This window comes from Streptococcus sp. C150 (assembly GCF_000187445.1).
Lineage (GTDB): Bacteria > Bacillota > Bacilli > Lactobacillales > Streptococcaceae > Streptococcus > Streptococcus raffinosi.
Genome location: NZ_GL698453.1, coordinates 1 through 41,616, shown reverse-complemented (window position 1 = coordinate 41,616; position 41,616 = coordinate 1). Strand labels below are relative to the sequence as shown.

Genomic DNA, 41,616 nt, shown 5'->3' with positions numbered 1-41,616 from the left:
TATTGTTTATATTATTTGGAGGATTACCCAAGTCCGGCTGAAGGGAACGGTCTTGAAAACCGTCAGGCGTGTAAAAGCGTGCGTGGGTTCGAATCCCACATCCTCCTTAATTTTTATCGCGGGATGGAGCAGCTAGGTAGCTCGTCGGGCTCATAACCCGAAGGTCGTAGGTTCAAATCCTGCTCCCGCAATTTGGCTCGGTAGCTCAGTTGGTAGAGCAATGGATTGAAGCTCCATGTGTCGGCGGTTCGATTCCGTCTCGCGCCATTTTGTTTAGCGGGTGTAGTTTAGTGGTAAAACTACAGCCTTCCAAGCTGTTGTCGCGAGTTCGATTCTCGTCACCCGCTTTATTTGGAATAAATAGCCAAGCATTTAGCTTGGGCGCGTAGCTCAGATGGTTAGAGCGCACGCCTGATAAGCGTGAGGTCGGTGGTTCGATTCCACTCGTGCCCATATTGGAGAATTACTCAAGAGGCTGAAGAGGACGGTTTGCTAAATCGTTAGGTCGGGTAACTGGCGCGGGGGTTCGAATCCCCCATTCTCCGTATTATGACGAATTATCTAGTAAGATAATTCGTTTTCTTTTACTGTTTACAGAGGTGACAAAATGAAAAATAGTTTTTACAAATTTCTTCTCTATGGATTTATTATTTTTCTATTTTTTGTTATGTTTTTTTCTTTTCTTTTTACAAATAAAAAGTTGACGAAGGATTTATCTTCTAATGTTTCGGGAGTTATTTCTAAGGTGGATTCTGTGGTCTCAATTCCTTTTGTCGCTTTAACTAAATCGCATAATGTCATCTCTGATTTGTTATCAACTTATTCTGAGAACAGGGATTTAAAAAAGTCCTTATCCTCACTTCAGAATCAATCTGCAATCATTTCCAATTTACAAGAAGAAAATGATTCTCTAAGGGCTTCTTTGAATCTTTCAGATAAGCTTAGTCGAGATAATGTTATAACAGCCGAAGTTTCTATGCGACCTTCAGTTAATTGGTTAAAAGAGTTAACGATTAATGTTGGTAAATCTAAGAATGTTAGCAAGTCTATGTTAGCAACATCTAATGGTGGTGTCATTGGTTTTGTGACAAAAGTTTATGATGATAGTACTACCATTTCTTTACTCTCAGGTAGTCTTAGTGATACTTATTTAGCTTCTAGTGTTATTTCTGAGGATGGAAATCAGGTTTTTGGCATCATTTCAAATTATGATAATAAAAAGAAGCTTTTAAAAATGACACAACTTAACTCTTCAGAAAGTATTAAGAAGGGTACAGAAGTGGTTACTAGCGGTCTCGATGATGTCTCTGTAAAGGGTGTTCCAATTGGAACTGTTGAATCTGTGAGTGATTATGAAGGAAATCGAACTATTTTTATAAAACCTTATGCAGATTTTGATAAAATTTCTTATGTTACTTTAGTTGGAGATGGTAAATAATATGAATTTCTCTAAGTATTCTTTTGTTCCTTTTTTACTTAGTTTCATTCCTTTTCTATGGGATGGTCATATTTCGATGATACTTAATCATTATTTGTCTCCAGAATTTTTTCTATCATCTCACCTTTTTATTATATATGTCTTTTTAATGACTTTAAACTTATCTACTAGTAGATTGTCATACCTTTATCTCATTTTTCTTGGCTTTATTTATGACACTTACTATTTTAAAACAATTGGTATAGTCATCCTTACTCTTCCCATTTTATGTTTTCTATTGACCCAGTTATCTCGATTTGTTAAACGAAACGCTTACGTTGATTTACTATTAGTCTTCTTATCCTTATTTATTTTTGACATTATCAATTTTGGGTTTGTATTATTATATGGTTACTCAAACGAGTCCATAACTGATTTTATTATTTATCAATTAAGCCCTAGTTTGTTTTTTAATCTTTTAATGTTTATTTTAACTAAACCTATTATTGAAAAATTATTTTTGTATCTGTCAGTTGATAGATTTAAATAGAACTGTAATATTGACGTAACAAAGTTTGCGTCATTTTTTGATACAATTATAAGGTCTTATCGAAAAGGAGTAGTATTTTATATTATGAAAAAACGTATTCTTTCAGCAGTGCTGGTAAGTGGTGTAACCCTTTCAGCAGCTGCAACTGTACATGCAGAGGATTATGATTCGCAAATCGCTGCTGCAGATAACACAATTAGTAACCTTGCTTCTCAACAAGAGACTGCACAGGCTCAAGTTACTACAATTCAATCACAAGTATCAACTCTTAGAACTCAGAAATCAGAATTAGAAGCTAAAAATGCGGAACTTGAAAAAGTATCAGCAGGATTAGAATCTGAGATTCAAGAATTATCAAGTAAAATTGTGGCTCGCCAAGATTCTTTGGCTAAACAAGCTCGTAGTGCTCAACAAAATAATACTGCGACTAGCTACATTAACTCTATTTTGAATTCTAAGTCAATCTCTGAAGCGATTACTCGCATTACAGCTATTTCAAAAGTGGTAACAGCGAATAATGATATGTTGACAAAACAAGAGTCTGATCAAAAAGAGCTTGCTGCTAAGCAAGAAGAAAATCAAGCTGCAATTAATACTATCGCAGCTAATAAGTCAGAACTTGAAACAACAGAAGCTGGTTTGACAACTCAACAAGCAGAACTTGAAGCAGCACAAGTTGCTTTGGCTGCTGAATTGACAACAGCTCAAAATGAGAAAACATCACTTGTTTCTGCTAAATCAACTGCTGAATCTGCAGCAGCTTCAACTGCCGCATCAGTAGCACAATCTCAAGCAGTTGCTGAATCAGAGGCAGCTGCACAAGCTGTGGCTTCTTCAGAAGCGGCAGCATCAGTAGCACAATCAGAAGCGGCAGCAACTTCACAAGCTGTAGCTCAGCCTTCAGAGGCACCAGCTTCTGAAACATCGACAGCTTCAGAGGCTGCACAAGCACCAGCTTCATCAGAAACATCAGAAGCACAAGCACCTGCAGCTTCTACTTCAGAAGCACCAGCAAGTCAAGCGACAGAAACATCAGAAGCAGCACAAGCACCTGCAGCGCCAGCTAGTCAAGAACAACCAGAGTCGGCTGCTCCTGCAACTTCAGAAGCTGCTCCTGCCTCTACTTCAGAGGCACCAGCTAGTGAAGCACCAGCTGCATCAGAAGCTCCGGCTCCTGCAGCACCAGCTGAAACAGCTAAAGTTGAAGCCGCTGCGACACCTAATACATATCCAGTTGGACAATGTACTTGGGGTGCAAAATCATTGGCTTCATGGGCTGGTAATAACTGGGGTAATGCTAAAAACTGGATTGCTAGTGCGCAAGCAGCTGGTCACTCAGTAGGTACAACTCCTGTAGCCGGTGCAATTGCAGTTTGGCCAAATGATGGTGGTGGTTACGGTCACGTAGCTTACGTTACATCAGCATCAGGTGCAAACTCAATTCAAGTTATGGAATCAAACTACGCTGGTAACATGTCAATTGGTAATTACCGTGGTACATTTGATCCTACATCATCAGCTCACGGTGGTTCTGTATACTATATTTATCCATAATGATATTAAAGATGCGATTCGAATGTTTTCGAATCGTTTTTTGTTTTTCAAAATGGGTGTTATGATATAGACATTTAGATAGCAAATTACTGTTATTAATAATTGTATCTTATGATACTTGTTAAGTTCCTATGACACCATTTATTTGACGTTGAAAATCAGTTTAAAAAAAGGTAGAATGGAGTAGTAAATATTTTGGAGGAAATCATGTCTTATACGAATTTAAAGTTGTTCGCTTTGTCGTCTAACCAGGAATTGGCAGCAAAAGTTGCTGATAAAATGGGTATTGAACTTGGAAAATCAAGTGTTCGTGAGTTTTCAGATGGCGAGATTCAAGTTAATATTGAAGAGTCTATCCGTGGTCATCACGTCTTTATTCTTCAATCTACAAGCTCTCCTGTAAATGATAATTTGATGGAAATCTTGATCATGGTTGATGCGCTAAAACGTGCGAGTGCTGAGACAGTTAGTGTTGTCATGCCTTACTATGGTTATGCACGTCAAGACCGTAAGGCTCGTTCACGTGAACCAATCACATCTAAATTGGTTGCTAATATGCTCGAGGTGGCTGGTGTTGATCGTCTTTTGACTGTGGACCTTCATGCTGCCCAAATTCAAGGATTCTTTGATATTCCTGTAGACCATTTGATGGGTGCTCCTCTTATTGCTGATTACTTTGATCGTGCTGGTCTTACTGGAGATGATGTAGTTGTTGTTTCTCCGGACCATGGTGGTGTGACTCGTGCGCGTAAATTGGCACAATGTTTGAAAACGCCAATCGCTATCATTGACAAACGTCGTAGTGTTGATAAAATGAACACTTCTGAAGTTATGAATATCATTGGTAATGTTGAAGGTAAAACATGTATCTTGATTGATGATATGATTGATACTGCAGGTACTATCTGTCATGCGGCAGATGCGCTTGCTGAGGCTGGTGCAACTCATGTCTTTGCATCATGTACACACCCTGTATTGTCAGGTCCAGCACTTGATAATATTCAAAAATCTGCTATTGAAAAACTTGTCGTGCTTGACACGATTTATCTTCCAGAAGAACGATTGATTGATAAGATTGAGCAAATTTCTATTGCTGATTTAATTTCTGAGGCAATCATTCGTATTCATGAAAAACGTCCGTTGTCACCATTGTTTGAAATGGGCCATAAATAGACTAAAGCTAGCCTAGGCTAGCTTTTTTGGTGTTTAAATGCGTTTGAGTTTTTGATATAATGTAAGGCATAATTGCAAAGAGGTGACCGTGATGGATTTAACACAACGTTTTAATAAAAATTTAGATAAGATTGAAGTTTCAATGATTCGTCAGTTTGACCAATCAATTTCAGATGTACCAGGGATCAAAAAGTTGACACTTGGTGAACCTGATTTTACAACTCCAGATCATGTAAAAGAAGCTGCTAAAGCTGCTATCGATGCTAACCAGTCGCACTATACAGGTATGGCAGGTCTTCCTGTCTTACGTCAAGCAGCTGCGGATTTTGTTAAGGAAAAGTATAATCTTACTTATAACCCAGATAATGAGATTTTGGTGACTATTGGGGCAACAGAAGCCCTTTCTGCGACTTTGACAGCTATCTTAGAACCTGGTGATACAGTTCTTCTTCCTGCACCAGCATATCCTGGATACGAACCTATTGCTAATCTAGTTGGTGCTGAAATTGTTGAAATTGATACAACTGCTAATGATTTTATTTTGACTCCAGAGATGTTAGAAAAGGCAATTTTGGAGCAGGGAGATAATCTTAAAGCAGTTTTGCTTAACTATCCAACCAACCCAACTGGTGTGACCTATTCGCGTCAACAGATTGCAGATTTGGCTGAAGTTCTGAAAAAATACGATATTTTTGTTGTTAGTGATGAAGTCTACTCTGAGCTAACTTATGTGGATAATCATGTCTCTATTGCGGAATATTTGCCAGAACAAACGATTTTGATTAATGGTTTGTCTAAATCTCATGCGATGACAGGGTGGCGTATTGGTTTGATTTTTGCACCAGCAATTTTGACGGCTCAGTTGATTAAGAGTCACCAGTATTTGGTGACGGCTGCAGCTACTATGGCACAATTTGCAGCTATTGAAGCCTTATCTGCTGGTAAGGATGATGCACAACCAATGAAAGTTGAGTATTTGAAACGTCGTGATTATATTCTTGAAAAAATGTCTGAACTTGGTTTCAAGATTATTAAACCTGATGGTGCTTTCTACATCTTTGCTAAGATTCCAGAAGGCTATACTCAAGATTCCTTTAAGTTCTGCCAAGACTTTGCACGTGAAAAGGCTATTGCGATTATCCCTGGTGTTGCCTTTGGGAAGTATGGTGAAGGCTATGTTCGCTTGTCATATGCAGCTAGCATGGATACTATTGAAACAGCTATGACTCGTTTGAAAGAGTTTATGGAAGAACATGCAGAAGCTTGAGAGTAGAGGGCTTGTCCTCTTCAATCGTAATTATCGTGAGAATGATAAGCTGGTTAAGATTTTTACTGAACAAGCTGGTAAACGGATGTTTTTTGTTAGAGGTGGTGGGGCAGGTAAATTAAGTGCTGTCATTCAACCTTTGACCATCGCTGAATTCATGATGACTGTAAATGATGAAGGTCTATCTTTCATAGAAGATTATAGCCAGGCAGAGTCCTTCAAGGAAATTACAAGCGATATTTTCAAGTTGTCTTATGCGACTTATTTGGCTGCATTGACGGATGCCGCTATTGCTGATGGTATGGTGGATGAGCAATTATTTGCATTTTTGGAGAAGACGCTTGAATTAATGGAAGAAGGTCTAGATTACGAAATTCTGACTAATATTTTTGAGGTTCAGGTTTTGGACCGTTTTGGTGTAAAATTGAATTTTCACGAGTGTGTCTTTTGTCATCGTGTAGGGCTTCCTTTTGATTTTTCATATAAGTACTCAGGTTTGCTTTGTCCAAATCATTACGCAGAGGATGAAAGGCGTAGTCACTTAGACCCTAATGTGCCTTATCTTTTAGATCGCTTTCAGGGACTTTCGTTTAAAGAATTGAGAAGCATATCTGTGAAGGATGACATGAAACGAAAGTTGCGACAATTTATTGATGAGCTCTATGATAATTATGTTGGGATACATCTTAAAAGTAAGAAGTTTATTGATAATCTAAATTCATGGGCTCATATCATGGATAAGGAAGATAGTGCTGATTAGGCATTGTCTTTTTTTGTTTCACGTGAAACAGTGAATCAAAGGTTTTCAGGCTCAGGGGTTAAAATGCAGGTCAGTTCGTGCTATAATAAGAAGATAATAAGCTGAAAGACTCTGCTGGAAATAGAAAATTGGATATGTCTATTTTAATTATAGATTGTTTGATTGATGAAAATTCGAGTCTATTTTTTAGAGCAGAGGATGAGAGGGAGAATGCTATGCATGTAATTGCAGTTGATGCTATGGGTGGCGATAATGCGCCACAAGCAATTGTAGAAGGAGTCAATCAGGCTTTGTCAGATTTCAAAGATATTGAAATCCAGCTTTATGGTGATGAAACTAAAATTAAGACCTATTTGACAGCGTCTGAACGTGTGAGCATTGTACATACCGATGAAAAGATAAATTCAGATGACGAGCCAGCTAAAGCCATTCGCAAGAAAAAGAAAGCATCTATGGTTTTGGGTGCACAAGCTGTTAAGGAGAAAACGGCAGATGCAGTGATTTCTGCAGGGAATACAGGTGCTCTCCTGGCAGCAGGTCTCTTCGTGGTTGGACGTATTAAGGGAGTTGAGCGTCCAGGTCTGATGTCAACAATGCCAAGTTTTACAGGTCAACCCTTTGATATGCTTGATTTAGGTGCTAATGCAGAAAATACAGCTAGTCACTTGCATCAATATGCGATTTTAGGATCCTTCTATGCAAAAAATGTTCGTGGAATTGCCAACCCTCGTGTAGGTCTACTTAATAATGGGACTGAGGAAACCAAGGGTGATAGTCTTCGTAAGGAAGCTTTCGAACTCTTGTCTCAGGAGCCCAGTATTAACTTCGTCGGAAATGTTGAGGCGCGTGAAATCATGTCTGGTGCTGCTGACGTTGTTGTGTCTGATGGCTTCACAGGAAATGCGGTTCTTAAAGCAATCGAAGGAACGGGACTTGGTGCCATGAAGACTCTTAAGTCGGCCATCGTGAATGGTGGGCTTAAAGCTAAGTTAGGTGCTCTTCTCTTGAAGGATAGTCTACAAGGTATGAAAAAGACTATGGATTACTCAAGTGCCGGAGGTGCGGTTCTCTTTGGTCTTAAAGCTCCCGTAGTAAAATGTCATGGATCTAGTGATGCTAAGGCAGTTTATTACACCATTAAGCAGGTTCGTACGATGCTTGATACTAAGGTAGTTGACCAACTAGTTGAAGCCTTTAGTCCGAAAGAGGAGGCTGAATGATGAGTAGAGTAGAAATTCTTCATAAAATGCAACTTGTTATTCAGGATCAGATGGGGAATAAAGACATTGTTTTAACCGAAGACACTAAATTAGATGACTTGGGTGTGGATTCAATAGAACTTATGGAATTCATTATTAATTTGGAAGATGAGTTTGCTCTTGAAATTTCTGATGATACTATTGATCATATGGATAAGGTAGCCGATTTGTTGGACTATTTGTCTGAGCAATTGAATAACAGATAAGCTAGTTAAACTTTAGTTTCTAGATTTCAAGTGAATCTAGTACTGCAGTTATGCCAGCATTTATAGTTCATATCTTATAGGAGTGGGACAAGAAACTAAATGTTACCTTGATTTAGTTCTGTCAGGCTCCTTTTTTTCTATACATTATTTATTAAAAAAATCTAAATAAGCCACTAAACACGAACGATTTAATTTTATCCAAGTAACAAAGTTTGTTATATGTTGGTTTTTGGTTTTTTGTATGGTATAATGAAGAAGAAAAAACTTGAAAGGCGAACAATTCCATGTCAAACCAACTGATTTATACTGGGAAAGCTAAAGATATTTATAGTACAGAAGACGAAAATGTGATTAAGTCGGTCTATAAGGACCAAGCAACCATGCTTAATGGTGCTCGTAAGGAGACTATTAAGGGTAAAGGTGTGCTGAATAATCAGATTTCGTCTCTTATTTTTGAAAAATTAAACGCTGCCGGTGTGGCAACACACTTTATCGAACGTATTTCTGACACAGAACAACTCAATAAAAAGGTGAAAATCATTCCTTTGGAGGTTGTTCTTCGTAACGTGACTGCAGGTTCATTTTCAAAGCGTTTTGGTGTTGAAGAAGGAATAAACTTGGATACACCTATTGTTGAGTTTTATTATAAAAACGATGATTTGGATGATCCGTTTATCAACGACGAACACGTGAAATTCTTGGGTGTTGCAAATGATGAACAAATTGCTTATATCAAGGAAGAAACACGTCGTATCAATGAATTGTTGAAAGATTGGTTTGCACAAATTGGTCTTCGTTTGATCGACTTCAAATTGGAGTTTGGCTTTGATAAGGACGGCAAGATTATCTTGGCAGATGAATTTTCACCAGATAACTGCCGTCTTTGGGATGCTAAAGGTCACCACATGGATAAGGATGTTTTCCGTCGTGATCTCGGTAGCTTGACAGATGTTTATGAAGTTGTATTGGAAAAATTACAAGGCTTGAAGTAATTTTTTGAATTCCTCTCCAATGCAGTTTTTAAGTAGAAATAAATAAAGGAAATAAAATGGATAAACGTATTTTCGTTGAGAAAAAAGCTGATTTTCGTGTGAAATCTCACTCTTTAGTAAAGGAATTACAGCATAATCTTCAGTTGAAAACCTTGAAGGATCTTCGTATTGTACAAGTTTACGATGTCTTTAATTTGGCAGAGGATTTGTTTGCGCGTGCAGAAAAACATATCTTCTCTGAACAGGTGACGGATACTGTTTTGGATGAAGCTGCAGTGAAGGCTGATCTTGAGAAGTATGCTTTCTTTGCCATTGAAAGTTTGCCTGGTCAATTTGACCAACGTGCGGCCTCTTCACAAGAAGCCTTGCTTTTGCTGGGTAGCTCAAATGATGTAACGGTGAATACTGCTCAATTGTACTTGGTTAACAAGGATATTGCTGCGAATGAATTGGAAGCTGTCAAAAACTACCTCTTGAACCCAGTGGACTCTCGTTTCAAAGATATCACTGTTGGCATTGCGAAACAGGATTTCTCTGAGTCCGACAAGACTATTCCAAACTTGGATTTCTTTGAAACTTATACGGCTGAAGATTTTGCTAAGTATAAGGCAGAGCAAGGATTGGCCATGGAAGTGGACGACCTTCTCTTCATTCAAGACTATTTCAAGTCAATTGGACGTGTGCCAACTGAGACTGAGTTGAAGGTTTTGGATACTTATTGGTCTGACCACTGCCGTCACACAACTTTTGAGACGGAGTTGAAGAATATCGACTTCTCAGCTTCTAAATTCCAAAAACAATTGCAAGCGACTTATGATAAATATATCGCCATGCGTGATGAGTTGGGACGTACAGAAAAACCTCAAACTTTGATGGATATGGCGACTATTTTTGGTCGTTATGAGCGTGCCAATGGCCGTTTGGATGACATGGAAGTGTCTGATGAAATCAATGCCTGCTCAGTTGAAATTGAAGTGGATGTCAATGGTGTGAAAGAACCATGGCTTCTTATGTTCAAGAACGAAACTCACAACCACCCAACTGAAATTGAACCATTTGGTGGTGCGGCTACTTGTATCGGTGGTGCCATTCGTGACCCATTGTCAGGTCGTTCATATGTTTACCAAGCCATGCGTATTTCAGGTGCTGGCGATATTACAGCTCCAATTTCAGAAACTCGTGCTGGTAAATTGCCACAACAAGTGATTTCTAAAACGGCGGCTCACGGTTATTCTTCATACGGTAACCAAATTGGTCTTGCAACAACTTATGTTCGTGAATACTTCCACCCAGGTTTCGTTGCTAAGCGTATGGAGCTAGGTGCCGTTGTTGGTGCGGCTCCTAAGGAAAATGTTGTCCGTGAAAAACCTGAAGCAGGTGATGTGATTATCTTGCTCGGTGGTAAGACTGGACGTGACGGTGTCGGTGGAGCGACGGGTTCTTCTAAAGTTCAAACGGTTGAATCTGTTGAAACAGCTGGTGCCGAGGTTCAAAAAGGGAATGCCATCGAAGAACGTAAGATTCAACGTCTTTTCCGTAATGGTGAAGTGACACGTCTGATCAAGAAATCAAATGACTTTGGTGCTGGTGGTGTCTGTGTGGCTATCGGTGAATTGGCAGATGGTCTTGAAATTGATCTAGACAAAGTGCCATTGAAATACCAAGGTTTGAACGGTACAGAAATTGCCATCTCTGAATCTCAAGAACGTATGGCCGTGGTGGTTCGTCCGGAAGATGTAGATGCCTTCGTTGCTGAATGTAACAAAGAAAATATTGATGCTGTTGTTGTTGCAACAGTAACTGAAAAACCAAATCTTGTCATGCACTGGAATGGCGAAACAATCGTCGATTTGGAACGTCGTTTCCTTGACACAAATGGTGTGCGTGTGGTTGTAGATGCTAAGGTAGTTGACAAGGATGTCAAACTTCCAGAAGAACGTCAAACATCTGCTGAAACACTTGAAGTGGATACTCTTGAAGTCTTGGCTGACCTTAACCATGCCAGTCAAAAAGGGTTACAAACTATCTTTGATAGCTCAGTTGGTCGTTCAACAGTCAATCACCCACTTGGTGGTCGCTACCAAATCACACCAACGGAAGCTTCTGTACAGAAATTGCCAGTCCAACATGGTGTGACAACAACTGCTTCTGTTATGGCGCAAGGGTTCAACCCTTATGTAGCAGAATGGTCTCCATATCATGGTGCGGCTTATGCGGTCATCGAAGCAACCGCTCGCTTGGTTGCTGCTGGTGCAAACTGGTCTAAGGCTCGTTTCTCTTATCAAGAATACTTCGAGCGTATGGATAAACAAGCAGACCGTTTTGGTCAACCAGTATCAGCTCTTCTTGGATCAATCGAAGCTCAGATTCAACTTGGTTTGCCATCTATCGGTGGTAAAGACTCTATGTCTGGTACTTTTGAAGAATTGACAGTACCACCAACCTTGGTTGCCTTTGGAGTGACAACAGCAGATAGCCGTAAGGTTCTTTCTCCGGAGTTTAAAGCTGCTGGTGAAAACATCTATTACATTCCAGGTCAAGCTTTGGCACAAGAAATTGACTTTGATCTTATCAAGTCTAACTTTGCTAAGTTTGAAGCTATCCAAGCTGATCATAAAGTCACATCTGCATCAGCTGTCAAATATGGAGGTGTTCTTGAAGCTCTTGCGCTTGCAACATTCGGTAACCATATTGGAGCTACTGTTGAATTAGCTGGCCTTGACACCAGCTTGACAGCTCAATTGGGTGGATTTGTCTTCACATCTCCTGAAGACATTGCAGGTGTTGCCAAGATTGGACAAACAGCGGCCAACTTTACACTGGTTGTCAACGATGTAACGCTTGATGGATGTAAACTTGACAGTGCTTTCCAAGGTAAATTGGAAGAAGTTTACCCAACGGAATTTGCACAAGCAACTGAGTTGGAAGAAGTACCTGCGGTGGCGTCAGATGCTGTTATCAAAGCTAAAGAAACAGTCGAGACACCAGTGGTTTACATCCCAGTATTCCCAGGTACCAACTCTGAGTACGATTCAGCTAAGGCCTTTGAAAAAGAAGGTGCAAAAGTCAACTTAGTGCCATTTGTCACACTTAACGAAGAAGCAATTGTCAAGTCTGTTGACACCATGGTTGACAATATCGAAAAAGCTAACATTATCTTCTTTGCAGGTGGCTTCTCAGCAGCGGATGAACCAGATGGATCAGCTAAATTCATCGTAAACATCTTGCTCAATGAAAAAGTACGTGCAGCTATCGATAGTTTCATCGAACGTGGTGGTTTGATCATCGGTATCTGTAACGGATTCCAGGCGCTTGTCAAATCAGGTCTCCTTCCATACGGTAATTTTGAAGATGCAAGCAGTACGAGTCCAACCCTCTTCTACAATGATGCCAACCAACACGTGGCTAAGATGGTTGAAACACGTATTGCCAACACGAATTCACCATGGCTTGCCGGAGTGGAAGTTGGTGACATCCATGCCATCCCAGTATCACACGGTGAAGGTAAATTTGTCGTAACAGCTGAAGAGTTTGCTGAGCTTCGTGATAATGGTCAAATCTTTACACAGTATGTTGACTTCGAAGGGAAGCCAAGCATGGATTCAAAATACAATCCAAATGGTTCTGTGAATGCTATCGAAGGTATCACAAGCAAGAATGGTCAAATTATTGGTAAGATGGGTCACTCAGAGCGTTTTGAAGACGGACTCTTCCAAAATATTCCAGGAAGCAAAGACCAACACCTCTTTGCCTCAGCTGTGAAATATTTTACTGGAAAATAATCGAGCGTGGTGAGCTCATTAGGGATATTTTTCACTACAGCAGTAGTCTTAGAGAGCTTGAAAATGATGCATTTTTGAGTTCAACACTTAGAAAAAGATGTTAGAAATGTCTGCTTTTGTTTAGGCTAGCTAAGGAAAATATCAAAAATAAAAGGTATAAAAAATGACATACGAAGTTAAATCTCTTAATGAAGAATGTGGTGTTTTTGGTATCTGGGGTCACCCAGATGCTGCCAAATTAACTTATTTCGGACTTCACAGTCTCCAACACCGTGGTCAAGAGGGAGCAGGAATTCTCTCTAATGATGCGGGCCAATTGAAGCGTCATCGTGATATGGGGCTTCTCTCAGAAGTTTTTCGTAATCCAGCCAATTTGGACAAGTTGACTGGAACAGCTGCTATCGGTCATGTCCGCTATGCGACTGCCGGTGAGGCTTCTGTAGATAATATTCAACCTTTCATGTTTAAGTTTCACGATGGACAATTAGGTCTTGCTCATAATGGAAACTTGACTAATGCAGAGTCACTTAGACGAGAGTTGGAAAAGAATGGGGCTATTTTTAGCTCAACTTCTGATTCAGAAATCTTAGCTCACTTGATTCGTCGTAGCCACAACCCATCATTTATGGGCAAAGTTAAAGAAGCTTTGAATACTGTTAAAGGTGGATTTGCTTATCTACTTATGGTTGAGGATAAGCTCATTGCAGCCTTGGATCCAAATGGGTTCCGTCCACTTTCTATTGGTAAGATGGCCAACGGTGCTATCGTGGTTTCATCTGAAACTTGCGCTTTTGAAGTGGTTGGAGCAGAGTGGATTCGCGATGTAAATCCAGGTGAAGTTGTTATCATCGATGATAATGGCATCACTTACGATAACTATACAACGGACACACAATTAGCTGTTTGTTCAATGGAGTATATTTACTTTGCCCGTCCTGATTCAAATATCCAAGGGGTCAATGTTCATACGGCTCGTAAACGTATGGGTGCTCAATTGGCACGTGAATTCAAACATGAAGCAGATATTGTCGTTGGTGTGCCTAATTCATCACTTAGCGCAGCTATGGGATTTGCAGAAGAATCAGGCTTACCAAATGAAATGGGCTTGATTAAAAACCAATACACCCAACGTACCTTCATCCAACCAACACAAGAATTGCGTGAGCAAGGGGTTCGTATGAAGCTCTCTGCCGTATCAGGTGTTGTTAAAGGCAAACGTGTGGTTATGATTGACGACTCTATTGTACGTGGGACAACCTCACGTCGTATCGTTAATTTGCTAAAAGAAGCAGGAGCAACAGAGGTTCACGTGGCAATCGGTAGTCCAGCCCTTGCCTACCCATGTTTCTACGGTATTGATATTCAAACACGTAAGGAATTGATTGCGGCCAATCATACAGTTGAGGAAACACGAGAAATCATCGGTGCGGATAGTTTGACTTACTTGTCAATTGATGGCTTGATTGATTCTATTGGAATTGACACAGATGCACCAAACGGTGGCCTTTGTGTGGCTTACTTCGATGGTAAATATCCAACACCATTGTATGACTACGAAGAACGCTATTTGGAAAGTTTGAAAGAACACACTTCTTTCTATTAAGAGCAGTCTAGAAGGAAAAAAGAGTAAAAAATTATGTCTAAAAATGCTTACGCTCCACGTCTCACTACTGACTAAAAGCTAAAGCATTTGTCAGTAGACGCTTTGCCTTATGGAGCCAAGGCTGGAGACCTGACTAGTATTTTTCTCGAAAAAAGAAAAGGAATAAACAAATGACAAATAAAAATGCGTATGCCCAATCGGGTGTGGACGTTGAAGCAGGTTATGAAGTTGTTGAACGTATCAAAAAACATGTTGCCCGTACAGAGCGTGCAGGTGTCATGGGAGCTCTCGGTGGCTTCGGTGGTATGTTTGACCTTTCAAAAACAGGTGTCAAAGAGCCCGTTTTGATTTCAGGTACAGATGGTGTCGGTACTAAGCTCATGCTTGCTATCAAGTACGACAAACACGATACTATCGGTCAAGACTGTGTGGCTATGTGTGTCAACGATATCATCGCTGCAGGTGCTGAGCCCCTTTACTTCCTTGACTACGTAGCGACTGGTAAAAATGAACCAGCTAAATTAGAACAAGTTGTTGCCGGTGTGGCTGAAGGTTGTGTGCAAGCTGGTGCAGCCCTCATCGGTGGTGAAACTGCTGAAATGCCTGGTATGTACGGTGAAGACGACTATGACTTGGCTGGTTTCGCAGTAGGTATCGCTGAAAAATCACAAATCATCGACGGTTCAAAAGTGGCTGAGGGTGATGTGCTTCTTGGACTTGCTTCAAGCGGTATCCACTCAAATGGTTACTCACTCGTGCGTCGTGTCTTTGCTGATTACACAGGTGAAGAAGTTCTCCCAGAACTTGAAGGCAAGAAACTTAAAGACGTTCTTCTTGAACCAACTCGTATCTACGTCAAAGCAGCTTTGCCACTCATCAAAGAAGAATTGGTTAACGGTATTGCCCACATCACAGGTGGTGGTTTCATTGAAAATGTACCACGTATGTTCTCAGATGACTTGGCTGCTGAAATTGACGAAAGCAAAGTGCCAGTCCTTCCAATTTTCAAAGCCCTTGAAAAGTATGGCCAAATCAAACACGAAGAAATGTTTGAAATCTTCAACATGGGTATTGGTCTCATGCTTGCGGTTAAACCAGAAAATGTTGAACGTGTCAAAGAACTTCTTGACGAACCTGTTTATGAAATTGGTCGTATTGTGAAGAAAGATGGCGCAAGTGTGGTGATTAAATAATGGTGCTATCACCATTTTGTACAGAGAAATTGTAGAAAGGAGTGTTTGGTTAGTAAGCCTAACTGAACACGGGACTCATTTTCTAGGAAAAAAGAGAAATCATTTTGTGTGCAAGCACCCAGCAATGATTTCCTATTTTTCTACGAAAATGTTCGGCTAGCCGAAACGTCCCTTTGTATCGAATATGAAGATTGCTGTTTTTGCCTCTGGCAACGGCTCAAACTTTCAGGTGATTGCGGAACAATTTCCAGTAGAGTTTGTTTTTTCAGATCACCGTGATGCCTACGTCTTAGAACGTGCCAAAAATCTTAATGTGGTTAGCCATGCCTTTGAACTCAAGGAATTTGACAATAAAGCGGCTTATGAAGAGGCTATCGTCAAACTCTTGGATGATCACCAGATTGATTTGGTTTGTTTGGCCGGCTATATGAAAATCGTCGGCCCAACCTTGCTAGCAGCTTACGAAGGCCGTATTATCAATATTCACCCGGCTTATCTCCCTGAATTTCCAGGGGCTCATGGTATTGAGGATGCTTGGAATGCAGGTGTTGACCAGTCTGGTGTAACTATTCACTGGGTGGATTCTGGCGTTGATACAGGTAAGGTCATCAAACAAGTCCGTGTGCCACGCCTTGAAGATGATACCCTTGACACTTTCGAAACTCGCATCCACGAAGCAGAGTACAAACTCTATCCAGAAGTGTTGGATAGTTTGGGCGTAGCGAGAGGTAGGAATGATAAATAAATTAGGCAGACTATCCCCTTTTTGGAAAACCATTATATTTTTTTCAGTATTTTCATTTTTGTTGTTTATTATTGATTCTTTTGACTTAGTAACACAATTATTTGAATTACTTGGTATGAAACCGAATCATATGAATAGTTGGTTAGCATATATAGGTTCAATATCAGGATTGATGATGACTTCTTATATTTATACTGCTTCTCTCAAAAAGGAAAGTGATGTTAGAGAGGTAGAACAACGTTATAATAACTTACCAAAATTAATAATGGAAGTAGACTTAACAGATAATAATCTTAGGTTATCAGCAAAGAATATTGGATTAAATCATGCAATTCTAAAATCTTGGAAATTGAATGAGTCTGAAGATCAGAGTGAGAATACTCAACAATTACATAGAACAAAGGGTGACATTAATCAATTTCCAATTGTTGAAAAAAACAATGAATATTCTGAAGATATTCCTCTTGATGAAGGAATAGAAATTTCAAATATTAAAGAAATAATAATTATATATACTGACATTTTCGAAAAAAATTATTATTATAATAAATTCAAAAACAAAAATGGTAAGTTTGAACAAGTTAAATATGCGATATTTGATAAAAATAGAACTGAAAAAAATAAAGTAAAAATGACACAAGGAAAGGAACTAAAATGACTAAACGTGCACTAATTAGTGTTTCAGATAAAGCGGGCATTGTTGAATTTGCCCAAGAACTCAAAAAACTCGGTTGGGACATCATCTCAACAGGTGGTACTAAAGTTGTCCTTGACAATGCGGGGGTAGACACTATCGCTATTGATGATGTGACTGGTTTTCCAGAAATGATGGATGGTCGTGTGAAGACCCTCCACCCAAATATCCACGGTGGTCTCCTCGCTCGTCGTGACCTCGATAGCCACCTTCAAGCGGCTAAGGACAATAATATCGAATTGATTGACCTTGTTGTGGTAAACCTTTACCCATTCAAGGAAACCATTCTCAAACCAGACGTGACTTACGCTGACGCAGTTGAAAACATTGATATCGGTGGGCCATCTATGCTTCGTTCAGCAGCTAAAAACCACGCTAGCGTAACAGTTGTGGTAGACCCTGCTGACTATGCTGTTGTACTTGACGAGTTGTCAGCAAACGGCGAAACAAGTTACGAAACTCGCCAACGTTTGGCAGCAAAAGTATACCGTCACACAGCTTCATACGACGCTTTGATTGCAGAATACTTCACAGCTCAAGTGGGTGAAACAAAACCTGAAAAACTCACTTTGACTTATGACCTCAAGCAACCAATGCGTTACGGTGAAAACCCTCAACAAGACGCAGACTTCTACCAAAAAGGTTTGCCAACGGCTTACTCAATTGCTTCAGCTAAACAGCTTAACGGTAAAGAATTGTCATTCAACAATATCCGTGACGCTGATGCCGCTATCCGTATCATCCGTGATTTCAAAGACCGTCCAACAGTCGTGGCTCTCAAACATATGAACCCATGTGGTATCGGTCAAGCTGATGACATTGAAACAGCTTGGGACTACGCTTATGAAGCTGATCCAGTGTCAATCTTTGGTGGTATTGTAGTCCTCAACCGTGAAGTTGACGCTGCGACGGCTAAGAAAATGCACGGTGTCTTCCTTGAAATCATCATCGCACCAAGCTATACAGATGAAGCACTTGAAATCTTGACAACTAAGAAGAAAAACTTGCGTATCCTTGAATTGCCATTCGATGCTCAAGATGCCAGCGAAGCAGAAGCAGAATACACTGGTGTTGTGGGTGGACTTCTCGTTCAAAACCAAGACGTTGTTAAAGAAAGCCCAGCTGACTGGCAAGTGGTTACCAAACGCCAACCAACTGAAACAGAAGCGACAGCTCTGGAGTTTGCTTGGAAGGCTATCAAGTACGTTAAATCAAACGGTATCATCGTGACTAACGACCACATGACACTTGGTGTTGGCCCTGGTCAAACTAACCGTGTGGCATCTGTCCGCATCGCCATTGATCAAGCTAAAGACCGTCTTGACGGCGCTGTTCTTGCTTCAGATGCCTTCTTCCCATTTGCAGATAACGTGGAAGAAATCGCTAAAGCAGGTATCAAGGCTATCATCCAACCAGGTGGTTCAGTACGTGACCAAGAGTCAATCGAAGCAGCTGATAAACATGGTTTGACAATGATCTTTACAGGCGTAAGACATTTTAGACATTAATGGGTATTTAAAAATTAGCTCATTATCAACTATTATGAATGATTTATCGCTAACAATGAGAGAAGATACAAGTGGTCTTCTCTTTTTGTATGTCTAAAATAATAAGCATTTTAGTTTTAGAAATTATTAAAACGATTTGTTAGAATTGTTCGTAACTAATCTCGAAAAATCAGCTTCTCATTTAACTATTCTTCATACGTTTTAGGGTGTTTAAGGCCGTAGTGACTAGCTCGTTAACAGGCATTTCCTGATAATCTCCTTTTAACCATTCATCAAAAATATTGTATAGACCTCCGGCGATGAATCTACTATCATAGGTGATTTGTCTTTGATTACTGTTTGTGACATGCCAAGGTGCCATGACAGTGGTATAAGCAGCAGAAAGCTTATCATAAGACCTTTGTAAGATAAGCACGAGCAAGTTTGCATCTTGCAAAATTTTTAATGGCTCAGTGTACTGGCTCCAATACTGAAAGAAAAGGTTTACTAAATCTTCAAAATTAGTCAGTTTTGCTGTTTGAAGTTCGATAATATAGTCTTGGATTAAGCGGTCTAAATAATTCGTAAGGACTTGCTCTTTTGAATGGTAATAACGATAAAACGTTCGTCTAGCAATCTGAGCATGTTCGCTGAGTTCAGCAACACTGATATTACGTAGGGATTTCTTAGTTGCTAATAAATCGAACAAGGCTTCCTCCAGCCATTGCCGTGATTGGTATTCCATGGTAGTTCTCCTTTCCTGTCACACTTTTGGCCAAACTGTGCCAATTTCACTTAACTTCTTGTTTTTGTAACAGTTTGTCTTTATACTAAATTTGTTGCGCGTGATGTATGATTATCATTTATTCTGAACATTGTACAATTGTTAGATATTATTAAGGAGGTAAAGAGATGAGCATTCTTTTTAATGTTTGGATGCTGCCTATTTTATTTATTTTACATGATTTCGAAGAGATGATTTTTATGCCCTTGTGGAAAAAACGGCATCATCAAAAGTTACGGACTTTTAAGAAACCGTTCTTTGGTTCTGTTACACAGGGTTCTGCCTTTGCAGTAGGTGTTTTAGAGGAGTTTATCATTTTGCTGTTTATTTCTGGTCTTTGTCAGATGACTCACAACACTGTACTCTATTTCTCATTTGTAATAGCTTATACATCTCATTTCATGATCCATTATATCATGTGCCTGCAATTTAGAGGCTATGTTCCTGGAGTTGTCACAGTAACTCTAGAATTACCCATTGTTTTAATGATTATTTTCCACTATTGGCCTTCTGAGGTTTCTCTGCTGTCAGTCATTGTATATCTTTTCGTGGCGACGGCATTAGCCTATACGAATCTTAAAGTCATGCACCAAATTATGCCAAAAATTCAAATAAGCTTAGAAAAGTACATGAAATAAAAAATGATGAATTGAGACCTATTTTAAGCTTCTGAAAGAACAAATTTAAGAAGTGACCAAGAGTCAATCGAAGCGGCTGATAAACATGGTTTGACAATGATCTTTACAGACGTAAGACATTTCCGTCATTAAGAATTCACAAAGCATCCAAGGAATTGGATGTTTTTTTAGATGCCTTAAGTTTCCTTTAAGCTACCCAAGCTATACTAATACCATCCTAAAAAACTTTTCTTTTTCATAAATCTCCTAAAAGCTCAGCACTAGCTGGGCTTTTTTATTTCAGTGCATGAAAAAACAACCGTTCTCACGATTGTTCAATAGATTTAAACCTTTTCAAGGACAGACTGGGTTACCCAAGTCTTGCGATTGCCGATTTGGACGAGAACGCCATCGCTTGGTGGATCAATGGCAAGCACTTTGAAGTTACCTGGAATGTTAAAAGTTTCACCAGGATTGAGGTACTGGTCTGAAGTTGGATTGCCTTGTCCATCAACTTCAATGACTGGGCCAGGGTCAACAATATTGTGTTTAGTTGGTGTGCCTCCTGCTAAATCTTGGCTAGTGATATGACTTCCTACGATTGATGTGACACGGAAAGTACCTGTAAATCGGACAGTATCGCCAACTTTGATAGAAGAGTTAGTAGAATTTCCATTTTGAGCTCCTGCTTCGAGGTCTTTAAAATGGATATAGCCAGACACTTGACTCTTATGGAAACTGCGTTTATGGTATTTCTCAGGCCCTTGCCCAGCATTATAGTTGTATTCTTCAATAGTGACCTGATCGCCATTCACCTCGGCTACCCAAGCAACATGTCCCATGTATCCAGCTCCGTTGACACCGTCTGAAAACCAAGCGATGCTTCCAACAGCAGGATTCATGTCTACACGATGTCCATTCGCTCGTGCAATTGGTCCCCAAGTGATAGCATTCCCATAACCTACAGGCAAGGTGAATCCATTGGTATTGCTGAGGCGATAGGCCGCAAAGGACGTACACTGACGCCAGTACATAGTCCAAGGGTCCACGCCGAAGCCCCCATATTTCCAAGAGGAAGGATAGTCATCTCCGAGGACAGCCGCCTGTGTGGGAGCACCCCAAGAAATTAGCACCGTAGCTAAGCCGGTTAGTGATAAAAGACATTTAACGATTTTTTTCTTCATTTTAACCTCCACCTACCTATTCGCAGTTTTTCAGGAAAATGAAGATATTTTTGCGTTTAAGCCTCCCTTAAGCTGTTTAGACTATACTATCATTAATCCTAAATAACTTTTTTCATTTTCATAATCTCCTAAGAGGTGGTCCAAGTGGCCGCCTTTTTTGTGTTCAAATTTGGCTACACCCCCATATCTCCGAACAAATATGTTATAATGGTTATGTATAATTCGTGAAAATTGCTAATTTTTCCGAATGATTGTCGTTAATGGGCATTTGCCCCTAGTCTTATTTGATATTGAGGTATCTTTCAAATGAAACTTTTGGTTGTTGGTTCTGGTGGTCGTGAACATGCGATTGCCAAGAAATTATTGGAGTCTAAGGATGTTGAGCAAGTTTTCGTAGCTCCTGGTAATGACGGGATGACATTGGACGGTCTTGATTTGATCAATATCGGAATTTCCGAACATTCTAAGCTGATTGACTTTGCAAAAGCGAACGATATTGCTTGGACCTTTATCGGTCCGGATGATGCGCTTGCGGCTGGAATCGTGGATGATTTCAATGCGGCAGGACTCAAAGCCTTTGGTCCGACCAAGGCTGCGGCTGAGCTGGAGTGGTCTAAGGATTTCGCTAAGGAAATCATGGTCAAATACGACGTTCCAACAGCAGCCTATGGCACTTTTTCAGATTTCGAAGAAGCTAAGGCCTACATTGAGGAAAAAGGTGCTCCAATCGTCGTCAAGGCAGACGGCTTGGCCCTTGGTAAAGGTGTCGTCGTTGCTGAAACAGTTGAGCAAGCAGTAGAAGCGGCTCACGAGATGCTATTGGACAATAAATTTGGAGACTCAGGTGCGCGTGTGGTCATCGAGGAATTCCTTGACGGGGAAGAGTTCTCTCTCTTTGCCTTTGTCAATGGGGACAAGTTCTACATTATGCCAACGGCTCAGGACCACAAACGTGCTTATGATGGTGACAAGGGTCCGAACACTGGTGGGATGGGTGCCTATGCACCAGTTCCTCACTTGCCACAGAGTGTGGTTGACACAGCGGTTGACACCATTGTCAAGCCAGTTCTTGAAGGTATGATTAAAGAAGGTCGTCCCTACACTGGAGTCCTTTACGCTGGTCTTATCTTGACAGCTGACGGCCCTAAAGTCATCGAGTTCAACTCACGTTTTGGCGATCCTGAAACGCAAATCATCTTGCCTCGTTTGACTTCTGATTTTGCGCAAAATATCACTGACATTTTGGATGGCAAAGAGCCAGCCATCACTTGGACGGACAAGGGTGTGACACTGGGCGTGGTTGTAGCTTCAAATGGCTACCCACTCGCTTATGAGAAAGGTGTCAAGCTTCCAGCCAAGACAGAGGATGACATCATCACTTATTATGCCGGTGCCAAATTCGCTGAAAACGGCCAAAACCTTCTTTCAAACGGCGGACGTGTCTACATGTTGGTCACAACAGCAGACACCGTCAAAGACGGCCAAAATATCATCTACAACGAACTCGACAAACAAAACACAGAAGGCCTCTTCTATCGAAACGACATTGGTAGTAAGGCTAATAAATAATCAGCGACCATGGGTCGTAAAAGGCGAGCGAAAGCGAGCCAAACTAAGATAATGGTCGCCGTGGTGAAAAGACCAGAACAAATCCTGTTCTGGTCGAGGGAAACTTTGAGACCTTAGGCTCAAAGTTTAGGAATGAAACCGAAGGTTTGCTTCCGTCCCCACCACCTAAGACCATTATCAAAAAAGAAAAGGAAAAATTATGACTAAACCAATTATTTCCATTATCATGGGCTCAAAATCCGACTGGGCAACCATGCAAAAAGCTGCTGAAGTTCTCGACAACTTCGGTGTCTCTTACGAAAAGAAAGTTGTTTCCGCACACCGTACACCGGACCTCATGTTCAAACATGCGGAAGAAGCACGTAGCCGTGGCATCAAGGTCATCATCGCTGGTGCGGGTGGCGCTGCTCACTTGCCAGGGATGGTTGCTGCTAAAACAACCCTTCCAGTCATCGGTGTGCCCGTCAAATCACGTGCTCTTAGCGGTGTGGATTCACTCTATTCTATCGTTCAGATGCCAGGTGGGGTACCAGTCGCAACCATGGCTATCGGTGAATCAGGAGCTACCAATGCTGCACTCTTTGCCCTCCGTCTCCTCTCAGTAGAAGACAAGGCCATTGCAGATGCGCTTGCTAACTTTGCTGAAGAACAAGGAAAAATCGCAGAGGAGTCTACAAATGAGCTCAACTAAAACCATTGGTATCATCGGTGGTGGTCAACTCGGTCAAATGATGGCTATCTCAGCTATTTACATGGGCCACAAGGTTATCACCCTTGATCCTACAGCAGATTGTCCATCTTCTCGTGTGTCTGAGGTTATCGTGGCACCTTACGACGACGTAGATGCCCTTCGTCAGTTGGCAGACCGCTGTGATGTTCTCACTTATGAGTTTGAAAATGTCGACGCTGACGGTCTTGACGCTGTTATCAAAGATGGTCAGCTTCCACAAGGGACAGACCTGCTTCGTATTTCACAAAACCGTATATTTGAAAAGGACTTCCTCTCAAACAAGGCTCAAGTGAGAGTTGCTCCTTACAAGGTCGTGACATCTAGCCTTGATTTGGAAGATATTGACCTTTCTAAAAAATACGTCCTCAAGACAGCGACAGGTGGTTACGATGGCCACGGTCAAAAAGTCATCACATCAGCTGATGATTTGGAAGAGGCAAATGCCCTTGCTAACTCGGCCGAGTGTGTCTTGGAAGAGTTCGTTAACTTCGACCTTGAAATTTCAGTCATCGTATCTGGTAACGGCAAGGATGTGACGGTTTTCCCAGTTCAGGAAAATATCCACCGCAACAACATCCTCTCTAAAACCATCGTGCCTGCCCGTATTTCTGACAGTCTAGCTGAGAAAGCTAAAGCTATGGCTGTGAAGATTGCCGAGCAACTTACCCTCTCTGGTACCCTCTGTGTGGAGATGTTTGCGACAGCTGATGACATCATCGTTAACGAAATTGCACCACGCCCACATAACTCTGGACACTACTCAATCGAAGCCTGTGATTTTTCACAATTTGACACACATATCTTGGGCGTTCTCGGAGCGCCACTTCCAGCAATCCACCTCCATGCCCCTGCTGTCATGCTCAATGTCCTCGGCCAACACGTCGAAGCAGCTGAGCGTTATGTCACAGAAAATCCAAGCGCCCACCTCCACATGTATGGTAAACTAGAAGCGAAGCACAACCGCAAAATGGGTCATGTGACTTTGTTTAGTGATGTGCCAGATAGTGTGGTTGAGTTTGGGAAAGGAATAGATTGGTAGATGGACTCATTCTTGAATACGGATTTCATAGTGTAAATTTTGTAATCTAATAAAAATCTACATAATAATTTTTATTAGTATTTAATGTATACAATTTTTAGATTTTCTTATATAAAGGGCATAATTATATGTTTAAAAATAATAAAAAGTACTTTTTAATTTTTGGAGTATTGATTTTGCTACCTGTGATTCTTGATTTATCTAACCAGAATTTTGGTTTAACTAAAGGGTATGATTGGTTATCTTTTTATGGTAGTTTAGTTGGTAGTTTTGTTACCATTATTGGGATTAAGCTAACTTTGGATTTTGAATCGGAACAGTCCCGAAGAGATGAAAAAATAAGCTACAGACCTATATTAAGGTTTTCAAGTAAAAATCTTGATAACAAAGGTGATTTTTCAAAATCTCAAATTATACTTAGAGATGAGACGAGTTTAAAAAAATTTCAAGAAAATAACATCCCATTATTAGAGAAAAGCACCGAATACTTTAAAAGCGTTCAAAGTAGTTTAAAAGCAGGAAAAGATAAGTTATCTGGTGAGATAGAAAGCTTATTGTCACAGTCATCAAAATATGTTTATGTACAATCTAGATTTTTACTCTGTATTTCCAATGTTAGCTCTAATAATGCGATACTAAGTAATATTATAGTGTTAGATGATGTTATAGCAGGTAATTTAAATTATGAAAATTTTTATAAATCTTGTCTTGTGAAAAAAGAAAGTTGTTTGGAGTTAGATATATCACTAGACTGTGCGCTTAGTAAAGAAGAGATAAATCTCATAGAGCAAGGCATACCGAAGATATTATCGATACGTATTGAATTCTTTGATTTACTAAAAAACAAATACTGCTATGCTTTTGCTTTACAAATTGAGAAGGTATACCAAGAAGATGTTTTTCACCATTACGCTAATATAAAGATTGATGAAAACACGATTCAAGTAGAACCTTTTGAATTATAGTTAAGGAGGAAACAATGATTAACCGTTATTCACGCCCAGAAATGGCGAACATTTGGACTGAAGAAAATAAATACCGTGCTTGGCTTGAGGTGGAAATCTTGGCCGATGAAGCATGGGCTGAATTGGGAGAAATTCCTAAGGAAGATGTGGCTTTGATTCGTGAAAAAGCGGACTTTGACATCGACCGTATTTTGGAAATTGAGCAGCAAACACGTCACGATGTCGTTGCCTTCACACGTGCGGTTTCTGAAACGCTTGGTGAAGAGCGTAAGTGGGTTCACTATGGTTTGACTTCTACTGACGTGGTAGATACTGCCTATGGTTACCTCTACAAACAAGCTAACGACATCATCCGCAAAGACCTTGAAAACTTCCTCAACATCATCGCTGACAAAGCGAAAGAACACAAGTTCACTATCATGATGGGTCGTACGCACGGTGTGCACGCTGAGCCTACAACTTTTGGTCTTAAATTGGCAACTTGGTACAGCGAAATGAAACGTAACATTGAGCGTTTCGAGCATGCGGCTGCTGGTGTGGAGGCTGGTAAGATTTCTGGTGCGGTTGGTAACTTTGCCAACATCCCACCATTCGTTGAAAAATACGTCTGCGACAAACTTGGTATCCGTGCTCAAGAAATCTCTACACAGGTCCTTCCTCGTGACCTTCACGCTGAGTACTTTGCAGTTCTTGCTAGCATCGCAACTTCTATCGAGCGTATGGCAACTGAAATCCGTGGTCTTCAAAAATCTGAACAACGTGAAGTGGAAGAGTTCTTTGCCAAAGGTCAAAAAGGATCTTCAGCAATGCCTCACAAACGTAACCCAATCGGTTCTGAAAATATGACAGGTCTTGCGCGTGTTATCCGTGGTCACATGGTAACAGCTTATGAAAACGTAGCCCTTTGGCACGAACGTGATATCTCTCACTCATCAGCTGAGCGTATCATCGCACCAGATACAACTATCTTGATTGACTACATGCTCAACCGTTTCGGAAACATCGTTAAGAATTTGACAGTCTTCCCAGAAAACATGATCCGCAACATGAACTCTACATTTGGTCTTATCTTCAGCCAACGTGCCATGCTTACTTTGATTGAAAAAGGTATGACACGTGAGCAAGCTTACGACCTTGTTCAACCTAAGACTGCCCAATCATGGGATAACCAAGTAGACTTTAAACCACTTCTTGAATCAGATCCAGAGGTAACATCTCGTCTCACTCAAGAAGAGATCGACGAAATCTTCAACCCAGTTTACTACACTAAACGTGTTGATGAAATCTTCGAACGCATTGGTTTGGGTGACTAATCTAAACAAAATAACAGAAAGCAGGTTTGCCCTGCTTTTTTTGATGGTGACATTTATGTCACTAGTTTTGTTTCTTTTTCAGCCTTATAATAGAGTCATCGCTAGAAAACTGTCAGAAAGGAGAAGTTAGTCATCTTAAAAGGACGATTTAAGTATTTACTGGAGTTGAGCCTCTTAATAGTAAGCATTGCTTTTAATATCCTCCCCATCATGAACGATATTGGAAGTATCAAAGCCCCCTCTTGGTTTTTAGATATGGATATTCCTAGTGGTTCCTTATTGTTACTTATTTTACTTATCATTTTAAAAAGTGATTCAAGGGAATGATATTTTAAGCAACCTTTAAGTTTATTAGCTTATATTATAACTATCCTAATAAAACAACTAGCTTTGGCGAGCTGGTGAAAAACTTTTTCATAACAAATCTCCCCGAAGAAAGTCTAGATATCTAGACTTTTTTCTTCTTTTTAAGATTTTATTAGGATATTTTAAGAAACCACTTGAAAACCCTTCCAAAACAAGGTAATATAGTTATATAAAGATTCTATTGGACAAGCGGTCACCTTTGGAGGATTAGGAAGAGGAGGTTGGAAAGCCTGTACAATCGTATCTTTGTCAGTAGTCTTTGGATTGCTGTGAAAATCCCTTAGGGGATTTTTTTACGGCGTCTTAAGATTGCTTTAAGAAAACTATATTAGACTTAAAACATCCTAAATAACATTTACTGAACTTTGTTCAGTAAGTCTCGTTGGCTGATACTATTTGTAGAACAACGAACTTTTCTTTTTCATAATCTCCAAAAGAGCTCAACATGATGTGTTGGGTTCTTTTTTGGGTTACTAAAAAAACGCCCTTAGGCGTTTTAAGTATAGATTACATTTCGTCTGGAGCTTCAACACCGAGAAGGCGAAGAGCTTCTTTGAGGACTGTTGCTGTTGCGTAGCAAAGAGCCAAACGGCTATCACGTTCTGGGCTTTGGTCCAAGATACGTGTGTGCGCATAGTATTTGTTAAAGGCTTGGGCCAAGCTGATAGCAAATTTAGCAACGATAGATGGTTCAAAGTTGTCTGAAGCACGGTTGATGATGCGTGGGAAGTCTTGGATGAGTTTGATGATTTCCCAGCTTTCAACGTCGTTTAGGCTGTATGTAGCATCTGCAGATGGCGTGAAGTCAGCCTTGCGCAAGATAGATTGGATACGAGCATGTGCATATTGAACGTAAGGTCCAGTTTCTCCCTCGAAGGATACCATGGCATCAAGGTCAAAGTCATAACCATTCATGCGGTCTGTTTTAAGGTCGTAGAACTTGATAGCTCCGACACCAACAGCGTGGGCAACAGCTTCCTTGTTAGGTAAGTTTGGATTCTTAGCTTCGATTTGAGCTTGGGCACGGTTGACAGCTTCAGCGATAGTTGGCTCAAGCAAGATAACATTACCCTTACGAGTTGACAATTTTTTACCGTTCTTAGTGACAAGACCAAAGGCAACGTGAGTCATGTCGTCAGACCAGTCGTAGCCCATTTCTTTAAGGACAGCTTTCAACTGTTTGAAGTGGGCAGATTGTTCATTACCAACCACATAGATGGCTTTGGCAAAGTCGTAAGTACGTTTACGGTAGAGGGCAGCAGCCAAGTCACGTGTGATGTAGAGTGTTGCACCATCTGATTTTTTAATGAGGGCTGGGTGTTCGATACCGTATTTTTCAAGGTTAACCACCTGGGCACCTTGAGATTCTTGGAGAAGTCCTTTTTCTGTTAAGAGGTCAACGACTTCATCCATCTTATCATTGTAGAAGGCCTCACCATTGTAGCTATCAAAAGAAACACCGAGTTCATCGTAGAGACGGTTGAATTCCACCAAGCTTTCGTCACGGAACCATTGCCAGAGGGCAGTTGCTTCCTCGTCACCAGCTTCCAATTTACGGAACCATTCACGAGCTTCTTCGTCTACAGATGGGTCTTCTTCCGCTTCAGCATTGATACGCACATAAAGTTGAAGGAGTTCATTGATCGGGTTGGCTTTGACAGCTTCCTCGCTACCCCATTTTTTATAGGCAACAATCAGCATACCAAACTGTTTACCCCAGTCACCCAAGTGGTTGATGCGGACTGGTTTGTAACCTTGTTTAGCTACGATGTTGGCAAGAGCGTCAGCGATAACTGTTGAACGCAAGTGACCGATAGAGAAAGGTTTAGCGATGTTAGGACTAGACATATCAAAGGCAATGTTACGTCCGTGGCCGATATTTTGGTCAGCGTAGTGGTTACCTTGAGCAATAACTTGTCCAAGAACGTCCGCTGAAATTTTTGATTTATCAAGGAAGAAGTTGATATAAGGACCAACAGCTTCAACCTTTTCAAAGTTTGAGGCATCGATTTTTTCAGCGATGTCTGCTGCAATCATTTGAGGAGCCTTGCGCAAGACTTTTGCCAATGAGAAGGCAGGAAAGGCGAGGTCCCCCATGTCAGCGTTTTTAGGGGTTTCAAGCAGATTTTGAATGTTTTCTTGTTCCAATTCGGGAACAACTTTGGCAATCTCTGCTGCAATGAGTTCTTTAGTATTCATAGGTACTCCATTTCAAATCTTGTCATTAACTTCTATTTTACCATTATTTCAGTTAATAGGGTAGGGACAAGAAGCTATCTCTTAGGAAGTATTTCATGAAAAAATACAAAAATTCTGTTATAATATGCAAGGAATATACATAAAAAGAGGAAAGATAATGAAGAGAGATCGCCAAGCTGTTATCAAACAGATGATTTCAAGAGAGAAGATTGGGACACAAGAGGAAATTAAGCAACGTCTAGAGGCGGAAGGTATCACAGTTACACAGGCTACCTTATCACGTGATTTGCGTGAGATTGGCCTCTTGAAGCTTCGTGATGAGGAAGGTAGACTATACTATAGTCTGTCTGAACATGTGCTTCCAAGTTTAGATCCTACGGTTAAGGACTATGTCAAATCCGTTTCCCGTGCCCAGTTTATGCTGGTCCTTCACACAGAGTTGGGTGAAGCTGATGTTTTGGCGAATCTGATTGACAGTGATGGAAATCCTGAAATTTTAGGAACTGTTGCTGGCGCAGATACCCTTTTAGTCATCTGTAAGGACGCTATGGTTGCTGAAAAATTGGAAAGCGAGTTTCACTGATGAAGACTCCTCATCAGGACCTCCAAAAAGCCAAAGAAGAGTTAATCGACCTCCTCAAACACCATGAGGCGGTTCTTGCTTTTCAAGAGGCTGAGGAAGCTATCGGGCAGGTCCCTCAAATCAGTCATCTGGCTGGACAAATGAAGGCTTATCAACAAGAAGCTGTGCTTTTTCAAAAAATTGAGAAACAGCGTGCTTATGAGGAGGCAGGTGAGCAGGCAGATTTAATTCAGCATGAGTTGGAAAATTTACCCATTGTTCAGGACTACCGTCAAAAAATGCAAGATGCCAGTGACTTGATCCAATATGTGACCAAGTCTATCGAAGAAAGGATTAACGAGGAGTTAAGACATGGCTAAGGAAAAAATATCTCCAGGGATGCAGCAGTATTTGGATATCAAGGAAAATTATCCAGATGCTTTTTTGCTATTTCGTATGGGCGATTTTTACGAATTATTTTACGAGGATGCCGTTAAGGCTGCCCAAATATTGGAAATTAGCCTAACCAGTCGTAATAAGAATGCAGATAATCCCATTCCTATGGCGGGTGTGCCTTATCACTCAGCTCAAGCTTATATTGATGTCTTGGTTGAGATGGGCTACAAGGTAGCCATTGCTGAGCAGATGGAGGACCCTAAACAGGCTGTTGGTGTGGTTAAGCGTGAGGTGGTTCAGGTTATCACGCCAGGGACAGTGGTTGACAGCTCTAAACCTGATAATGCCAACAATTTCTTAGTAGCCATTGACAAGGTTGGAAGTCGATTCGGACTGGCCTATATGGATGTGTCAACAGGTGAATTTTTTGCGACAGAGTTGGATGATTTCAGTTCAGTTTGTAGTGAGATTCAGAACCTTAAAGCACGTGAAGTAGTGGTTGGTTATGATTTACCTGAAGTTGACGAACAAGTTTTGGTCAAGCAACTCAACCTTCTACTCTCCAAGGAAACAGATGTTTACGATGATGTCCACTTGATTGACACTAGCTTGACAGATTTGGAAAGCAGTGTGGCTGGTAAACTTCTCCAGTATGTGCACCGTACTCAGATGCGAGAGCTTAGTCATTTACAAAAGGCTCAGCACTATGAGATTAAGGATTACTTGCAGATGTCCTATGCGACCAAGTCAAGTTTGGATTTACTGGAAAATGCTAGAACGGGCAAGAAACATGGATCTCTTTTCTGGCTCTTGGATGAAACCAAGACAGCTATGGGAATGCGTCTCTTGCGAACTTGGATTGATCGTCCTTTAGTGAATCAAGCCGCTATTTTGGAGCGTCAGAATATTATCCAAGTTTTCTTGGACAATTTCTTTGAGCGTAGTGACTTGACCGAGAGTCTTAAAGGGGTTTACGATATTGAGCGCCTAGCTAGTCGTGTTTCCTTTGGCAAGGCTAATCCAAAAGATTTGATTCAGTTAGGTCATACCCTAGCTCAGGTTCCGGTCATTAAGGCGATTTTGGAGTCTTTTAATGACGATGTCTTGTCAGCCCTTTTACAAGACTTAGATACTCTGCCAGAATTAGAAAGTCTGATTCGGTCTGCTATTGATCCAGATGCTCCTGCAACCATTACAGAAGGTGGCATTATCCGTGCTGGTTTTGATGAGACCTTGGACAAGTATCGCAAGGTGATGAGTGAGGGAACCTCATGGATCGCAGATATCGAAGCCAAGGAACGTGAAGCTTCTGGTATTACAACACTAAAGATTGATTATAACCGTAAAGATGGTTATTACTTCCATGTGACCAACTCTAACCTTAGCTTGGTTCCTGACCATTTCTTCCGCAAGGCAACCCTGAAAAATTCAGAGCGCTTTGGAACTGCTGAGTTGGCTAAAATTGAAGGTGAAATGCTTGAGGCACGTGAAAAGTCGTCAACGCTAGAGTATGATATTTTCATGCGTGTCCGTGAGCAGGTTGAACGCTATATCGACCGTTTGCAGTCTTTGGCTAAGGCCATTGCGACAGTCGATGTGCTTCAGAGTTTGGCAGTTACAGCAGAGACTAATCATTATGTTCGTCCTGTTTTTAATGATGAGCATCGTATCGTTATTGATCAGGGCCGTCATGCGGTGGTTGAGAAGGTTATGGGCGTCCAGGAATACATTCCAAACACGATTACCTTTGACAGTCAGACCAATATTCAGCTCATCACAGGGCCAAATATGAGTGGTAAATCTACCTATATGCGTCAGTTAGCCTTGTCAGTCGTTATGGCTCAGATGGGTTCTTATGTGCCAGCAGATAGTATTGATTTGCCAGTTTTTGACGCCATCTATACACGTATTGGTGCTGCAGATGATTTGATTTCGGGTCAGTCGACCTTTATGGTTGAGATGATGGAGGCTAACCAGGCTATTAAGCGGGCGACACCTAATTCCTTGATTATTTTTGATGAGTTGGGACGTGGGACAGCCACTTATGATGGTATGGCTCTGGCCCAGTCTATCATTGAGTTTATTCACGACAAGGTAGGAGCTAAGACCATGTTTGCTACCCATTATCATGAGTTGACAGCCCTGTCAAATACTTTGACACACCTTGTCAACGTTCATGTTGCGACACTTGAAAAGGATGGTGAGGTGACTTTCCTTCACAAGATTGTCGATGGCCCAGCCGATAAATCTTATGGTATTCATGTAGCTAAGATTGCAGGTTTACCAACAGATTTACTGGAACGTGCTGACACCATCTTGACACAACTAGAGGGCGAGACAGTTACCATCCAACCTCAGGAAAAGGTATCGCCTCAAGAGAAGCCTGTCACTGAAACACATGTCAACGAGCAAATCTCTCTCTTTGATGATTTTACTGAAAATCCAGTTCTTCAAGAGTTACGTGATTTAGACATTTACAATATGACACCTATGCAAGTCATGATGGCTGTAGCCGATTTAAAACAGAAACTATAAAAGAAGCTTGTCAATTGACAGGCTTCTTGTCTTTTATAGATGTTTCAATTCTTGATTCAGTTCCTCAATTTCTTTTTTCATTTTCCAATAAGAGATGACCCAAACGATGAGATAGATAAGGCTGAATTCAATGACGAGTTCCAAGTAGAAAGTCAAACGTAGAGGAAACCATCCGCTGAGGGTAGCTAGTGGAATGAAACCGAGGCAAGTCAAGGCATAGTGAGTGAGGGTTGCACGAAGCAAACTCCATTCAGCCTTACGGAAAATATAACTAGCGACTTCAAAAAGAATACCGATAGCAAACCAAGTGATAAGGCAGTAGGCCAATACGAAGGATCCGTGAATCTGATGTGAGGTCATCCATTGTCCAATGGCTGAGTGAGGATTTAGGGGCATGTAGCTTGGCGCCCAGATAAGAGACATAACCATGGATACGACTAGTCCAATAAGGATACCAACTGTGCCTGATTTAAAAAATTGTTTTTTCATTGTAATTTCTCCTTTATTGATTTGAGGTAACGGCGTGATGAGTAGGTGGTTTCCTTGTTTTTAAGGTGAATTTCAACGAGGCCGTTAGGGGTGATGTTGAAACGTTCAATTTCTTTGAGGTTGACAATCTCTGATTGTGAGATTTTGAGAAAATGTGATGGCAGTTTTTCTAAAACTTGATAGAGACGTAGGCCTAAGTGATACTCTCCTTGAGTAGTTTCAGCTAGAACTTGACGATTTTCGATGTAAATTCTGGAAATAGCATTAGGTTCGATGAGGTAAGTTTCGCCATCTCTTTTTCCCTTGAGTCGCTGGTTACTATCCAAACTTTCGACAAACTCGACGACTTGCTGAATCTTAGGCGTCCGACTAGGAGCCTGAATCTGCAACATTTCTTCTTGAAATGCTGAGTCAATCTGAACTTTTATTTTCATAACATTCCTTTCTTATTTGTAATTTAGGAGGCCTCCTCCCTTTCACACCTTTATTAAACACTATTTACTAGCCCACAGCAATAGCACTTGTCTATGTGGTCCTATATGGTGTCTAAGTGGTTGAAAATATTTTCGAAAACCCCTATACTTAATGAAAACGTACTGACGAGGTAATCGCATGAAATCAATAATGAAGTGGCTAGCAGGAATTTTTCTTGCCTGTAGTCTAATTTTGAGCTTTTTTACACCTTTTGAAAAGTCACTAACACTGAACTTGCTCTTGCTTTATTTCTTCGTGAAGCAGTTTCTGGATTCGACAAGCTTTACTAAAACCTATCAATGGATTTTCCAAGTCATCTACCTCTTGATTTTTTCTGGACTCATTTGGTTCAACCTTCGTCATGGAGATATGATTGTTATAGCCACAGCCTTATCTTGGCTAACAGTTGTGTGTGAGTTATGGTTGTATAGTAAGCATCAGTAACAGTTAGAAACAGTAGTCTCTCAACTTTTTAGAAGGGAAAATAATTATGCCAAAAATCATCGAATTGCCTGAGGTGCTAGCCAATCAGATTGCTGCTGGTGAGGTCGTAGAGCGCCCAGCCAGTGTTGTCAAAGAGTTGGTGGAAAATGCTATTGATGCAGGTAGCACCCAGATTACCATTGAAGTTGAAGAATCAGGCCTCTCAAAAATTCAAATCACAGACAATGGCGAAGGAATGGCTCAAGCTGATGTAGCCATGAGTTTGCGCCGTCATGCAACAAGTAAAATCAAAAATCAAGGAGACCTCTTTCGTATTCGAACCCTTGGTTTTCGAGGTGAGGCCCTCCCCTCTATAGCTTCTATCAGTCACCTAACTATTGTGACCGCAGCGGATGGAGAAGCCTACGGGACTAAACTGGTTGCCAAAGGTGGAGAAATTGAGAGTCAGGATCCTATTTCAACCCCAGTGGGAACAAAGATTACCGTTGAAAACTTATTTTATAACACCCCAGCTCGTCTCAAGTATATGAAAAGTTTACAGGCTGAGTTGGCTCACATTGTCGATGTTGTCAATCGATTGAGTCTAGCTCATCCTGAAGTAGCCTTCACCTTGCTTAATGACGGTCGTCAGTTGACACAGACATCAGGTACCGGAGACCTCCGTCAAGCCATTGCAGGGATTTATGGTTTGACAACGGCTAAAAAAATGGTGGAAATTTCAAATTCTGACCTTGATTTTGAAGTTTCTGGCTATGTCAGCCTTCCTGAATTAACTCGTGCGAATCGTAACTACATCACGATTCTCATTAACGGACGTTATATAAAAAACTTCCTACTTAACCGTGCTATTTTTGATGGTTATGGTTCTAAACTCATGGTAGGGCGCTTCCCTATTGCGGTTATTGATATTCAAATTGATCCTTATTTGGCTGATGTCAATGTTCACCCAACAAAGCAGGAAGTACGTATCTCTAAAGAAAAGGAGCTTATGGCCCTCATCAGCTCTGCCATTGCTCAAAGCCTTAGAGAGCAGGATTTGATTCCTGATGCCCTTGAAAATCTAGCCAAGTCTAGTACTAGAGGTGCAACTAAGCCGGTTCAAACCAGTCTTCCACTCAAACAAACCAATCTTTATTATGATAGCAGCCGTAATGATTTCTTTGTCAAACCAGAGACTGTCCAAGAAGATATCAAACCTCTAGTATCAGAGTCTAAATCTACAGCAACACCGGATGAAAACAAGGCGAAGCCAACTGTAAAACAGGCACAGCGTTCGGTAGATGAAGGTGATAACGAACACGAAAAACTTGATTATAAAAACAAGTCGAAAATGAAGCGCATGCTTGAAAATCTGGACAATGAGGAAACATCAACCTTCCCTGAGTTGGAGTTTTTTGGTCAAATGCATGGAACCTATCTCTTTGCACAAGGACAAGGTGGACTTTACATCATTGACCAGCATGCTGCCCAAGAACGTGTCAAGTATGAGTACTATCGCGAAAAGATTGGTGAGGTTGACAGTAGTTTACAACAGCTCTTGGTTCCCTATCTCTTTGAATTTTCAGGTTCAGATTACATTAGCTTACAAGAAAAAATGCCTCTTCTTAACCAGGTTGGTATCTATCTAGAGCCTTATGGAAATAACACCTTCATTCTTCGTGAACATCCTATCTGGATGAAGGAAGAAGAGATTGAATCTGCAGTCTATGAGATGTGCGACATGCTTCTTTTGACGAATGAAGTGTCTGTTAAGACCTACCGTGCTGAGTTAGCCATCATGATGAGTTGTAAACGTTCAATCAAGGCCAATCATGCTCTGGATGATTACTCTGCGCGTGACCTACTAGTACAGCTTGCCCAGTGTAAAAATCCCTACAATTGCCCTCATGGACGTCCAGTTCTTGTCAACTTTACAAAGTCCGATATGGAAAAAATGTTCCGTCGTATCCAAGAAAATCATACGAGTCTACGTGACCTAGGTAAGTATTAAAACTTTTTTTGGTCTTGCTTTACGAATAGGCATGTTAGATTTATAATAGTGGTGAAGATAAGGAATCTTCTAATGTTTTAGCATATCATTGTAGGATGATTGCCTGATTTTTAAGTTAGGAGGTAGAGTGATGAGACACCTAACAAAAACTAATAAATACTTTTTACTTGTTGGCTTAACATTTTTAGCGACTAGCTTGATTTTCTACATTTTAGCTTGGTTAGGTCGACCAAGTTTGGAGAATACTCTAGTAAACGTGTCTAGCATTGCCCTCACCTTAGGCATTTCAACATATGTTCTCTTAGGCTTGAAGATGATTATTGATATTTTAAAGACGAGTAGTCATCCTTAAAATAGAGCAAACAGAATCCACTTTCGAGTGGATTTTTTGTTACAATAGTACAGCAGTACTTGAGATGAGAAGATAAACACTCAAGACAATTATCTTACAAATATAAAATGATAAAGTAATCCATTGAAGATACGAACGAGAAAGGAAATCACACACTATGTATGATTACATCAAAGGAACTCTAGTAAAAATTACTGCCAAGTATATTGTTATAGAAGCAAACGGTCTAGGTTACATTGTCACTGTAGCAAATCCATATAGTTTTTCTGACCAAATGAATCAGACTATCCAAGTCTACCTTCATCAGGTTATTAGAGATGATGCCCACCTTCTTTTTGGTTTTCATACTGAAGATGAAAAAGAAGTTTTCCTTAAGCTTATTTCGGTTTCTGGAATAGGGCCGACCACAGCTCTAGCTATTGTTGCCGTAGATGATAATCAAGGTTTGGTTGCTGCTGTTGATAATAGTGACATCAAGTACTTGATGAAGTTTCCGAAGATTGGTAAAAAGACTGCTCAACAAATGGTTCTGGATCTGGCAGGAAAATTTGCAGAGTTACCATCAGAAACGACCAAAACCACACCAAATCAGCCTGCAGGAAATCATCAGTTGGATGAAGCTATGGAAGCCTTGCTTGCTCTTGGTTACAAAGCCACAGAGCTTAAGAAAGTAAAAGCCTTCTTTGATGGTACCAATGAAACGGCAGAGCAATATATTAAGTCAGCTCTTAAAATGTTGATGAAGTGAGGTAAGCAATGGTCAATCGATGTCGTTGGGTTCCAACCGACAACAAACTCTATTGTGATTATCATGATAAGGAATGGGGAAAGCCTATTGGTGATGATCAAAAACTTTTTGAGCTTCTTTGCTTAGAAAGTTATCAGTCAGGGCTTTCCTGGTTAACGGTTTTAAATAAGCGTCAGGCTTTTAATCGTGTTTTTCATAACTATGATATTGAGTGTGTTGCCCAGTTTAGCCTAAGTGAACTTGAAGAAGCGCTTCAAAATCCGGATATCATTCGTCACAAACTTAAACTAGAAGCAACTGTAAATAATGCCAAACAAGTACTTAAACTCCAAGATGCATTTGGCTCCCTATCCCAATATTTTTGGCATTTCTTTGACGGGAAGCCCTTGATAAATAACGTTCCCACATATAAGGACGTCCCATCATCAACAGACCTTTCTAAACAAATAGCAAAGGATTTAAAAAAGCGAGGGTTTAAATTTTTAGGCCCGACTACCATTTACTCATTTTTACAAGCTACAGGATTTGTGAACGATCATGAAAATGATTGCGACTTTAAATAATGAGTATATTTGATTGACAATATGACAAAAACGTGTTAGTTTATAAACAAACATATTTTTGAGATTTTTTACGAATAATAATATAGGTGAACCAATGAAAGCTGAATTGATTGCAGTAGGAACTGAAATTCTTACAGGGCAAATCACCAATACCAATGCCCAATTTTTATCTGAAAAACTAGCTGAACTAGGAATTGATGTGTATTTTCACACAGCAGTAGGGGACAATGAAAACCGTCTTCTTTCAGTTCTAAATCAAGCTAGTAAACGTAGTGACTTAGTCATACTTTGTGGTGGACTTGGCCCTACGGAGGACGACTTAACCAAGCAAACACTGGCTAAGTTTCTAGGGAAAAAACTTGTCTTTGACGAGGAGGCAAGTAAAAAACTGGATAGTTTCTTTGCTACTCGTCCTAAACATACACGGACACCTAATAATGAACGCCAAGCGCAAATTGTTGAGGGGTCTGTGCCCTTGCAAAATCTCACAGGTTTAGCAGTTGGGGGGATTATCACTGCTAAAGGAGTGACTTATGTCGTCTTGCCTGGTCCACCAAGTGAACTCAAACCAATGGTGAACCAAGAGCTTATTCCAGCGCTTACAGAGAATCATACTACTCTTTATTCTAGAGTTCTAAGATTTTTTGGTGTTGGAGAAAGTCAATTGGTTACTATCCTGAAGGATTTTATTGTTAACCAAACAGATCCAACCATAGCTCCATACGCTAAAGTGGGCGAGGTGACACTGCGCTTGTCAACCAAGGCTTCCTCGCAAGAAGAAGCAGATCAGAAATTAGATGTTTTAGAAAAACAAATTCGTTCTACTAAAACTTTAGATGGTAAGTCCCTATCCGATCTCATTTATGGATATGGAGAATCAAATAGTTTAGCTTATGAAGCATTTCAATTGCTTAAGAAATATGGCAAAACCATTACTGCAGCTGAAAGTTTGACAGCTGGCTTATTTCAAGCTAGTATTGCTGATTTTTCAGGAGCTTCGCAAGTGTTCAAAGGTGGATTTGTTACCTATAGCATTGAAGAAAAATCTAAAATGTTGGGTATTTCTTTGTCTCAATTAGAAGAACATGGTGTTGTTAGTCATTTTACTGCAGAAAAAATGGCAGAAGGTGCTCGAGCTAAAACAGATAGCGATTACGGAATTGCACTTACCGGTGTAGCTGGACCAGATTCATTAGAAGGACACCCAGCAGGCACAGTATTTATTGGTATTGCTGATAGGAATCAAGTAAGATCAATCAAGGTTGTTATAGGTGGAAGAAGTCGTTCTGATGTTAGATATATTAGTACCCTCTATGCCTTTAACCTAGTTCGCCAAGCTTTATTACAAGAAGACAACTTGATTTAAATTTGTCTTTAACTATAGAAAGAAGAGGAAAATAAGTGGCTAAGAAAACAAAAAAAACAGAAGAAATTACTAAGAAATTCGGTGATGAGCGTCGTAAGGCCCTTGATGATGCATTGAAAAATATTGAAAAAGATTTTGGTAAGGGTGCTGTAATGCGCCTTGGTGAGCGTGCAGAGCAAAAGGTTCAGGTGATGAGCTCAGGCTCACTAGCATTGGATATTGCTCTTGGTGCAGGTGGTTATCCTAAAGGTCGTATTATCGAAATTTACGGACCAGAGTCATCAGGTAAAACAACTGTGGCCCTTCATGCTGTAGCTCAGACACAAAAAGAAGGTGGCATCGCAGCTTTTATTGATGCCGAACATGCTCTTGACCCTGCTTATGCGGCAGCCCTAGGTGTTAATATCGATGAGCTCCTTTTGTCACAACCTGATTCAGGTGAACAAGGTCTCGAAATTGCAGGTAAGCTGATTGACTCTGGTGCAGTTGATTTGGTTGTTGTTGATTCAGTTGCGGCCTTGGTACCACGTGCAGAAATTGATGGAGATATTGGTGACAGTCATGTCGGACTTCAAGCACGTATGATGAGTCAAGCTATGCGTAAGCTTTCTGCATCTATCAATAAAACGAAGACAATTGCTATCTTCATTAACCAGTTGCGTGAAAAAGTTGGTATCATGTTTGGTAATCCAGAGACTACACCTGGCGGACGTGCCCTAAAATTCTATGCGTCAGTACGTCTTGATGTCCGTGGAAATACACAAATCAAAGGAACTGGTGATAAGAAAGATCAGAATGTTGGTAAAGAAACCAAAATTAAGGTTGTTAAAAATAAAGTTGCTCCACCATTTAAAGAAGCTTTTGTTGAAATTATGTATGGTGAAGGTATTTCACAAACAGGTGAGCTTGTTAAAATTGCTAGTGATTTAGGTATCATTCAAAAAGCAGGAGCTTGGTTCTCATACAATGGTGAGAAGATTGGTCAAGGATCTGAAAATGCTAAAAAATATTTAGCAGACCACCCAGAAATTTTTGAAGAAATCGACCATAAGGTACGTGTGCACTATGGTTTAATTGAGCCAGATGAAGAAGATGTTGTTGAAGAAAAGCAGGTTGACGAAACGTCAGATGAACTCGTTCTAAATCTTGACTCAACAATCGAAATTGAAGAATAAGTCGAAAAAGAGCTGAAAGGCTCTTTTTCTTTGTCCAAGTGTAGTTTTTGAAAATAAAAGAGATGTTTAATAACTCAATAAGATATCCCTTAAGTATAAAATAGGTCGCTAGACCGATTTCTAAAATAAAGGACAGTGATAAGATTATAGTATCATGTGACAGAAAGAGAGAATTAACATGATTAAAATTTATACAATTTCAAGTTGTACAAGTTGTAAAAAAGCAAAAACATGGTTGAATAACCATCAACTTCCTTATAAAGAACAAAACCTTGGTAAAGAACCACTTACAAAAAAAGAAATCCTCAATATCCTTTCAAAAACGGAGAACGGTGTTGAAAGTATTGTTTCATCAAAAAATCGTTATGCAAAAGCTCTGAATTGTGATATTGATGAGCTAAGTGTTAGTGAAGTCATTGATTTGATTCAGGAAAACCCTAGAATCTTAAAAAGTCCAATACTAATTGACGATAAAAGATTGCAAGTGGGTTATAAAGAAGATGATATTCGTGCTTTCTTACCACGCTCAATACGTAATGTCGAAAATTCACAAGCACGTATGCGTGCAGCACTTTAAAACAAAAAAGAAGATTGCCTAGATCTTCTTTTTTAATGAAATTCATGATAAAGAAAAGAAAAGGTATTGACTTTAGTTCGTAAACTTGATAGACTATTAAGGTCTCAAGCGTACAACTAAGTAACAAAGTAATTAAAACTTTAAAAAAGTTATTGACAAGGCAAGCAAGAGATGATAATATGAATAGGCTACATCGGAGGATGCAGCTGAGACACGAGGAAGTTTGGAAAAAACTTTTCAAAAAGTGTTGACAAGATATTCTAGATTTGCTAGAATATAGGAGTTGTCTTAAGAGAGACAAAGACCTTTGAGAACTGAATAAGAAACCAAGTGCAGGGTTATGATAGAAGAAATTATAACCTGTCAATTTACAAGAAAAAAACGTCAGAAGACGGAAATGAGTTAACGCTCGAACGATTATTAAAGAATTTAATGAGAGTTTGATCCTGGCTCAGGACGAACGCTGGCGGCGTGCCTAATACATGCAAGTAGAACGC

General features: G+C 40.3%; 37 protein-coding genes, 6 tRNA genes, 1 rRNA gene and 1 pseudogene. 40 read left to right on the top strand and 5 right to left on the bottom strand.

Going from position 1 to position 41,616, the window contains the following annotated elements; all coding sequences use genetic code 11:
• The first annotated feature begins 17 nt into the window (after positions 1-17).
• The 21 genes from HMPREF0848_RS10000 to purH all read left to right on the top strand — a co-directional run bounded on the left by HMPREF0848_RS10000 (position 18) and on the right by purH (position 18,703).
• Positions 18-107: transfer RNA gene (locus HMPREF0848_RS10000), tRNA-Ser, on the top strand.
• Between the two features lie 10 nt (positions 108-117).
• Positions 118-191: transfer RNA gene (locus HMPREF0848_RS09995), tRNA-Met, on the top strand.
• A 3-nt stretch (positions 192-194) separates the two neighbouring features.
• Positions 195-267 (top strand) — tRNA-Phe (locus HMPREF0848_RS09990).
• Between the two features lie 9 nt (positions 268-276).
• Positions 277-347 (top strand) — tRNA-Gly (locus HMPREF0848_RS09985).
• Between the two features lie 32 nt (positions 348-379).
• Positions 380-453 (top strand) — tRNA-Ile (locus HMPREF0848_RS09980).
• A 4-nt stretch (positions 454-457) separates the two neighbouring features.
• Positions 458-545 (top strand) — tRNA-Ser (locus tag HMPREF0848_RS09975).
• 62 nt (positions 546-607) lie between these two features.
• The gene (gene mreC, locus HMPREF0848_RS09970) at positions 608-1,438 is read left to right on the top strand and encodes a rod shape-determining protein MreC (RefSeq protein WP_008536334.1); all 831 of its coding nucleotides are present in this window, start codon (positions 608-610) and stop codon (positions 1,436-1,438) included.
• Between the two features lies 1 nt (position 1,439).
• Complete coding sequence (gene mreD / locus HMPREF0848_RS09965; protein ID WP_008536332.1) at positions 1,440-1,967, top strand: rod shape-determining protein MreD; 528 nt, start codon at positions 1,440-1,442, stop codon at positions 1,965-1,967.
• Positions 1,968-2,051: 84 nt separating this feature from the next.
• Positions 2,052-3,521 carry a PcsB-like coiled-coil domain-containing protein gene (locus HMPREF0848_RS09960; protein WP_008536330.1) on the top strand — a complete coding sequence of 490 codons (1,470 nt, stop codon included), beginning with the start codon at positions 2,052-2,054 and terminating at the stop codon, positions 3,519-3,521.
• A 207-nt stretch (positions 3,522-3,728) separates the two neighbouring features.
• Positions 3,729-4,694: a ribose-phosphate diphosphokinase gene (locus HMPREF0848_RS09955; RefSeq protein WP_008536329.1), complete on the top strand. Its 966-nt coding sequence runs from the start codon at positions 3,729-3,731 to the stop codon at positions 4,692-4,694.
• Positions 4,695-4,785: 91 nt separating this feature from the next.
• Complete coding sequence (locus HMPREF0848_RS09950; protein WP_037609600.1) at positions 4,786-5,961, top strand: pyridoxal phosphate-dependent aminotransferase; 1,176 nt, start codon at positions 4,786-4,788, stop codon at positions 5,959-5,961.
• A complete protein-coding gene (gene recO, locus HMPREF0848_RS09945) occupies positions 5,948-6,721 on the top strand; it encodes a DNA repair protein RecO (protein WP_008536324.1) in 774 nt (257 codons plus the stop codon). Before HMPREF0848_RS09950 ends, recO begins: the two co-directional genes overlap by 14 nt.
• A gap of 215 nt (positions 6,722-6,936) precedes the next feature.
• Positions 6,937-7,941, top strand: coding sequence for a phosphate acyltransferase PlsX (gene plsX, locus HMPREF0848_RS09940; RefSeq protein WP_008536322.1), 1,005 nt, complete (start codon positions 6,937-6,939; stop codon positions 7,939-7,941).
• Positions 7,941-8,186 carry a phosphopantetheine-binding protein gene (locus tag HMPREF0848_RS09935; RefSeq protein ID WP_002888609.1) on the top strand — a complete coding sequence of 82 codons (246 nt, stop codon included), beginning with the start codon at positions 7,941-7,943 and terminating at the stop codon, positions 8,184-8,186. The genes plsX and HMPREF0848_RS09935 overlap by 1 nt, the downstream gene beginning before the upstream one ends.
• 284 nt (positions 8,187-8,470) lie before the next feature.
• On the top strand, positions 8,471-9,178 hold the full coding sequence (purC, locus tag HMPREF0848_RS09930; protein ID WP_002888608.1) for a phosphoribosylaminoimidazolesuccinocarboxamide synthase: 708 nt from the start codon (positions 8,471-8,473) through the stop codon (positions 9,176-9,178).
• Between the two features lie 56 nt (positions 9,179-9,234).
• A complete protein-coding gene (locus HMPREF0848_RS09925; RefSeq protein ID WP_008536320.1) occupies positions 9,235-12,960 on the top strand; it encodes a phosphoribosylformylglycinamidine synthase in 3,726 nt (1,241 codons plus the stop codon).
• A gap of 163 nt (positions 12,961-13,123) precedes the next feature.
• Positions 13,124-14,563, top strand: coding sequence for an amidophosphoribosyltransferase (gene purF / locus HMPREF0848_RS09920; protein ID WP_002888606.1), 1,440 nt, complete (start codon positions 13,124-13,126; stop codon positions 14,561-14,563).
• Between the two features lie 170 nt (positions 14,564-14,733).
• Positions 14,734-15,756 (top strand): phosphoribosylformylglycinamidine cyclo-ligase, encoded by a 1,023-nt coding sequence (gene purM / locus HMPREF0848_RS09915; protein ID WP_008536319.1) that lies wholly within the window; start codon positions 14,734-14,736, stop codon positions 15,754-15,756.
• 184 nt (positions 15,757-15,940) lie between these two features.
• A complete protein-coding gene (purN, locus tag HMPREF0848_RS09910; RefSeq protein WP_008536318.1) occupies positions 15,941-16,501 on the top strand; it encodes a phosphoribosylglycinamide formyltransferase in 561 nt (186 codons plus the stop codon).
• Entirely contained in the window at positions 16,491-17,159 is a 669-nt protein-coding gene (locus HMPREF0848_RS09905) for a hypothetical protein (protein ID WP_008536317.1), read from the top strand. The genes purN and HMPREF0848_RS09905 overlap by 11 nt, the downstream gene beginning before the upstream one ends.
• Positions 17,156-18,703, top strand: coding sequence for a bifunctional phosphoribosylaminoimidazolecarboxamide formyltransferase/IMP cyclohydrolase (gene purH, locus HMPREF0848_RS09900; protein ID WP_008536316.1), 1,548 nt, complete (start codon positions 17,156-17,158; stop codon positions 18,701-18,703). Before HMPREF0848_RS09905 ends, purH begins: the two co-directional genes overlap by 4 nt.
• 181 nt (positions 18,704-18,884) lie before the next feature.
• On the opposite strand, the gene HMPREF0848_RS09895 is transcribed toward purH, so the two are convergent.
• Complete coding sequence (locus HMPREF0848_RS09895; RefSeq protein WP_008536315.1) at positions 18,885-19,427, bottom strand: TetR/AcrR family transcriptional regulator; 543 nt, start codon at positions 19,425-19,427, stop codon at positions 18,885-18,887.
• 167 nt (positions 19,428-19,594) lie between these two features.
• On the opposite strand from HMPREF0848_RS09895, the gene HMPREF0848_RS09890 reads away from it, so the two are divergent.
• Both HMPREF0848_RS09890 and HMPREF0848_RS10995 read left to right on the top strand, forming a co-directional pair.
• A complete protein-coding gene (locus tag HMPREF0848_RS09890; protein WP_008536314.1) occupies positions 19,595-20,104 on the top strand; it encodes an HXXEE domain-containing protein in 510 nt (169 codons plus the stop codon).
• A gap of 54 nt (positions 20,105-20,158) precedes the next feature.
• Positions 20,159-20,236: pseudogene (locus HMPREF0848_RS10995) on the top strand (IMP cyclohydrolase); the annotation flags it as partial.
• A gap of 191 nt (positions 20,237-20,427) precedes the next feature.
• Here the strand turns inward: HMPREF0848_RS10995 and HMPREF0848_RS09885 are convergent.
• Positions 20,428-21,267 (bottom strand): CHAP domain-containing protein, encoded by an 840-nt coding sequence (locus HMPREF0848_RS09885; protein ID WP_002888600.1) that lies wholly within the window; start codon positions 21,265-21,267, stop codon positions 20,428-20,430.
• 306 nt (positions 21,268-21,573) lie between these two features.
• Between HMPREF0848_RS09885 and purD the strand changes: the two genes are divergently transcribed.
• The 5 genes from purD to purB all read left to right on the top strand — a co-directional run bounded on the left by purD (position 21,574) and on the right by purB (position 26,883).
• Positions 21,574-22,836, top strand: a complete 1,263-nt coding sequence (gene purD, locus HMPREF0848_RS09880; protein ID WP_008536311.1) for a phosphoribosylamine--glycine ligase — start codon at positions 21,574-21,576, stop codon at positions 22,834-22,836.
• Positions 22,837-23,035: 199 nt separating this feature from the next.
• Complete coding sequence (purE, locus tag HMPREF0848_RS09875; RefSeq protein ID WP_008536309.1) at positions 23,036-23,527, top strand: 5-(carboxyamino)imidazole ribonucleotide mutase; 492 nt, start codon at positions 23,036-23,038, stop codon at positions 23,525-23,527.
• On the top strand, positions 23,514-24,605 hold the full coding sequence (gene purK / locus HMPREF0848_RS09870; protein ID WP_008536308.1) for a 5-(carboxyamino)imidazole ribonucleotide synthase: 1,092 nt from the start codon (positions 23,514-23,516) through the stop codon (positions 24,603-24,605). Before purE ends, purK begins: the two co-directional genes overlap by 14 nt.
• A 128-nt stretch (positions 24,606-24,733) precedes the next feature.
• Positions 24,734-25,570, top strand: a complete 837-nt coding sequence (locus HMPREF0848_RS09865) for a hypothetical protein (protein ID WP_008536307.1) — start codon at positions 24,734-24,736, stop codon at positions 25,568-25,570.
• A gap of 14 nt (positions 25,571-25,584) precedes the next feature.
• The gene (gene purB / locus HMPREF0848_RS09860; RefSeq protein ID WP_008536306.1) at positions 25,585-26,883 is read left to right on the top strand and encodes an adenylosuccinate lyase; all 1,299 of its coding nucleotides are present in this window, start codon (positions 25,585-25,587) and stop codon (positions 26,881-26,883) included.
• A gap of 873 nt (positions 26,884-27,756) precedes the next feature.
• Here purB and argS read toward each other — a convergent pair.
• Positions 27,757-29,448: an arginine--tRNA ligase gene (gene argS, locus HMPREF0848_RS09855; protein ID WP_008536305.1), complete on the bottom strand. Its 1,692-nt coding sequence runs from the start codon at positions 29,446-29,448 to the stop codon at positions 27,757-27,759.
• 154 nt (positions 29,449-29,602) lie between these two features.
• On the opposite strand from argS, the gene argR reads away from it, so the two are divergent.
• From argR to mutS, 3 genes are read left to right on the top strand one after another with little or no spacing between them, the layout of a single operon-like run.
• Positions 29,603-30,031, top strand: a complete 429-nt coding sequence (argR, locus tag HMPREF0848_RS09850; protein WP_192805705.1) for an arginine repressor — start codon at positions 29,603-29,605, stop codon at positions 30,029-30,031.
• Positions 30,031-30,390: a YlbF family regulator gene (locus HMPREF0848_RS09845; protein WP_002888589.1), complete on the top strand. Its 360-nt coding sequence runs from the start codon at positions 30,031-30,033 to the stop codon at positions 30,388-30,390. The genes argR and HMPREF0848_RS09845 overlap by 1 nt, the downstream gene beginning before the upstream one ends.
• Entirely contained in the window at positions 30,383-32,941 is a 2,559-nt protein-coding gene (gene mutS / locus HMPREF0848_RS09840) for a DNA mismatch repair protein MutS (protein WP_008536304.1), read from the top strand. The genes HMPREF0848_RS09845 and mutS overlap by 8 nt, the downstream gene beginning before the upstream one ends.
• Positions 32,942-32,974: 33 nt before the next feature.
• Here mutS and HMPREF0848_RS09835 read toward each other — a convergent pair whose 3' ends face one another.
• Positions 32,975-33,430, bottom strand: a complete 456-nt coding sequence (locus tag HMPREF0848_RS09835) for a DUF3021 domain-containing protein (protein WP_008536303.1) — start codon at positions 33,428-33,430, stop codon at positions 32,975-32,977.
• The gene (locus HMPREF0848_RS09830) at positions 33,427-33,864 is read right to left on the bottom strand and encodes a LytTR family DNA-binding domain-containing protein (protein WP_037609596.1); all 438 of its coding nucleotides are present in this window, start codon (positions 33,862-33,864) and stop codon (positions 33,427-33,429) included. The genes HMPREF0848_RS09835 and HMPREF0848_RS09830 overlap by 4 nt, the downstream gene beginning before the upstream one ends.
• Positions 33,865-34,042: 178 nt before the next feature.
• Here HMPREF0848_RS09830 and HMPREF0848_RS09825 point away from each other — a divergent pair, with 178 nt between their 5' ends.
• The 9 genes from HMPREF0848_RS09825 to HMPREF0848_RS09785 all read left to right on the top strand — a co-directional run.
• Positions 34,043-34,348, top strand: a complete 306-nt coding sequence (locus tag HMPREF0848_RS09825; RefSeq protein ID WP_008536298.1) for a hypothetical protein — start codon at positions 34,043-34,045, stop codon at positions 34,346-34,348.
• A 46-nt stretch (positions 34,349-34,394) separates the two neighbouring features.
• Positions 34,395-36,338, top strand: coding sequence for a DNA mismatch repair endonuclease MutL (gene mutL, locus HMPREF0848_RS09820; RefSeq protein ID WP_008536297.1), 1,944 nt, complete (start codon positions 34,395-34,397; stop codon positions 36,336-36,338).
• Positions 36,339-36,468: 130 nt separating this feature from the next.
• Entirely contained in the window at positions 36,469-36,690 is a 222-nt protein-coding gene (locus HMPREF0848_RS09815; protein WP_008536296.1) for a hypothetical protein, read from the top strand.
• A 157-nt stretch (positions 36,691-36,847) separates the two neighbouring features.
• Entirely contained in the window at positions 36,848-37,438 is a 591-nt protein-coding gene (gene ruvA / locus HMPREF0848_RS09810) for a Holliday junction branch migration protein RuvA (RefSeq protein WP_008536295.1), read from the top strand.
• Between the two features lie 8 nt (positions 37,439-37,446).
• The gene (locus HMPREF0848_RS09805; RefSeq protein WP_008536294.1) at positions 37,447-38,001 is read left to right on the top strand and encodes a DNA-3-methyladenine glycosylase I; all 555 of its coding nucleotides are present in this window, start codon (positions 37,447-37,449) and stop codon (positions 37,999-38,001) included.
• A 94-nt stretch (positions 38,002-38,095) separates the two neighbouring features.
• Complete coding sequence (locus HMPREF0848_RS09800) at positions 38,096-39,367, top strand: competence/damage-inducible protein A (RefSeq protein WP_008536293.1); 1,272 nt, start codon at positions 38,096-38,098, stop codon at positions 39,365-39,367.
• Positions 39,368-39,402: 35 nt separating this feature from the next.
• Positions 39,403-40,542, top strand: coding sequence for a recombinase RecA (gene recA / locus HMPREF0848_RS09795; protein WP_008536291.1), 1,140 nt, complete (start codon positions 39,403-39,405; stop codon positions 40,540-40,542).
• Between the two features lie 178 nt (positions 40,543-40,720).
• Positions 40,721-41,119 (top strand): transcriptional regulator Spx, encoded by a 399-nt coding sequence (gene spx, locus HMPREF0848_RS09790; protein WP_008536290.1) that lies wholly within the window; start codon positions 40,721-40,723, stop codon positions 41,117-41,119.
• A 428-nt stretch (positions 41,120-41,547) separates the two neighbouring features.
• Positions 41,548-41,616 (top strand): 16S ribosomal RNA (locus HMPREF0848_RS09785); the annotation flags it as partial.

Coding starts and splice junctions, on each gene's coding strand:
- HMPREF0848_RS09960 (WP_008536330.1), top strand. CDS start 2,052: ATGAAAAAACGTATTCTTTCAGCAGTGCTGGTAAGTGGTGTAACCCTT.
- HMPREF0848_RS09865 (WP_008536307.1), top strand. CDS start 24,734: ATGTTTAAAAATAATAAAAAGTACTTTTTAATTTTTGGAGTATTGATT.
- HMPREF0848_RS09845 (WP_002888589.1), top strand. CDS start 30,031: ATGAAGACTCCTCATCAGGACCTCCAAAAAGCCAAAGAAGAGTTAATC.
- HMPREF0848_RS09805 (WP_008536294.1), top strand. CDS start 37,447: ATGGTCAATCGATGTCGTTGGGTTCCAACCGACAACAAACTCTATTGT.
- purC (WP_002888608.1), top strand. CDS start 8,471: ATGTCAAACCAACTGATTTATACTGGGAAAGCTAAAGATATTTATAGT.
- mreD (WP_008536332.1), top strand. CDS start 1,440: ATGAATTTCTCTAAGTATTCTTTTGTTCCTTTTTTACTTAGTTTCATT.
- purE (WP_008536309.1), top strand. CDS start 23,036: ATGACTAAACCAATTATTTCCATTATCATGGGCTCAAAATCCGACTGG.
- HMPREF0848_RS09815 (WP_008536296.1), top strand. CDS start 36,469: ATGAGACACCTAACAAAAACTAATAAATACTTTTTACTTGTTGGCTTA.
- HMPREF0848_RS09935 (WP_002888609.1), top strand. CDS start 7,941: ATGAGTAGAGTAGAAATTCTTCATAAAATGCAACTTGTTATTCAGGAT.
- argS (WP_008536305.1), bottom strand. CDS start 29,448: ATGAATACTAAAGAACTCATTGCAGCAGAGATTGCCAAAGTTGTTCCC.
- purM (WP_008536319.1), top strand. CDS start 14,734: ATGACAAATAAAAATGCGTATGCCCAATCGGGTGTGGACGTTGAAGCA.
- HMPREF0848_RS09800 (WP_008536293.1), top strand. CDS start 38,096: ATGAAAGCTGAATTGATTGCAGTAGGAACTGAAATTCTTACAGGGCAA.
- HMPREF0848_RS09835 (WP_008536303.1), bottom strand. CDS start 33,430: ATGAAAAAACAATTTTTTAAATCAGGCACAGTTGGTATCCTTATTGGA.
- plsX (WP_008536322.1), top strand. CDS start 6,937: ATGCATGTAATTGCAGTTGATGCTATGGGTGGCGATAATGCGCCACAA.
- mreC (WP_008536334.1), top strand. CDS start 608: ATGAAAAATAGTTTTTACAAATTTCTTCTCTATGGATTTATTATTTTT.
- HMPREF0848_RS09925 (WP_008536320.1), top strand. CDS start 9,235: ATGGATAAACGTATTTTCGTTGAGAAAAAAGCTGATTTTCGTGTGAAA.
- purB (WP_008536306.1), top strand. CDS start 25,585: ATGATTAACCGTTATTCACGCCCAGAAATGGCGAACATTTGGACTGAA.
- spx (WP_008536290.1), top strand. CDS start 40,721: ATGATTAAAATTTATACAATTTCAAGTTGTACAAGTTGTAAAAAAGCA.
- HMPREF0848_RS09885 (WP_002888600.1), bottom strand. CDS start 21,267: ATGAAGAAAAAAATCGTTAAATGTCTTTTATCACTAACCGGCTTAGCT.
- HMPREF0848_RS09830 (WP_037609596.1), bottom strand. CDS start 33,864: ATGAAAATAAAAGTTCAGATTGACTCAGCATTTCAAGAAGAAATGTTG.
- ruvA (WP_008536295.1), top strand. CDS start 36,848: ATGTATGATTACATCAAAGGAACTCTAGTAAAAATTACTGCCAAGTAT.
- purN (WP_008536318.1), top strand. CDS start 15,941: ATGAAGATTGCTGTTTTTGCCTCTGGCAACGGCTCAAACTTTCAGGTG.
- HMPREF0848_RS09955 (WP_008536329.1), top strand. CDS start 3,729: ATGTCTTATACGAATTTAAAGTTGTTCGCTTTGTCGTCTAACCAGGAA.
- purK (WP_008536308.1), top strand. CDS start 23,514: ATGAGCTCAACTAAAACCATTGGTATCATCGGTGGTGGTCAACTCGGT.
- mutL (WP_008536297.1), top strand. CDS start 34,395: ATGCCAAAAATCATCGAATTGCCTGAGGTGCTAGCCAATCAGATTGCT.
- recO (WP_008536324.1), top strand. CDS start 5,948: ATGCAGAAGCTTGAGAGTAGAGGGCTTGTCCTCTTCAATCGTAATTAT.
- purH (WP_008536316.1), top strand. CDS start 17,156: ATGACTAAACGTGCACTAATTAGTGTTTCAGATAAAGCGGGCATTGTT.
- HMPREF0848_RS09825 (WP_008536298.1), top strand. CDS start 34,043: ATGAAATCAATAATGAAGTGGCTAGCAGGAATTTTTCTTGCCTGTAGT.
- HMPREF0848_RS09895 (WP_008536315.1), bottom strand. CDS start 19,427: ATGGAATACCAATCACGGCAATGGCTGGAGGAAGCCTTGTTCGATTTA.
- HMPREF0848_RS09950 (WP_037609600.1), top strand. CDS start 4,786: ATGGATTTAACACAACGTTTTAATAAAAATTTAGATAAGATTGAAGTT.
- purF (WP_002888606.1), top strand. CDS start 13,124: ATGACATACGAAGTTAAATCTCTTAATGAAGAATGTGGTGTTTTTGGT.
- HMPREF0848_RS09890 (WP_008536314.1), top strand. CDS start 19,595: ATGAGCATTCTTTTTAATGTTTGGATGCTGCCTATTTTATTTATTTTA.
- HMPREF0848_RS09905 (WP_008536317.1), top strand. CDS start 16,491: ATGATAAATAAATTAGGCAGACTATCCCCTTTTTGGAAAACCATTATA.
- purD (WP_008536311.1), top strand. CDS start 21,574: ATGAAACTTTTGGTTGTTGGTTCTGGTGGTCGTGAACATGCGATTGCC.
- mutS (WP_008536304.1), top strand. CDS start 30,383: ATGGCTAAGGAAAAAATATCTCCAGGGATGCAGCAGTATTTGGATATC.